Genomic DNA, 56,386 nt, shown 5'->3' with positions numbered 1-56,386 from the left:
CACGGTTCGGTGTTCTTCCACCCCGACAGCGCCCCCGCACACGCGGTGGTCGAGACCCAGGTGCGGCTCCAGTCCACGGGCAGGGGCGACGCGCTGATCGGCCGCCGGCTGCACCCGCTGCTGACCGAAGCGGGCTATGCGGGCGTGGACGTACGGCCACTCACCGTCTACGCCGACGGGAACCGGCCCGACCTCGTCCAGGGCTTCACCCGCGACACCTTCATCGCCATGTACGAACTCATCCGCGACGACGTCCTGGCCGCGGGCCTCATGACCCGCGCCGACTGGGACCGCGGCATCGCCGACCTGCACCGCACCGCGGAACCGGGCGGCACCTTCCACTACACGTACTTCAAGGCGGTCGGCGTCGCGCCAGGAGCCGCCGTCTGAGCTCCGGCGGCAGCAGTACGCTCACCGCCTCACCACAGGGCGAGGACGTCCCATGGGTCACACTCATGGACCCGGAGGGCAACGCGTTCTGCGTCCTGGGCCCGCGCAGGGGCTGAGACCCGGCGGCTGCAGCACGCCCCCGAGGCCCGCCGCCCGCCGGGAGCCCGTGGGTGCGTCAGTCGCGGCGCTGCTTCTTGGGGCGCCAGACCACCAGGGCGCCGGACTGGGGGTGCACGTCCTCGTACGGGACGAGGTCGCGGCGGTAGGAGGCGTGAACCTGGGCCTCACGCTGCTGCATGGCCGCCGCGGCGCCCTCGACCGCCTGCTGGAGCTCCACGACGCGGGACTTCAGCGCCGCGACCTGGTTCTCCAGCTCGATGATGCGCTTGATGCCCGCGAGGTTGATCCCCTCGTCCTGGCTCAACTCCTGTACCTGCCGCAGGAGTTCGATGTCGCGCGCCGAGTAGCGCCGGCCGCGCCCCGCGGCGCGGTCCGGAGAGACCAGGCCGAGGCGGTCGTACTGGCGCAGGGTCTGCGGGTGCAGACCCGAGAGCTGAGCGGCGACCGAGATGACGTACACAGGGGACTCGTCGGTCAGCTGGTAGGGGTTGCGTCGTCCACCTCGGCCGTTCACCTCAGTCTCCCTTCGCGGCCTTGAACAGAGCCGCCCGCGGGTCCTCCGCCGCGGTCGCGTCGCGGTAGGACTCCAGGATGCCCTTCGCCTTCTCGCTCAAATCCTGCGGAACAGATACGTCGATGGTGACCAGCAGGTCGCCCTTTGTCCCGTCCTTGCGCACGGCGCCCTTGCCGCGGGCCCGCATCGTACGGCCGCTGGGCGTGCCCGGTGGCAGCTTGAGCGTGACCGGCGGGCCGCCGAGCGTGGGCACCTTGATCTCGCCGCCGAGCGCCGCTTCCGGATAGGTGACGGGCACGGTCACCGTCAGGTTGTCGCCCCTGCGCCCGAAGACCGGGTGACGGTCGACGTGGACGACGACGTACAGGTCGCCGTGCGGGCCGCCCCGCTCGCCCGGTGCGCCCTTGCCGCGCAGCCTGATGCGCTGCCCGTCGCTGACGCCCGCCGGGATGCGGACCTGCATGGTGCGCGAACTCGTCGCCCGTCCCGACCCCTTGCACGTGTCACAAGGGTCCTGGGCGATGAGCCCGCGGCCCTTGCAGTCCACGCAGGGGTCGGTCAGCGAGAAGCCGCCACCGCCGCCCCGCGAGACCTGGCCGGTGCCGACGCAGGTCGGGCACACACGCGGTGAGCCGTTCTTGTCGCCCGTGCCGGCACACGCCTTGCACGCCGCCGAGGAGGACATCCGCAGCGGGACCGTCGCCCCGTCCACGGCCTCGGTGAAGCTGAGCGTCACCTCGGACTCGATGTCCTGTCCGCGGCGCGGCTGCGTGCGCGTACCGGCACCGCCGCGGTTGAACAGACCGCCGAACACGTCACCGAGACCGCCGCCGAAGCCGCCCGCACCGCCGCCGCCTCCGGGCTGACCGCCTCCGAAGAGGTCGTTCAGGTCGAAGTTGAAGCCACCCGCTCCGCCGGGACCACCGGGACCGCCGGTCCTGATGCCCCCGTTGCCGAACAGGGCGCGCGCCTCGTCGTACTCCTTGCGGCGCTTGGTGTCGCCGAGCACGTCGTAGGCCTCGGAGGCGTCCTTGAAGCGCTCCTCGGCCTTGGCGTCGCCCCGGTTGGCGTCGGGGTGGTTCTCCCTGGCGAGCTTGCGGTACGCCTTCTTGATCTCGGCTTCGGTGGCATCCTTCGGGACGCCGAGGACCTTGTAGTAGTCCTTCTCGATGAAGTCCTTCGTACTCATCCGCGGCGTCCCTCCTCCCCGGTGCCGTGTCCGCGTGTGCCGCTCTGTTCTGTCTGGTCAGCCCTGGTCGGGGCCACCGTTCTCCTCTTCGTCGGCGGACTCCTCCGCACCCGTGGCACCCGGCTGCGGCTCGGCGACACCGACCCTCGCGGGACGGATCGTGCGTTCGCCGATTCGGTACCCGGGCTGAAGGATCTGCACGCACGTCGTCTCTGTGACGTCGGGCGAGTACGAGTGCATCAGCGCCTCGTGCACAGTCGGGTCGAAGGGCTCGCCCTCCTTGCCGAACTGCATCAGACCCATCTTGGCCGCGACCATCTCCAGCGACTCGGCGACCGACTTGAAGCCGCCGACGAGCTCGCCGTGGTCACGGGCCCGGCCGATGTCGTCGAGCACCGGAAGCAGCTCCGTGAGCAGATTCGCGACGGCGACTTCCTTCACCGCCACGCGGTCGCGCTCGACCCTGCGGCGGTAGTTCTGGAACTCCGCCTGGAGCCGCTGCAGATCCTGGGTCCGCTCGTGCAGAGCCGTGCGGGTCTGGTCCAGCTGAGCGGTCAGCGCCGCTTCCTGGGGGCCCTGGCCTGCTGGGGTCTCTCCGGAGAGGCCTTCCTGTTCGTTCTCGGTCACGTCCCCGGCCGGTTCCACCGGAACCCCCGCCTCGTCGGCGGGGACTCCGGCGGCCTGCGCCGCAGCGTCATCGGGCTGTGCGGCGTCGGCGGGGACGTCGGACTTCTGGTCGAAGCCCGGAGTCTCCTCCGTCACGCTGCACCATCCTTCGGCTTCTGCTCGTCGTCCACGATCTCGGCGTCGACGACGTCCTCGTCACCCTCGGCCTTGGCCTCACCGGCACCCTCGGCACCGGCCTGGGCACCTCCGGCCTCACCCTGGGCGCCCTGCGCGTCGGCGTACATGGCCTGACCGAGCTTCTGGCTCGTCGCCGCGACCTTCTCGCTTGCCTCGCGGATCGCCGCGGTGTCCTCGCCCTTCAGCTTCTCCTTCAGGTCCTCGAGAGCGGTCTCGACCTCGGTCTTGATCTCGCCCGGGACCTTCTCCTCGTTGTCCTTGAGGAACTTCTCGGTCGTGTAGACGAGCTGCTCGGCCTGGTTGCGCGTCTCCGCGGACTCGCGGCGCTTGGCGTCCTCGTCGGCGTACTGCTCGGCATCGCGCATCATGCGCTCGATGTCTTCCTTCGGGAGCGCCGAGCCGCCGGTGACGGTCATCCGCTGCTCCTTGCCCGTGCCGAGGTCCTTCGCGGACACGTGCATGATGCCGTTCGCGTCGATGTCGAAGCTGACCTCGATCTGCGGCACGTTGCGCGGCGCGGGCGGCAGGCCCGTGAGCTCGAACATGCCGAGCTTCTTGTTGTACGCGGCGATCTCACGCTCGCCCTGGAAGACCTGGATCTGCACCGACGGCTGGTTGTCCTCGGCCGTGGTGAAGGTCTCCGAACGCTTCGTGGGGATCGTGGTGTTGCGCTCGATCAGCTTGGTCATGATGCCGCCCTTGGTCTCGATGCCGAGGGACAGCGGGGTGACGTCCAGCAGGAGGACGTCCTTGACCTCGCCCTTGAGCACACCGGCCTGGAGGCTGGCGCCGATGGCGACGACCTCGTCCGGGTTGACGCCCTTGTTGGCGTCCTTGCCGGCGGTCAGGTCCTTGACCAGGTCGGCGACGGCGGGCATACGCGTCGAGCCACCGACCAGCACCACGTGGTCGATCTCGGACAGCTGGATGCCGGCGTCCTTGATCACGTTGTGGAACGGGGTCTTGCAGCGCTCCAGCAGATCCTCCGTCAGCTGCTGGAACTGGGAGCGCGTCAGCTTCTCGTCCAGGTGCAGCGGGCCCTCGGCGGACGCCGTGATGTAGGGCAGGTTGATCGTGGTCTCGGTGGAGCTGGACAGCTCGATCTTCGCCTTCTCCGCCGCCTCGCGGAGGCGCTGGAGGGCCATCTTGTCCTTGGCCAGGTCCACGCCGTGGCCGGACTGGAACTGCTTGACCAGGTAGTCGACGATGCGCTGGTCCCAGTCGTCACCACCGAGGTGGTTGTCACCGTTGGTCGCCTTCACCTCGACGACGCCGTCGCCGATCTCCAGCAGCGAGACGTCGAAGGTGCCGCCACCGAGGTCGAAGACCAGGATCGTCTGGTCTTCCTTCTCCATGCCGTAGGCAAGGGCGGCCGCCGTCGGCTCGTTGACGATGCGCAGCACGTTGAGGCCCGCGATCTCACCGGCCTCCTTGGTGGCCTGACGCTCGGCGTCGTTGAAGTACGCCGGGACGGTCACGACGGCGTCCTCGACCTTCTCACCGAGGTAGGACTCCGCGTCGCGCTTCAGCTTCTGCAGGATGAAGGCGCTCATCTGCTGCGGGTTGAAGTCCTTGCCGTCCAGGTTGATCTTCCAGTCGGTGCCCATGTGACGCTTGACCGACCGGACGGTCCTGTCGACGTTGGTCACAGCCTGACGCTTGGCCACCTCGCCGACGAGCACCTCGCCGTTCTTCGCGAAGGCCACCACGGACGGCGTGGTCCTGGCGCCCTCGGCGTTGGTGATGACGGTGGACTCACCGCCTTCGAGAACACTGACGACGGAGTTCGTCGTGCCCAGGTCGATGCCGACCGCACGTGCCATTTCGGTTTCCTCCAGCTGATGTCTTGAGTGAAGCTGACTCAAGAGTGCCTGGCCGCCCCGAGAACGTCAACTGGCTTGAGTGGAGGACACTCAACTCTTATGCCGTCTTTATGCGCACCCGCCTCCGACCAGGGACGGAGCAAGGGGTCGGGCCTCACCGGAGGGCGCGCGGGGAGCTCCGAGCGCCCCGCGACGCATATCACCGCCCGCCCGGGTATCAGCAGGACCGGGGGAGTGGGTAATCTCGTACGGATCAGTTAAGTTACCGCTTAGTAAGCCAACCGATCAGGTCTCGCTCGAAGGCCGCCCGAGGAGCCCTCATGCAACTCGCCGCGATCGTCGTTTCGCTGGTGCTGGCCGCGGTCGGCATCGCGCTGTTCGCGCGCGCCATCGCGCAGATCTACCGCTTCGTCAGGCTCGGACAGCCGGTGCCGGAGGGCCTTCGCACCGACGACCCCGGAGCGCGCACGCTCACCGTGGCCCGAGAGTTCTTCGGCCACACCCGGATGAACCGCTGGGGCATCGTCGGCTTCGCGCACTGGTTCGTCGCCATCGGCTTCTTCGCGCTCGTGCTGACGCTCGTCCACGCCCTGGGCCAGCTCTTTCGGGCCGACTGGACGCTGCCGCTCATCGGCACGTGGGCGCCGTACGAGATCTTCACGGAGTTCCTCGGCCTGATGACGACGCTGGGCATCGTCACGCTCATCGTCATCCGGCTGCTGAGCCTGCCCTCGCGCGCGGGCCGCAAGTCCCGCTTCGCGGGCTCCAAGGCGGGCCAGGCGTACTTCGTGGAGTACGTCATCCTCACCATCGGCGTGGCCATCCTCGTGCTGCGCGGACTCGAGGGCGCCCTGCACGGCGTCCACGGTTACGAGGCCTCCTACTTCGTCTCGTATCCCCTGGTGGCCGCCTTCAAGGGGCTGAGCGTGAGCGCGCTCCAGAACCTGACGTACCTCGTCGCGCTCATCAAGATCGGCACGTCGTTCGTGTGGATGATCGTCGTCGGGCTCAACACCAACATGGGTGTGGCCTGGCACCGCTTCCTCGCCTTCCCGAACATCTGGTTCAAGCGCGACGCGCAGGGCGGCACGGCACTGGGCGAGCTGCGGCCGATGGTCTCCGGCGGCAAGGAGATCGACTTCGAGACGGCTCTCGACGAGGACAACGAGGAGGAGGTCCGCTTCGGCGCCTCCCAGGTCGAGGACTTCTCCTGGAAGGGCATCCTCGACTTCTCCACCTGCACCGAGTGCGGCCGCTGCCAGTCGCAGTGCCCCGCATGGAACACCGGCAAGCCGCTCTCGCCGAAGCTGCTGATCATGTCGCTGCGCGACCACGCGCACGCCAAGGCCCCGTACCTGCTCGCCGGCGGCGGCAAGACGATGGAGGGCGAGGAGAAGGCGACCGAGGAGCAGCTCAAGGGCGTGCCGCAGTCGGCCCTGGACGAGGCCGAGCGGCCGCTGATCGGCACCGCCGAGGAGAACGGGGTCATCGACCCGGACGTGCTGTGGTCGTGCACGACGTGCGGTGCGTGCGTCGAGCAGTGCCCGGTGGACATCGAGCACGTCGACCACATCGTCGACATGCGCCGCTACCAGGTGATGATCGAGAGCGCCTTCCCGAGCGAGGCCGGGACGATGCTCAAGAACCTGGAGAAGAAGGGCAACCCCTGGGGCCTGGCCAAGAAGCAGCGCCTGGAGTGGACGAAGGAGCTCGCCGAGGCGACCGGCTTCGAGGTGCCCGTGGTCGGCAAGACCGTCGAGGACCTCACCGAGGTCGACTACCTCTACTGGGTCGGCTGCGCCGGCGCCCTGGAGGACCGGGCGAAGAAGACCACCAAGGCCTTCGCCGAGCTGCTGCACATCGCGGGCGTCAACTTCGCGATCATGGGCGGCGACGAGAAGTGCACCGGTGACTCCCCCCGCCGTCTCGGCAACGAGTTCCTCTTCCAGCAGCTCGGCGAGGAGAACGTCGCGACGCTGAACGCCGCCTTCGGCGAGGACGACGAGGACGAGAGCACCAAGCTCCCCGCCTCGAAGAAGAAGATCGTCGCAACCTGCCCGCACTGCTTCAACACGCTCGCCAACGAGTACCCGCAGCTGGGCGGCCACTACGAGGTCATCCACCACACGCAGCTGCTCCAGCACCTCGTCGACGAGGGCAAGCTGGTGCCGGTCACACCGGTCGAGGGCCTGATCACCTACCACGACCCGTGCTACCTGGGCCGCCACAACAAGGTCTACACACCCCCGCGCGAGATCATCGGCAAGGTGCCGGGCCTGCGGAACGAGGAGATGCACCGCCACAAGGAGCGCGGCTTCTGCTGCGGCGCGGGCGGCGCCCGCATGTGGATGGAGGAGCGCATCGGCAAGCGCATCAACAACGAGCGCGTGGACGAGGCCCTCTCGCTGAATCCGGACATCGTCTCGACCGCCTGCCCGTTCTGCCTCGTCATGCTGACGGACTCGGTCAACGGCAAGAAGAACGACAAGGAGGCCAAGGAGGAGCTGCGGGTGGTGGACGTCGCCCAGCTGCTGCTCGACTCCGTGCGCACGCCCGGTGACGACGACGGCCCGTCGGACGAGCCGGAGGAGCCGGAAAAGCCGCAGAAGGAGGAGAGCACGGGCACTGAACCCGAGCCCGCAAAGTAGGCTTCGGGGCCGCTCTCCCGGACAAATACACGTAAACGAGCGGAGCTTGCCGTCCAGAACGGCAAGCTCCGCTCTTTTGCGACAAACTCCGTTCTTATTCAGTCACTTAGCGTTCTTCACACGTCAATCGCCTTCGGGGGATACCCAACCGGCACCCCGCGCCTTAGCCTCGCTGACCAGCGGCTGCAGAAATCCCGAGCTGAAGGAGGCGACCCCGTTGCTGGACGGCGGCGACGTGGCGGCGAGAACCCGCCCTGTCCCCCCTGTCTCTGCGAGACGGGAGACGCGTCACGCCCCGATACGGCCCGCGGTCGCCGACGAGTGGCACTTACACCTCTCCACTCGAAGCACACAGCCCGATAACGTGCGGGGCACAAGTAACCGGGCCCGCATGCCGTACGGGCAAGGGGAGGACCCGGTTCGTAGACGACCGACCACCGTCGAGGAGATGGGCGCATGCTGACCAACGAGCGCCTGTGCCGACTGCATTTCACCTCCCGCGACCTCCCGCGCATCCGCATCGAGGTCGAGGAGTGCGCGGCCTCTGCCGGGCTCACGGAGCCCCGCAGAGGTGAGTTCGTGGTCGCCGTCGACGCCGTGGCGACGAACGCCGTCGAACACGCGGGAGGAACGGGGCGGTTGGTGATGCGTCACCTCGCGGGCGAACTGGAGTGCCGCGTCGAGGACTCCGGCCCGGGCTTCTCCGAGGACGTCATCCCCGAACTGGCGCCGGGTGTCGCGGGAGCCACCGCGGGCCGCGGCCTGTGGCTCGCCCGCCTCGTCACCGACAGGCTCAGCGTCGAACCGGCCGGCCCGGACTCCGGCGCTGTCGTGACGCTCGCCGTGAAGCTGCCCGGGGGCGGCTGAGACACGGACACGAGCGCGAGGGCGCCCGCGGCCTTGCCGCGTGCCTCATGCCGTCCGCCGAAGCCTCCTCGTCCCTTCCGTCCAGGCCCCCTCGTACCTACGGCTGACGGCGCGCGCCGCCGCCCTAGGGGTGAGCCCTACGGGTTGTACCGGATCGGCCACAAAGCCGTCGCCAATCTCTCCGGCCCGACATTGCGGCCGCGCGGACAAGGTACGTTCGAAGGCGTGGCTGGTTTCAGGATCGGACGCGGCCGGGGTTCCCGGAACGCGCAGCAGCGAGGGCAGTACGGCGGACCGCAGGGACCGGGGCAGGCCGCTCCGGGGCCCGGCCCTGGAGCGCACGGACAGCGTCCGCCCCAGCAGTGGCCGGGCACGGGCCGCGGTCACGGCGAGCCCGAGTACTTCGGTGAGCAGCGCGGCGGACAGCCGTATCCCGGACAGGGCTACGGCCGAGGACCGGGCCAGGGCGGAAACGGCGGCCCGCAGTTCGGTCCCGGTCCCTACGCCGCGGGCCCCGGGCAGGGACAGGGCGGCCCCGCCGCCGACCCGTACGCGAACTCCGCGGGGCACACCCGGTCCTTCACCGTGCCCGACCCGTACGGCCCGGCCGGCGGCTACGGCCAGGGCGGCGGCCCCGACTACAGCCGCCCCGCACCGCCCCCCGGCCCGCGCCTGCACTGGAAGGACCTGCTGAGCGGCATCCTGCTGCGCCCCAGCGCGACCTTCTGGCAGATGCGGGACCACAGCGTGTGGGCCACGGCGATCATCGTCACGTTCCTCTACGGACTGCTGGCCATATTCGGCCTCGACCAAGCCCGCGAGGAGGTCATCCACGCCACGCTCTCCAGCGCGATCCCTTACGTGCTCAGCACGGGCATCGCGGTGGTGCTCGCCGGCCTCATCCTCGGCTCGGTGACGCACACGCTGGCCCGCCAGTTCGGGGGCGACGGCGCGTGGGCGCCGACGGTGGGACTGTCCATGCTGATCATGTCGCTGACGGACGCGCCGCGGCTGCTCGTCGCGCTCTTCCTCGGCGGCACCGCACCGATCGTCCAGGTGCTCGGCTGGGCGACCTGGGTGGCGGCCGGCGCGCTGTTCACCATGATGGTCAGCCGCTCCCACGACATCGCGTGGCCGCGGGCGCTGGGCGCCTCGGCGGTCCAGCTCGTGGCGCTGCTGGTACTGATCAAGCTGGGGACGCTCTAGCCGTCCCGGGGCGGCGGCCCGCCGCCGCCCCTCTCCGGCCCCTCACGGCCCCCTCTCCGGCCCCTCACGGTCCCGCTGCTCAGGCCCCTCGCCGCGGGCTGTTTCCTCTCCCCTGTCCGTCGCGGTGGGCGGCGGGTCGCCCGGGTGGAAGCGCTCGTAGTGGGTGGCGGCGATGCGCTGCTCGTGGTGCGTGTTGATCAGGTGCAGCAGCAGAGCTGCCAGCGCGATCAGCACGAGGATGACGCCGACGGTGACGAGGATGTCCAGCATGGTCGCTCCTCTCATGCGGCTCGCGCGGGTGCGTGGCATGCCTGCGCGGATACCTCTCCAGAGCGCCGGGTGCCCATTTCCCCTGCGAAACACAGCGCCCGTGCCCGTACGAGAACCCCTCGCGTCCCACGTCGCACGTACCGCGGCCGCAACTCACCGCTGAGGGCGGACACTTCACACCGGGAACGAGCCAGCCGAATTCCCCGGAAACGAAGTATTCTCAGTATTTTCAGCTTCTCCTTGTGGGGGATCGGTCACGGCCGGTCAATGCCGGTCGAGGTCGGTCACAAGACGGGGGTGGCCGAGGCGGGGAGGGGGCGGAGAGATGGCAGAGGTGTTCCTCCGGCGGCTCAGCCGGTGGCAGGCGGACCGGGAGCGGGATGCGGTGGCCGACCTGTACGTCGAGGCGTACCGGGGCACGGCCGGCGAAGCCTTCCACGACCGGCAGGAGTATCTGCGCCGCCTCGGCGAGCACGTCCAGCTCGCCGGCTTCGAGCTGGTGATCGCGAGCGCGGGCGGCGCACTCGTCGGCAGCGTCTACGGTTACCGCGCCGAACGCAGCCACCAGTGGTGGCACGGACTCCACTGCCGGCTGCCCGAGGAGATGGCCGAAATCACGGCGGCCGGCCGCGTGTTCGTGATGACCGAGCTGATGGTGCTGCCCTCCTTCCGCCGCCGCGGCATCGCGACGCGCCTCCAGGACCACCTGCTGTCCCCGTCGAGCATCGGCCTCGCCGTCACGCTGATCGACCAGGAGGACGCGCCCGCCCGCGACGCGCTCGGCTCATGGGGCTGGGAGAGCCTCGGGAAGATCACGCCGTCGCCCGACCGCCCGCCGCTCGAGGCCTGGACCCGACGTCTTCGCAGGTAGAAGGGCTACGGGCGACGCACTGAAGCCCTGATCCGCCGGTAGTAGCCTTGGAAAAATGGGAGAAAACGCCCATTGAGGCGACCGTCGGATCCAACGGGGTCCGGCTGCCGGCTCCGGTCAGATCTCTCTCCGGGCGACAGAGGGGCGGACACCATGAGGGTCGAACCGAGCACCCCGGGCATGGCACCGCGCATATCCGACGCCCCGGGCGCACCAGGCATCCATGTCGCGGGCAGTGCCGACACGGAGCCGAACATGCCGCTCGTGGACCTCTCCGCGCTGAGCGCGCTCCATCTCCCCGTCGAACCAGGCCTGTTGGCGCTGCGGCTGAAGTCGGAGCCCTCCCATGACGGGCTCTTCGACGGGGCCTGGTGGCCGCACTCGCGGAACATCCACGCGGAGCTGCCTGGACTGGTGAGCGTGCTGAGCGAGCATCTCGGACCCGTCGACCGCGTCGGCCTGGACGCCGACGCCTGGGACGGGCTCGGGGAACCCCTCTTCGTCGAGGGCCGGCTCATAGAGATCGACTGGTTCCCCCTCGGGGACGACACGATCATCATCACCCGGGGCACCCTCGACAACTTCTCGCTCCTGGCGATCTCCCCCGACGCGACGGTCGACGAGGCGCATGCCGCGATGACCATGGCCACGCACATCGGCAACACGGAGACCGGTCAGCAGATCCTCGTCGCCACGGGCATAGCCCGCCCGGCCTGGCACGGCTCCCGGGAGTGACCCAGGCGACGGTTCAGAGCGCTTCCCTGTTCTCCTTGGGCGCCTCTCCGGACCTGTGTACCGGAGGCTCCACACTCCAGGGGAAGTTGATCCACTGATCCGTACGCCGCCACACGTACTCGCACTTCACCTCGGACTGCGACTTCTCGTAGATCACCGCGCTCCGCACCTCCGCGACGTGCTCCGCGCAGAACTCCTGCACCAGCTTCAACGTCCGGCCCGTGTCCGCGACATCGTCCGCGATGAGCACCTTCTTCTCGCTCAGATCCACGACGTTGGGCACCGGAGGCAGCATGACGGGCATGTCCAGGGTCTGGCCGACACCCGTGTAGAACTCCACGTTCGTCACATGCAGGTTCTTCACGTCCAGCGCGTAGCCCAGCCCGCCGGCGACGAAGAGACCACCACGCGCGATCGACAGAATGATGTCCGGCTCGTACCCGTCGTCGGCCACGGCCTGCGCCAACTCCCGCACCGCCTCACCGAACAGCGGATACGTCAGGTTCTCCCGCTCCTCGCCGCTCACGCTCCGGTGCCTCCCCTGTCGATCGGACCGGATCAGACCTGCGTCCGGTGGAAGTTCAAGTACGAACGCGAGGGCGTCGGCCCCCGCTGGCCCTGGTAGCGCGAACCGTGCCGGGCCGAGCCGTACGGGTGCTCCGCGGGCGACGTCAGCCGGAACATGCACAGCTGCCCGATCTTCATCCCCGGCCACAACTTGATGGGCAGCGTCGCCACGTTGGACAGCTCCAGGGTCACGTGACCCGAGAAGCCCGGATCGATGAAACCCGCGGTCGAATGCGTCAGCAGCCCGAGCCGTCCCAGCGAACTCTTCCCCTCGAGACGGGAGGCGATGTCGTCCGGCAGCGTGACCACTTCGTACGACGACGCGAGGACGAACTCGCCCGGGTGGAGAATGAAGGGATCGTCCCCCTCGGCCTCGATCAGCCGTGTCAGATCGGGCTGTTCGACGGCGGGGTCGATGTGTGGGTACCGGTGATTCTCGAACACCCGGAAATAGCGGTCCAGTCGGACGTCGATGCTGGAGGGCTGCACCATCGCGGGATCGTACGGATCGATCCGCACCCGGCTCGATTCGATCTCCGCCCGGATGTCCTTGTCAGAGAGAAGCACGGCCAGAGACTACGCGCACGGCAAGGGGCCGGCCCAATCGCACCGGCCCCGACCTCATGCGGCGGGCGAACCGCTCGCACTGCCCGAAATTGTCTGCGCCGCTCCTCCAGGCCCCGCGCCCGGGCTCTCGCCGTACGGCTACCGCTCGCGGCGACGCGGCACCGACGGGGCGCCCGGCACCGGCACCGCCTGCCGCAGGCGCGCACACCGCGGGCACCGCAGCAACCGCCCCGGACCGATGCGCCCGCTGCGGAGGTTCTGCATCGGGAACTGCGAGGTACTGAACACATGCCCCTCGGCACACTGAACGACGGTGGCCTCCATCGCTCTCCTCTCCCCAAGTACGTGGTCGACGAAAGCCACATTAGGGGATCAAACTGGCAGCCCTCCGGGCGGCTCCCCTCCACCCACGCTACGCCCCAACTCCCTTGCCCCGACGGCCCCCACCCCGTCCCGGAGCAGCAAAAAGACCCCTCGGCCTGTGCGGCGGGGGTCGGTGATGCGGTAGAGTGTCCGGCGTTGAAGCCGATGATCGCACGGCTCCTCGCGGGTGTAGTTTAATGGTAGAACATGAGCTTCCCAAGCTCAGAGCGCGGGTTCGATTCCCGTCACCCGCTCCAGCACAAAGCCCCAGGCCAGCGGCCCGGGGCTTGTTTGTTGTGCGGACTGTCTCATGCCTTGCTATCGGTCTCGTGCCCACTGCGTGCCCGTACCGTCGTCGTTCTCGGCTTTCCGGCGCTGCTCGGCGGCCTGCCGGTCGGCCAGCACACGGGCCTCGATGCCGGCGGCGACCTCACGCTGACGCTCAAGCGTCGAGTGCTGATAGATCAGTGCTGCCTTCTCCGAGGACTGGCCTGCCCGGACCATCGTGTCCTTGAGCGTGGCCCCGCTCTGCGTCGACAGGGTGTGTCCAGTGTGACGAAGATCGTAGAACCGAAATCCCTCGGGCATGCCGACTTTCTCACGCGCCTTACGCCACTTCCGCCCGAACGAGCTTCGCCGGAAAGGGGCACCCTTCTCGCCGACGAACAGCAATCCGTTTGGGTCCTTCTCCGCATACCAGTCGAGGTGCCGCGTCAGCTCCTTGCGGAGGAAGCCAGGCAGCACGATGAACCGCTTCCCCGCCTCGGACTTCGTGTCGCCGACCGCACGCCGTCCTGTGGTCAGCTCTGGAGCGGCCCGCCGAACCCAGATCCCGACCGCGTCGAGGTCGACCTCTGAGCGCCGCATCTCGGCTTGCTCCTCGGGACGGGCCGGACCGTACGCGGCGATGTAGACCATGAGGCGCCAGCGCGGACCTATGGCGTCGGCGAGTGCGTCGACCTGGTCGACAGTGGCAACGGGCCGTTCGCCGGCGGATTCCTTGCCCGCACCCCGGATACGACACGGGTTGCGACGGATCAACTCGTCATCCGCAGCCGTGCCCATGATCGTCTTCAGCAGCCTGTACGCCTTGGCGACAGTCGTGGCTCCCGTGCTCTTCAGCAGTTCTGTACGCCACGTCCGGACGCGCGGAGAGGTGATCTCGTCCAGGTCGAGGCCGCCGAAGGTCGGAAGGACGTGCAGCCGAAGCAGTCGCCGGTACAGCTCCTCAGTCGTGGGCGACAGGGCACGCTCCCCTACCCACTGGACCGCGTACTTCTCGAAGTTGACCGCCCCGGCCTCCGGATCCTGCCACTCTCCGCGCCGTACCTCGGTCTGCTTCTCAGCCAGCCAGTCATCAGCCTCGCGTCTCGACGTGAACGTCTCCGGTGCCGGGCGGTCAATGCCATCAGGACCGGGATACCGGGCTTGGAAACGACCGGACGGTAGCTTGCGGACGCGGCCGAACGTGCGCCGCTTCTTCGCCATCAGGCAGCCCTCCCGTATCGGCGACGCGGGCGCATCGGCTGAACGGTTCGCTCCTCGATGTACGCGGCGAGGGCACTCTCCGGGATGCGTACGTGACGGCCAACCTTGACGAAAGTGATGCGGCGCTCAGCTATCAGACGGCGCGGGAACCGGGCTGTTGTGCCGAGGAGTTCGGCGACCTGGTCGACGCTGAGGTATCGCTCCGTCATCGCGCAGCCCTCCCTTCCGTGCTGGGGTGGACTGGCATGGCAAGTTCGCCGAGTGAGGCAGATAGCCATTCCTCGGCGGGGCTGAGTCCAGTGCCGACGAACGACCAGTGCGCGAGGACGAGGGCCGTGTCCTCCCGGGCGCTGCCGTTGTCCACGGGCTGTGGATGGTTCTCACCGCGTGCGATGGCAGCTTGGAGTCGGCGCCATTCGGCTCGGGCGTTGCGGAGTGCGCCGAGGGTGGTCGAGTAGCGCCGGGTCTTGGTGGAGAAGTGGCCGCGGAAGCCGAGCATGTGAGCCCAGGCCCTCAGCCGCAGGTGAGCCAGGTCCTTACGCGCTCCGAGGGCCCAGGCGGTGCGGATCATCCGCTCGGCATGCGGGGTGATATCGAGCTGGGCCAGCTCCGCGACGAACTTCAGGCGACGGTCGAGGGTGCCCGTGGCCGTCTCGGCTCCCTTGGTGGCGTACTTGGCGATGTACGCGGCCACGGCGCGGTCGGTGAGTTCTTGGCCGTTGTCGAAGTCGGGGCCGTGGATGGTGCGTACGTCGAGCTGGCGGCCGAAGGTGAAGGAGTGCGCGCGGCCGTCGACGACGGAGCCGGCCACCCTGACCTTCCCGGCAGCAGCCTCGATGGCGTCGGTCAGCAGCTCGGCAGTCGCCCAGGCCGGAGGTGAACTGTCGCCGCCGGTTGGGCCATCGAGACGGATGACGGCGTGGAAGTGGACGGCTCCGCGCTTCTGGTACTCGGCGACCTTGGCGAAGGAGACCCGTGCGAAGTGCCGGAAGGCGCGCTGCGTCAGGCCGGCCCGCTTGGCGACCTCGCGGCGCAGGTAGATGGTGAAGCGCCGCCAGAGCATCCCGGCGTGCGCGTTCCAGAGAACTGCGGCTTCGTAGTCGTAGGAGTCGGGGTCGAGTGGCGTGCCCAGAGCGTCGTCGTCCTGGTCGTGGCGTTTGCCGCAGCGGCAGGGACGTACTGAACCTTCGGGCCCGGTGGGCCGGTTGTGGACCTGGCCGAAGCTCGGGGCGGTGAACGTGGCGAAGACTCGCGGATGCGAGGTGACCGTTTCGGGTGTGCCTTTACCGCCGCGGAGTCCGGCGGTGATCAGGTGGAAGGTGTCGCGGCGGTAGGTCTCCGCACAGGCCGCACAGCGAGTCGTACGACGGTTTCCGCACCGCACCAGGAGCTGACCGGCGGGCAGGCCCTGGGAGTTGAGGCGGTGGAGCTCGGCGCCGATCTCACCCGTGGCGGTGTTGACGCGGTGTTCGGTCCGCTGCCCGGCGAGGCGTACGGGGTGAGTGCAGCCGCCGAGCGTGGAGAGCTGGCGGAGGATACCGGGTAGGTCCCCGGTTGAGGCGAGCGTCCCGAGTTCCTGGAGTGGAGTCGGGCTGTGGCGGGTGATGATGGTCTTCTCCTTTTCGGCTTCGGTCGGAAGGGATCGGGCTGCCGGGGCGGTGGATGCTTGGCGGTATCGAGACCGCCCCGGTAGCCGCTCAGCGGCGGTGCTGTGAGTTCAGGAGCGAGCGCAGGACGACGGCAGCGACCGCCACAGATATGGCCGAAACGGCGACGGCGGTCAGCAGCGCAGTGAGGACGACGCCGCCCAGGAGCACGAGGCCAATGGCGCCAGTACTGACGGACGGCAGAGACTGACGGGGAGCCGGCGCGACCGGGGTCGACGCGTGATGCGTAATGACCGAGGCCGGGGCGACGGGCGTCCCGGACTGCGCTGGAAGCTGCGGGGCGTCGGGCAGCTGAGGGCGGAAGAGCATGGTGGGTTCTCTTTCAGTCGTGGGTGCCGTTGATTACCTGGACTCCGTTGCGGGTGCCGGAGTCGATGGCGGGGGCGAGGAAGGTGTCGGCGAGGTAGAAGCCGAAGAGGGCGATCACGACGACGAGCCATATGCGGACGCCGAGGAACTTCACGGCGCCCCAGGCGATGAGGCCGAGGACAACGACCAGGGGCAGGCTGACGGTCATTGCGAGCGGGCTCCTTTCAGCGGACGGGGCAGCGGTGTGTGCGGGCGGCGAGTTCGGCAGCGGCGCGGGAGTCGTAGTCGGCGGAGAAGCCGCAGCGCGGGGCGGTACAGGCGGCGGTGTGCTTCTCCCGGCCACGGTTGTCGTAAGCGGTGCCGACCTGGACGGGGCCGACACGGGTCATGCGGCGGAAGCGGCGGTTTAAGGGCACGGCGAGTTCTCCTGTCTGGTCAGGTGAGTTGGGCGGAGATCTGTTCGGCGAGCGGCGTGGGGACGCCGAGGCGGGCGCGGAGTGTGGCTGTGTCGATGCGTGAGCCGGTACGGGCCTGATGGGCATCGGCGACCTTGCGTGCGTGCGCGACGAGCGCAGCCGGAACCTGCGGCGCAGTGCTCTCGGGCTTCGCGAGCGAAGGCACAGGCTCCTCAGCCACCGGCTCGGCGGGAGGAGCGCTGTGCTCCTGCTCTACGCTCACGACCGGCTGTGAACTCTCCGCCGCAGCAGGCTCGTTCGATCCGTGCGCCAGCAGCGTTCCGCCGAGGAAGGCCAGTGCGGGCCATCCGGCGACGAGGATGCGGAGCCAGGCGGGTACGTCGTGCAGGTCGAGGAGGCCGGCGGTGGAGATGTTCGCGCCGAGCGACGCGGCCAGGGCGACCAGGAACCAGCACCAGCCTGCCGCCTTGTCCCGTCCGGACCTCAGCCGCCGCCAGGCAGCGACCAACAGCAGGTCGACGGAGACCGGGTAGGCCCACGCCTTCCAGCCGTCCTGTCCGGCGGCCGAGGCCAGGTCGTGCAGATGCGCGAAGGACAGCGCGGCGGCGATGACGGCTTGGATCAGTACGGCGTCGACGCGTGGCAGTTGAGCGCGCACGAGGTACCTCCTTTCTGTTTCAGGCATGGAAGGGGTAGGGACGTGGCGCGAGGCGGTCACGCCAACCGGGGTTGTGGGTGTGGGTCAGTCCAGGACCGGGCGGGGCTTCACCAGCGAGACCGGCCGGTCAACGGGCGGGACCAGAGGAGCAGCCCGGAACGGGTCCAGCGCGGGCACGTCCGGCACCATGTGGGCGGCTTGCTGGCAGACGGCGGCAGCGTCGGCCAGCGACACGTACGGCGTGCGGATGCGGGACCAGCCGCCGGAGGTATCACCGGCGACGGCCAGGCCGGGCCGTTCCGGGGCGATGGCGCAGGCTGCCTCGACCGCTTCGGGGGCGATGTCGCCGAGCGCCATCTTGGCGGAGGGCTCGTCGTTGACTCGGTGGCAGACGCGGCCGGAGAGCTGGGCACGGAGCATGGTGGCGCCCTTGCCCAGTTCGGCTCCGAAGCGCTGTCCGCACACTTCCAGGTAGATGCCGGCGGCGCGGCCGAGTTGGGCGAGGCGGATGAGCTGGGTGACCATCTCGTCCCGCCTCTCCTCGTCCTTCCGTGTCGCGACGAGGAAGAGTTCGGCGACCTCGTCGACGAACAGCACTACCGGCACTGGCCGTTGATGCTCGGGCAGCCCCCATACGTCCGAGGTGATCTCTTCATCCGGCGTGTTCGGGGCGATGCCCTGCCGGGCCTTGATGAGGTCGTAGCGCTCCTCCATCAACCGCACCAGCACCGGCAACAACTCCGCCGCCTCCCCCGGCTCGGACGCCAAGGCTGACAACCGCGGTGCGAACGGGGCGAGTTCCACACCGCGCTTGCAGTCGATCCCGGCGAGCGCGACCCGCTGACCGGCGAGCCCCGTAACGAGGTTCCGCAGGTACATCGACTTCCCCGACAGCGTCGCGCCGAGGGTGAGCTGGTGGGGTATCGCGCGGTAGTCCCGCACGAATGCCGTCGCGTCCTCCCGCAGAGCCACCGGCACCCGCAGGAAGCCGCCACCGGCCTTACGCGGCATCCGCACCTGGTCCAACACGTCGAAGCCCACCAGCCGCAGCTCGACCACACCGGGCTTCACCTCGTCCACGTGGACGGCGTGAACACCCCAGGAATGCCGCAGACGTTCAGCCGAAGCCGCCACGTCCGCCGGCTCCTGACCCGGAGCAAGCCGCAACCGCAGCCGCATCCCGGTCGACGTCGGCCGTATCAGGCCCCGACGAGGAGGCACCGGCCGCACCTCGCGACGAGTCGTCGCCCGCGTGGCGAACACCCGCAGCCGTGACGGGGGAACCGTCAGCCCGCAGGAGTCCATGACCGACCCGTACGAGCCCAACAGCCGTGCCACCGAAACGGGGAGGCCGACAGTGGACCAGTACGCGGCCGGGTGCCGGGCCCGGAGGTAGGCGGCCCCGCCACCAGCAGCGGCGAGAGGACCACCCACCTCCATCAGCGTCATCAGTTCCGACATCAGGTCAGGCCCCCACACCGGCCGGAACAGCACCCGGAGCAACTGCCGCCGCGCGGAAGGCGATCCCGTGGCGCTGCTGCCCGTTGAACACCGACTCCCACGGCCGGGCGATCAGGCCAGGCAGTGAAACCGGAGCCCCGAGCGTCAGCCCCTCGGAGACACCGCTCTCGGGCACGGTCACGTGGAGGAGCGAGGACTCCCCCTCGTCGATGTAGACGACGCCGATCTTCATCAGTGCCTCGCCGCTGACGGCGTCCTTGGCGATCTCACCGGTCTGCCGATCCCGCACCTTCGGCTCAGGCACCTCGGTCAGCAGGATCGTGGCGTTCTCGGTCTCAACTCGGATGGTCTTCAAGGTTCTCTCTTCTCCTTCAGTCACCCGGAACCCGTCACAACTAGTCGTCTAGACAAGATGCGCCGTGACAGCACCGGTTCGATTGGAACGCGGACCACTGTGCCACAACACTTGCCCACTCGTCTATACGAGTATGCCTCTGGGTGTGTACAAGTCCCGAGAGAACGATGCCTCCTTGCATCACACCGGCGCCAACGTCCATCAGCTGGCAGGGAGTTGGTAGGCGAGGACGTAGGCGTCAGCGGACATGACGGTGTCGCAGACCTCCACGGCACGGCCATCGGTGTCGTACGCGGTCCGCACCAGGTGGATCACCGGCACACCGGAAGCCAGCCGCAGCGTCTTCACCTCATCCGGTGCCGGCATCCGAGCCCGTACCTCTTCCTCGAAGTGGTCGAGCTCGTGGCCCAGTTCCTCAAGCCGGGCGTAGATGCCACCGGGGCCAGGGTTCGGTTCGGCGATCGGCGTATTGCGAGCGATGTCGAGCGGCAGGTACGAGACGGCCGTCTCGACCGGCTTCCCGTCCAGCAGGTAGCGGCGCCGGCGGGCGAGGACCTTGCGGGCCGAGCCGAGCCGGGCGGAGATGTCGGGTGTGGAGCGCTCTTCCCGCACTTCCAAGCTGTCCACCTCGGGGCGACTCCCCGCGGCTTCTGCCTCCACCACGAAGGCGGCCTTGCCCTGATCGCGGTGACGCCGGGCGAAACGGTCGGACGCCAGCCGCTTCACCGGCGGTCGCGGACGGACGAAGACACCCCGACCGTGCTCATGCACGGTGAGCCCCTCGCCCTGCAAGATGCCCAACGCATTCCGCACCGTCATGCGGGTCTTGCCGTAGTGCTCGACAAGCTCCGACTCGGAGGGCAGCTTGGCGCCTTCCTTGAACCGTCCCTTGTCGATCGCTTCGCGGAGCTGGTCGGCGATCTGCCGGAAGGCCGCGCGATCACTGGTCGGATCCAGTGCACCGAGCACGCCGGGAGGAATGGACGCCATCCTGTACTCCTTCAGATATCTAGACGAGAGGTCGAGTGTCGTTGTTACGGTGGAGAGCCTAGCCAGCCGAGGGAAGCCGGAAAGCGTGAGTACTGCAGAGCGCCCCCACTCCGTGAGCGTCGCCGGAGTCATCGTCGACGACCGCGGCCGGGCTCTCCTGATCCAGCGCAGGGACAACGGCCAGTGGGAGCCGCCCGGCGGCGTACTGGAGCCGGGGGAGACCATCCCGGATGCGCTTCAGCGCGAAGTCCTCGAAGAGACCGGCATCAAGATCGCGACTCCCGCGACCCTCACAGGCGTCTACAAGAACATGTCCGGCCTGATCGTCTCGCTCGTCTTCCGCTGCGAAGCGGTCGACGGTGCCCCGACGACCGGGGACGAGACTTACGCGCTTCGCTGGACGACCCGCGAAGAGGTCTCCGAACTGGCCGACGAGGCATACGCAGTTCGCGTCCTGGACGCGCTCGACGCTGCATCCCCGCCGCCCGTGCGCGCGCACGACGGCATCAAACTCGTCTAGCTCTAATCCACTGTCCATAGCGGCCACCAGCACAAAGGAACTTGTATGCATGAGTATATGAGCACTCTGCGAATCTGGGAACTCACCTGCCCCGGTTACTTGGAAGAGGTCGGCCGCGCACGCCGATGGACTCGCGACATCCTGAGCGACAGCAACCGCGCGGACGACGCAGCCCTGATCGTCACCGAGCTGGGCACAAACGCCTTACTCCACAGCGCCAGCGGCAACCAAGGCGAAGCCTTCAACCTCACGATCTCCCGCACACCGGAGACCGTCCTGATCTCCGTCACCGACGCCGGCGGCACCCGCACCACGCCACACGTCGAGCACCCCGACGAGAACGACACCCACGGCCGCGGCCTGGCCCTGGTCTCCACGCTCGCTCAACGCCTCGACATCAACGGCGACGACAAGCACGGCCACATCGTCACCGCCGAACTCTCAGCTGGCTCTAGGAGGCCCAACGTCCCGCTGAAGCAGGGCTACTGGTGCGAATGCCTCGTCAACGGCGGCAAGCTCGGCTCCTTCGACGCCACCAGCCCGGAACAGGCCGTGCGTTGGATCCGCATCAGCCTCATGACGATCGCCATGGCGCTGGACGAGGAGCCCTACCGCCAGGCGCAGCACTGGAAGAACCAGAAGCAGCCGCAGGCCCTCGAAGCACTCCGCAAAGGCGAGCCCCAAGACCTCACGCTCAAGCACCGCACCACGCAGATCACTTGGACCGCCCGACCGGTCACCTTCCTACCGCTGGCACACCGCCAAGGCAGAACGCTGCCCGCATGCACACAGATGCACTCGACAGCCCAACTCACCAGCCGCAGCTGTCTAGTCCCACCTCTGAACGGTCAGGTCCCACCTGATTGTTGACGGTTGAGCCTGCTCTCGTCCACGCTGCTGACCGTGCCGACCGCGCGCTTCTTCTTCGATCCGGGCTCCGGTGGCGTGCTGTGGATCGACGATCCGCAGGGTCAGCAGGCATGGGGCAATCCGACGAATCTGAACCGGCTTCCAATCAGCTCAGCGCTCCGCGAGGAGTTGGCGCGGCTTATCGCTTGGTTCGACACTTCGCTGAACTGGGAGTACCCACCCGATCCGGGGCCGTGGCGCGAGGACGAGTGTGGTCGGTTCAACATCGCGGCCCACAGCGCCCTCGCCCGTCTGCGCGGCGAGCTTGGACCCAGATGGCAGATCACCGACGGATTCAGGGAAGTGCACGAGGATCCAGACCTGGACCGCTACCTGGCCGATCCCGCCTGCTTCCGGCGATGAACTAACCGCCGCGAGACCCTCGTTCGCCGTCTCCTGCCAGCCATGTCCTGGGATCGAGGCGTCAAACATGTGCCGGAACCGACGACCACCAGCCGCAGCGGTGAGTAACAACTTTCTCTACTACTTCAAGTGCTCGCTCCGCTCGCCGCGCGGCCCGGCTTGCCGCCGGGCCGACGCTCCTGTCTCCGCCCCGCTCCGGCCCGGCCGCCGTACCGCGCGCGGACGCGACCCAGAAGAAGGAACTCGCCGGCGGGGCCGGTCGGCTCCACGGCTTTAGGCAGCCACCTTGGGGCGAGCCTCGAAGATCAGGGGCTCACTTCGGGCTATTGCGGGCAGGCGAGGTGCTGCCCGAGTCGCGGGAAGCTTACGAGCCCCTGATCTCTCGCCCCAAGCCAGCTCCAGCCCAAAGCCGCTCCACCGACCTCGGCAATTACTGGTGCGAGTCGAGTTCCTCTTGGACGAAGGCCCGCGCGACACCCCCAACCACCGCACCAACGATGATCTTGATCAGTGGAATGATCCTCTTCATGTTTCCACGCTCCAGCCACACATCGACAGAGTCACCTTGACTGATCACCACGCTCCCCTCCGTCTCAAGCAGACGTCCGCAACTAGGCAGTCATTGACGAAAGTTGACCCAATTTGACGTGGACACCGGCACGCTAGATTGGCCATACTTGACCCTGACAGGAAGGGTGGAGTCTTGACCCCAAGCCAAGTCAGGGCACTTCATCCGCCAAACAACTCCAGAATCTCGAAGTTGCAAATGATTCAAATCCCAAACGAGCAGGCTTTACCTCCAGGCGCGCATCGATATCTACTCCTCAAGCTCCACGAGATTTACAAAAGAGCCGGATTTCCCGGCATCAAATCAATCAGCAACGCTACAATTCATTTAGGTGATAACTGCGACATAGTTTCTCACCAAGGTGTTTCGAATATCCTTTCAGGCAAGTCGACCCCGCGATGGAGCAAGCTCGAAGCTCTCGTCCTCGTATTGGCTAGTCTGGACGTGACCAGACCAGATCCCAGGAAACTTGCCCAGACATTCCATGAGCTATGGCTTCCCCTGGTAAGCGAGCCTCCAATTGACCTCGCACCCCCCCGCCCTGGAGATGGTCACCACGCGAGCGAGGAAACAACAAAGACACCCCACTCATCTGCCCCCATTTCAAACTCTAGAAAAACTGCAACCCCCCGGGGTGGCCGCGTTATCGCGACCCGCCTAAAGCAAGATCTCAGGCTGGAAGTTGGAGGTAAGTGCCCCGTTTCTAACTGCCAGAGTACAACTATCGAGTTGGCGCATATCACACCCATGAGAGCAGGAGGGGAAAATGTCTTCGGAAATCTCATCTTCCTGTGCCCCAACCACCACCGGCAGTATGACACTGGAGGATTCTCAGAACAGGAGGTGCGTCTAATTAAGGCGCGACTCGCCTGGAATAACGACCGTTACACGCACGCCGAATTGGTCTGGCTGTGGGTGTTCGCAAAGAACGGGGGAACTCACTTTATTCACCCAAGCAGTGAGCACGAATGTTTGCGCTTCCTGGAAGCGGATGGATATATCACAATGGATAAGTCCGGAGAAGAGAACTCCGAGGGGCCAACAGACACTTGGCACCTGACTGAACTTGGCGTCCGTTTCGCAGAGGTGTGGGGAGACTCCGGCGCTCATCCCATTGACATCAGATAACCGTACGCCCTGGCAACAGTTTGTAACCGCCACATGGTCCGGTCCCGCTGTATCTACAGAGGCAGTTTACTCTCCTCTCAGGGTACAAAGATTGCACCCAGGATGGGTCTTTTTTTCTGAAACCATTATTTCGGGTACTTCGATGTCAAGCCGTACATTGTTTCTGATTGGGCGAACAAATTACAGAACTGTGCCCCCGGCAGGTTCGGTCCACCGGGGGCACAATACGCGCTAGACGCTTAGTCGGTTCAACTCCCTCTTGGAGCTAGTTTGGCAATGTACTGATGCGAGACACCTAGCATCGAGCCCGCATCCCTAACAGTAGCTTTTCTAGTTAGGGTTCGCGCAGCAGCTGCCATAGCCTCTACAGCGGCCTTGTTGGCCAATTCAGCTTCTTCCTTGGCCTTCTCGGCCGTGATGATAGCGTCAGCCATCTCAGGATCGGATGGCCGCATCACAACCTCGAACGACTCCTCGGGAATCTCCAGCAACAAGGCCACCACATCGGCAGCCATCTTCCTCGCCTCACTCCAAGTACGTCCCTGGGTAACTCCGACCAGACCTTCGGGTAGGTCATTAATCGCAACTACCCAATGAGCGTCTTCGCGGGTTGCAATCGCGTGGTAGATATTATTCTCCGTCACCTCTCCTTTCACCTCCCTCTCCTTTCCTTTGTGCTGTGCGTTCGCCGAAGTTTCTGGTAGGACATGATCGGGAGGGGGCCGACGAGGCCTCGACCCCCTATCGATCACGCTCCTTCCGCCGCCTTGATCAACTCCTTGGCGGTACCTTCGGCGATATCCCGGTGTCGCGGGACGGGCAGAGACACACCCCTGAGTGTGTAAATCTCATGTCGACCTCCCTGCCTTGCGAGTCCGAGATCCGCGTTCTTGCTTGCGGCGATACGCCGCAACTCCTGCATCAACGCGCCTTTTCGCACCAGCACTGTCTACCACAAGGCGACAGAATTTGTCTACTCGAAGGCGACACGGCGTCCGGTCCGCTCAACGCCGCCACTCGTGCTGACATCACCAACTGACATCGACGGGGGCGACGTTCCTAGACTGCGGCAGTCGAAGCAAGATCGATGAGTGGCCGCCAACTGCACGTTTCGCTTGCCACGTTGCGGAACGGTCGAACTCCTGAAGCGGTGATCATGTAATGCGCTGTACAGCAGCCAAGTACAGCAACCACGGCGACCGCAGCCGGACAGTGATAGCTCTAGGGTGGGAGCTCGCCAGCCGCGGAGACCTCAGCGACCGTCGTGCCCATGGTTCGCAACGAGCGGATCACGTGCCCGTGGCGTGCCCGTAGGGGCGGTAAACCACGGTCAGCTGCGGCTCGTTGAACGCCGCTCCCGGACAGTTATGGGCCGCGGTTTCGCTGGCCAGCAGCCCAACTGCGGCCCCAGGTACGGTGATTCCCAAGCTCAGAGCGCGGGTTCGATTCCCGTCACCCGCTCCAGCACAAAGCCCCAGGCCAGAGGCCCGGGGCTTGTTTGTTGTCCGTGGTGCACTGACGCCTCCTGTCGGCCTCGTGCCCGCTCGTGCCCGTAGCGTCGTTTTCGAAGCGCGTCGAGGCTTCGGAACGTGGAAGCCCGCACGGCCGACGCCTGAGTCTGACCCTTCAACTCCAAAGCGAGTGAGAGTGCTCAGACTGGAGCCCCTAGACAGCCAGCACTCGAGGAACGCGCGAGCTCGCTCCTCCATCTCCGGAGCGCCGCCTTCAGCCGGGAATCGCCGACTCGACGTAGAGTGAACACAGTTGCGCGAGCCCGGCCTGCTTGTCGTATCCTGCGTAGCGAGGTCTTGCGGATGCCGTGCGCCGCGCTCTCCCCGACCGGATGGAGCGCAGGAGGGCGCAGAAGACAGTCGAACTGACACCGTTGCTAGAGCCGAATCACGCATGCGGGACTCCCACTCAACCGCCACGCGTCATGGTCGGGGCGACGTTGTGGCCGAAAGAGATCCTCCATGCGGCAGACGAGTCAGGCTCGCGACGCCAAGGCCTTCTCACTCTTCACAGGCATGCCTCTTGAGGGCGCCCACCAGGTCGTAAGTTCATGTAGCGCCGACCATCTCATTCCAGAAGCCAACCCCAAGCAGCAGTGGTTGGAGCAATGGGTTGTCCGACAGATCTGCTGGCCGTCGAACAGCCCCATCCACCCATGGGGCATCAGGTACGTCCATCCGCTGCCTGATGGCCTCACGATCGCAGTCGAGGGTGACAACATGGCCTCAGAGCTGGCCACCACCCTCATTCCCCGGTATGACCGCGCCACCAGCGATGTCTACGGCATCCCAGGGTGCCGTATCACCGAGGCGAACCGACGCGGGCTCGTTCTGTCCCTCCTCGACACGGACGCGACCATCCACATCACCGGCATCCATCCGAACCGGTGGCGCAGCGTTCTGGCTGAAACGGACGAGGAAATGGGTCGTGAAGGTCTCCAGCTGTGCAGTCAGGAGGAGCCTCGCAGGTGGACCGCCGCCGAACTCGCCTTCACCGGACACCCTAACAATAGAGCTACACACCGCCTTTCGTTCGGCAGTACGGCTTGGCTGGCCAGCGGTCTGCTCAGGCGCATCGGGCTTCTTCGAACCATGGGTGTCCCCCTGTACACAACGGCTTGGACAAACCCCGCCGACGCAGGCATGCAATGGATTGTGGAGACGCAGTATCAGCCGCTGGCTGTGCGCATGCCCTCTCATCACGAGACATTGCTCCATCTCATCAACGATGAGGTCTTGGGACTCAGGCTCGACTGGACAGACTCGTACTGCAGCTGCGAGACAAGTTACTCAAGTCAGTGCTCCTTCAACGGACGGTCTCAACTCGGACGGGCCGGCGTGCTACAACTCCGCTTCCCCCGCCGGTCTGCCGAGAGTGGCGCCCGACTGCTGGCCAGCCCGCATGCCTACGAGGCTCACCGTCGTATCGCTGTCCGCGTACCCGCTCGATTTGCTCCACGTCCTCAGTCGCTATCAGAGCAGCGCGTAACGGCCCTACCATTGAATGGCGTGAGCCACTGATGCCCTGGGATGGGATTCTCCTCTTCATCCTGGGCTTCTTCGGAGTCATCGAACTCCTGCTAGCCCAGATCACTGGAGCGCTGTCGCGGCTGCCGCAACTCCTCCGTGCATGGCGGCAGTTCCAGCAGGAACTGAGCAGCAATACCAGTGATTCAGGCGCTCAGGAGCCCTCAGCGAGCGCCACCGGCCCGGACAGTAACAGGGGCAATGGTGCGTCCCCCGGAGGGAGCGCAGCAGGGCACGGGGAGGGCTGAGCTAACCAACAGCGCCACAGGCGATGTACTCCATCCACTCATCTCCATAGGCGACCCCCATGCCAGAAGCGCGCCAGCACTGACAGAGAAGTCTGGTCAACACCGGTCACGACGGGTGCTGTTCGCAGCTCAGCCCACTTGTCAGCCGACGACCGCTCCGTGATTCCCAAGCTCAGAGCGCGGGTTCGATTCCCGTCACCCGCTCCAAAGAAAAAGGCCCAGCTCAGGGAAATGATCCCCAAGCTGGGCCCTTGTGTTGTCCAGACCGATTCAGGCACCTTGCACCACCTCCGCACCATGGATGGATCTTCCGGCTTGCCTCTGTGCTTCTCTCGCTCGGCTCGCACCATCCGGTCAAGCCCCGCTGCCACCTCCGTCTGCCGCTCGTCATCGGAGTGCTGGTAGATGAGCCCGGCCTTGAGGACAAAAGGTCACGGCTGGCCCGTCGTTCGCAGGGCCTCCGCGGTAACCGCCAAGTGGTGGGAAGTGGCCCAGGCACGCCACTCCGCTCCGCCACCGGCCTTCGCCCGCTGCCCCCGTGCGCACATGGCCAATTCCGCGTCTCCCCACGAAGTAGCCTCCCCGCGGACAGGCCAGTACTCCGAGCGCAGAAGTTCCCGCGCGATCACAAAGAAGTCATCGTTACCCGGAAGCGTCTGAGGGGCGACGTAGACCTGCCAGTCCTCGCCGGCCGTGTACCGAATGTTGGGGATGCTGCCACGGCCACGTCGCGGCGCGACCGGATGCGTTACGCCGTAATCGCCGAAGTGCGGTGGCATGCCGTCCGTAGAGTTCACCACCTTGCGCCACAACGCAGCGTCCCACCGGTGCACCCGGTTGGGAATTCCTCGCACCAGCTTCCGAAGAGTCTTGGGAAAGGCACCTGCAGCCAAAACCACGTTGCGCCACGTGGCCTGCCGCGCCCATCGCAACGCGTCCAGCATCGGCGGGAGCGCGTCAGTCACCGCGGTATCCCCGGACACGTGACCGGCATCCAGCACCAAGTCCACCTGCTCAGGGGCCAGATGCACGGCACGCAAGGCGGTGCGCACCTCACGCGACACCGTGGGAGACCCGACCGGAACAAGGAAGACATCGACGCGGAGCACCGCTCCACGCCTGTGAGCGCGCTGAACGTCACGCACCTCGGTCAGCGCTCCGGGCGGGTCATACGGTCGGAAGACCGGGATCAGGGCGAGGAGCCAGGCTCCGAACGCCTCGCTGAGCCAGTGCATCGGGCGTCCAGTCCAGACGCCGCCGACCACACCGTGATGCCATAGGCCGCCACAGTCCACGGCGATATCCAGCCCTTGCGGCAGCTGGCCCCAGGCGTTCTTGCGGAAGGTCTCCATGACATCCCGCAGTCGCTCGTCATGGACGACTTCCATGATCGGATGAACTTCGGCCTGCACACCGGGCTCCATCTGCCCGAGCGCGGTGAATTCGCCTCGTTTGCCTTTCAGGATCGGTACATACGCCATCACTGCCCCTAGGAGCCACGCACGCCCGCCCTCGTCGGAGGGATTGACTCGAGGCTGCCTGCCGACACATGGGACGGACAGGACGCGATTCAGACTTCCGACTGAGATTACGCTGTTATGGCTGAGGTACCATAACCATATGGCTTTGAAGAAGACGACCGTCATGGTCGACGAAGAAGACCTCGCGCTGATCAAGGAGGCGGCTGCTCGGGAGGGGCGCTCGGAGTCGGAGTACTTCCGGGAGGCGTTCCACCTCGCGGCCCTGCGCACCCGTCGCTGGGATGAGGACTGGGACATCCCGAGCATGGACTTCGGCGGACCGGTCACTGCCGAGGAGATCGACCGAGCGGTCTCGGACGGCGTGGCGGACACCGAGTGATCGTCGTCGGGGACACCTCCGGCCTGGTGGCCGCACTGAACACCTCGGATCCTGACCACGGAGCCGCTCGGACCGCCATGCGTCAGGCAGCACTCATCGTGGTATCGCCGTTGGTGATTTTGGAGATCGAACACATCACCACGCGCAACGTCGACCGCAAGGCCGCGTACGCGGTGAACGACTGGGTGCTGGGACAAGAGCGAACCGGACGCTTTGCCATTCCCGAGTTGTCCGCCGGCACACTTCGCAAGGCCCGTAAGGTCCAGAACCACTACGCGGCCCTGCGGCTCGATCTGACCGATGCGGTGAACGTCGTTCTGGCCGAGGCGTACGACACTGAGATCATCCTGACCCTCGACCGCCGGGACTTCAGAGCCGTCACCCCTCTCACCGGCGATCACGCTTTCCGGCTTCTGCCTGACGACCTGTAGAGCCACCTGAGCGACCGTGCCAAATGCGTGCCAGAACGGCCGGACTGCCACGGTCAACTCCGGTCGCGCGTGGGCCAGTACCAGGCCGCACACAGCCTTCATGAGCGCAGGTCAGCCCTCGATCTGGCTCCAGCGGCACGGTGGTTCCAAGCTCAGAGCGCGGGTTCGATTCCCGTCACCCGCTCCAGCGCAAAGCCCCAGGCCAGAGGTCTGGGGCTTGTTTGTTGTGCGGGCCTGCTGCCCCTCATGCCGCTGGCCCGCCTTCAGGTGGCAGCTGCTCTGTCCTGAGCCATCACTCTGGCTGCTTATCCACTGCAGGGATCGCAAACCGTTTCAGTGCTGCGCGATGATAGAAACATGGCATCCACGCCCAGCATCTCCGAGATCCGTCGCGACCGGTTCGCGCGGCGTCGACCTGCCGACCTCTCCGAGCTCGATGGCCCGGCGCACGGCAGTGTCAGCCTGCCCCTCCACCTGGCGTGGTCCGGTCTCACTGAGTTCGATCTCGACCAGCCCCGCCTGCGGATGAGCTGCTACCGGATCGTCCTGGCCGAGGGCATGCGTGAGGATCTGGTCCGGTATCTGAATAGGGATCTGCTCATCAGCATGTGGCCCGTTCTGCGCACTCTGATCAGCCGCGACATCCGTGAGGTCTGGGAGAGCGCCTTCGCCGAACTCAGGCCGAGCACCCAGACTGCTGCATGAATCTCACGGAATTCCACCGCAGGCTGCTGGCAGATGTACTCGCAGTTGGCGAGGCCTATCCGCTCGCGGTCACAGGGGGTTACGCCGTCCAGGCCCACGGCCTGGTCGACCGGCTCAGCCAGGACCTCGACGTCGCAACCGAGAACCCCGACCGTATGGAGGACATCGCGGCCTCCGTACGTACCGGTCTGGAAGGCCGCGGCTGGAGCGTACGTGCCTTGGAAGCCGACCCGCTCTCGGCCCGGCTGATCGTCACCGACCCCGGCTCCGGCGAAGAGTGCGAAGTAGACCTCCTCAAAGAGGCTTTCTGGCGCCCGCCGGTGACGACCGAATTCGGATTGGTTCTTTCGCTCGATGACGTCGTCGGCACCAAAGTCCGCGCTTTGGCCGACCGCGGGCTGGCACGGGACCTCATCGACGTGCGGGCTGCCGCAGATCGTTGGAGCCGCACGGAACTCGAAGCGCTCGGGCAACGTCATGCTCGCGATGACTTCGACCTCTCCGAACTCCAAGCGCGGCTCGGCGGAGCGGACTGGATCGACGACAGCGAATTCGCCGCCTACGGCCTCGACGGTGAGGAGACCGAAGAACTGCGTCGGTGGGCACTTTCGTGGGCTGACGACATCGCCGTACGGCTCCACGATCCGGAAGACCTCGAGGAGGACTGAGCAGCCCGCCCCCAGCCGCCGCTTGTGCCAGATGCGTGCCAGAACGGGCGGAGACGCCCGGTCAACACCGGTCACAACGCGGCCTGTTCCAGTGGTGCACCAGGAGTCATGCACGCAGCTCAGCACACCACCTGCTGAGCCCAACCATTGGTGATTCCCAAGCTCAGAGCGCGGGTTCGATTCCCGTCACCCGCTCCAACGAAAAAGGCCCAGCTCAGGGACATGATCCCCAAGCTGGGCCCTTGTGTTGTCCGGGCCGATTCAGGCACTTCGCACCACCTCCGAGCCTTGCGCCATTCCACCCGAGGGTCGAGCACCAGAGCACTAACGCTCTGCCTTGAAGGTCACCGGCTGGTCGTTCCTCAGCTGGGTGAAGAGCTTCCTCGACTGTGCCCTCTCCCACAGCACCGCGCTGCCCTTGGAGGTGGTGAAGTCGCGGTCGGCCACGGGGATGTTGACGCGCTTGCCGTTGCCGGCCGTTACGGCCTGCAGCGCCCGGAACAGCAAGGTGAGGTTTGACGGGTCGGTGTCCTTGTCCACGACGAGGGTGTCCAGCCCCGAGCCCAGGGCCGAGTAGACCGTCGACGGGTCGAGCATGGTGCTCGGTGAGGCGGCCTTTCGGGCGAGGGCTGTCAGCAGCTTCTGCTGGTTCCTGTTGCGGCCCAAGTCGCCCTGGGCCTCCTGGTGCCGCTGCCGGACGAACGCGAGCGCCTGTGCACCGTCGAGGGTTTGGCAGCCCTTCTTCAGGTCGACGCCCGACTTCTTGTCCTTGACGTCCCTTTCCAGGCACATGTCCACGCCTCCGACCGCGTCCACGATCCCCACGAACCCCGCGAAGCCGATCTCCGCGTAGTGGTCGATGCGCAGCCCCGTGTTCCGTTCCACGGCACGGACGAGCAGCCTCGGGCCGCCGTACGAGAACGCCGCGTTCAGCTTGTTCCGCGTCGGTGGGTAGTGCATGCCGGTGTCGGGGCGGATGAACGACGGGATGGTCGTCCACGAGTCACGCGGCAGACTCGTCATCGTGGTGCCGTGGGCACCGGTATGCAGCAGGATCATGGAGTCAGTACGGCTGCCCTCGGCCGTGCCGGTGTGCAGATCCTTCTTGGCCTGGCTGGAGAGGCCCTGCCGGCTGTCGGACCCCACGATGAGGTAGTTGGTGCCCTTGCCTCGCGGAGGGCGGTCCGGGACCTTGCCGAGGTCGACGTCCCGATTGAGCCTGGTGTCGGCCCATACGTAGGTGCCGATCGAGCTCGCCAGCACCACGGCGACCACGAGGGCCATCATCCGCGCAATGCGGCGGCGTCTGCTGGGGCGGTCCCTCGTGGATCTGCGGCCACGCTGGTAGTCGGCACCACGGTCGGCGCCCGAGGAGTCGTCGAATTGGGGCGGGATGCCAGGCGGGACCGGGGCGGCGCCCTGCGGTCGAATGTGTCCCGGCGGCTGCGGAGGCGCCATGGCGGGCGCCGCAGCCGGATACGTGGCCCGACGCCACACCTGCCCCGGGATGATGCGCGCCGCGCCCGACTCTCCGCCGCGCACGCTCCCGTCGTGCCGTCCGTCAAGCCAATCGCTCATGGGCGGCAGCCTCCATGCTCACGGTCGTTCATGCCCAACCAGTCCTGAAAAGACATCAAAATTGCTCAAGAATCGCTGGTTTCCGGTATCCGGCATCTGATCTCTGATTTGCGACGTGTGAGGTCACACCGGACGTAGCGCCCGGCACAGGGGGCGCCCGCGCAGCACAGGGCCGGATGTGCGGGTGCTCCACATGACGCGCCGCCCTCGGTCACCTCGATGACAGGCTCTTGTACTCGTACGCAGTCGGCTGCCCGAGCGGCGTGACGACCGCGCCGGAGCGGTGCTGGTCGGCCGTGCCCGAGCGATGCATGCGGTGCCACTTCAGCCGGGTGCCGAGCAGCAGGGCGACCACGGACTGGATGACTACGAGGTACATCAACTGCCGATAGACGAAAAGCTGGAAGGGCATCGACCACAGCGCCCGCAGCCGTTCACGGTCCAGCCGCAGCGCGTATCCGGCGGTCACCAACTGCACGATGAGGAAGCCGAACCACACACCGCCCGCTTGAATGGGGCCCCGGAAGAGCATCCCGTACAGCACGAAGACATCGACGATCGGCGCGAGCAGGGGGAGCGCGACCTGGAAGAAGGCGAGATAGCTCAGCCCGCGGCGGCCGAAGCGCCCGGCGGGGCCCACTTCGACGATGGTACGGCGGTGCTTCCACATGGCCTGGAGCGTGCCGTAGCACCAGCGGTAGCGCTGCCGCCACAACTGGCGCAGTGAGGTGGGGACTTCGGTCCAGGCGATGGCGCACTCCTCGTAGACCACCCGCCAGCCCGCCTGCCACAGGGCCATGGTGAGGTCGGTGTCCTCGGCGAGGGTGTCCTCGCTGACACCTCCGACGCCCATCAGCGCGTCCCGGCGGAACGCTCCGATCGCTCCGGGAACCGTCGGCATGCACTCCAGCACCTCGAACATCCGCCGGTCCAGATTGAAGCCGCAGACGTACTCCAGGTGCTGCCATCTGCCCAGCAGCCGACGCCGGTTGCCCACTTTCGTGTTGCCGCTCACCGCGCCGACCGCAGGATGCGCGAGCGGCTGGATGAGGCGGTGAATGGCGTCCGGCTCGAAGACGGTGTCCGCGTCGACCATGATCACGATGTCGCACATCGCATGCGCCAGACCGGTGTTGAGCGCCGCGGCCTTGCCGGAGTTGGGCTGCCGGACCACCCGCACCCGGGGGTCGTCGATCCATGTGGCGATGTCCGCCGTCGAGTCCGTCGATCCGTCGTCGATCACGATGACCTGCAACTCCCGGTGCGTGGAGGCAAGGAGCGACCGGACGGTGGACTCGATGCCCGCCTCTTCGTTGTACGCGGGTACGAGAACCGTCACCGGCTCGTTGACCTGCCGCAGCCAGGGCGATCCCGGGCGGAACCTCTCCAGACGCCGGACATGAGCGCGGGCGAAGAAGGCCAGCGTCAGCAGTCGCAACACCCCGAGGCTGCCGGCTGTCACGAGGAGCCAGTTCATTCCACTCGCGATTGCGTGGCCGACGCTCTTTCCCCAGATCAGGGCCGTACCCGGCCATCGTTGAAGGACGGAGACACGAGTCTCGGCCGGCTGAAGCCCCACACCTTCGGTGACCGTGGTGAATTCATCGATCTTGCGGTTGTTGAGAAGCCTCTTCGCCTTCTCATATCCGGCGTCCGTCTGGCTGTACTGCTGGATCACACCCCGCGATGGCTTCCGGGACGACTTGTCGCCGGCGACCAGGGTGTAGCCCTCCGTGGCAGCGCGCCTCGCCGCCTTCCACTCGGCTCCGCACAACGTGTCCACCGTGGTGGTCTGCGGCGGCCGGAGCAGACTGGTGTGGATGCCCGCCGTGCCCGCCAGAGCCGACTGCGTGAGCGACAGCTCCAGTTGGAAGCGGACGCTCGAGGCCGAGCCCAAAGCGGCGCCTGTGTAGGTGTTGGAGCCGATCTCATGACCCTCCTCGCGGATCCGCCTTACCAGGTCCGGGTGTTGGGCCGCCTGCGCACCGTAGAGGAAGAACGTGGCGTGCGCTTGGTGCTTGCGCAGCAGATCGAGCAGGCGCGGAGTCCACACGGGATCGGGCCCGCCGTCGAAGGTGAGCGCGACCTTGCGGGCCGGCATCGCGGCGGACTCGAACTTGGCGCCGTTTCGGCTCAGCACAGGACCGCCCTCAGCTACCTCCTTCTGCACGGGCTCTGTGCAGTTGCGCTTCCTCTTCGCGGCATCGACCTCGTGAGCGGTCCAGCCTTCGAAGAGCAGAGCTGCGAACACCGCGGGTAGAAGGACTATCAGCAGCAGCCAGTGGCCACGTGGGTCACGGGATAGCGCGTGCTTGCCCCTCATCGGCCGATGCGTCCCCTCATAACAGAGGAGGCGTGGGGCACGGTCAGTTCGACGCATCTCCGGTCGGGCGCCGTGGTTCTCACCGGAGCCGCGGCAACGACGGGTGGGCAGAAGGAAACAACATCCGGCAAGTCGGGAACCTCTGCCTCACGCCAGCCGGACAGGCGGAGACGTGGCTGGTGGGTGAACCTTTTCTGGAGGCTTCCGTTCCGGTCTTCACACATGGTCGGGGAGTGTAACCACCCCTTATCGGGCGCATGGCCGGCTCCTCGGCACGTCTGTCTGGGAACGCCCAGGTGAGAGAGGATCAGCGGTTTCAGCCCCTTCCGAGACGAGCGTGAACCGTGAGAGGTATCACACCGGATTCATGTGTATCGCCCGCAATCAGTACGCCTCGTCCGAGCGTCTGCCAGCCCGAGCAGACACGGGAACGCCACTCGTCCCGGGTCTCTTCAGCGCTGGATTCCGACGAGGTTCGTTTGGTCAGGTCAGAGCAGATTTCTGCGGCAAGGCTCCGGTGATTCCCAAGCTCAGAGCGCGGGTTCGATTCCCGTCACCCGCTCCAGCGCAAAGCCCCAGGCCAGCACGGGGCTTGCTTGTTGCGCGGACTGTTACCTCCGGCTCAAGCGTCGGGGTCGCCGTCCGGCCGGGCGAAGCGGTGGATAAGGGCGACCGCGATGATGAAGGCGGCCAGCAGGACACTCGAGGCCAGACGGGCACCTCGCCGGGCTGCCGGACGCGCGGCCAGCACGGTGTCGGCCGGACGTCCACGGCTCCGGGGCAGCAAGGCGACCGGCTGCAGTGACCTCAGCGACCGTCCTGCCGACGTCGCAACACGACGGTCCCCCAGTCCGAACGACCGCCCGAGCCGCCGAGCCGCCCTTGGCAACACGGGCCACGATCGTCACAGGCTGCAGTGCCAGATGCGTGCGCCGCCTTCTTCCGTTCAGCGCGTACCCGTGCGTCGACCCCGCCGGCGACCTCCCGTTGTCGCGCCGAGTTCGAGTGCCGACAGATCAACCCGGCTCGTTCGGAGGACTGGCCGGCGCGGACCATCGTGTCCTTGAGGGTGGCCTCGCTCCGCGTCGTCGAGGGGGTGTGTCCGGGGACGGGCCCCACCAGGTCAACGCACCTGCGTCCGCACGTCGTTGCTCTTGCCGGATTGCTCCGGGACGACGAGACCGCCGCGCGCTGCGTCCTTGTCGGCCCGTGCGCGCCGGGTGAAGGCCCAGCAGATCAAGAATCCGGTCGGCACGCTCAGAATGCTCGGCGAGGTCAGCGGCCACATGCTCCAGTCTGCGTACGGGAAGACCGCGTGGGTGGTGCCCGAGACCAATGGGGAGAAGACGATCAGGACCAGGTTGATCACGGTGGTCACCAGGACGCAGTACTTGATCGCAGCGGCCGGGATCGACCGCTTGCCCAGGCTGAACACAAGCAGGGGCAGCAGCGTCGACACCGTCTCCGTGTAGGCGAGGACCAGCCAGAACTGCGGGCTCACGTCGATCGTCAGCGCCGCGATCAGGATCGAGAAGACACCCAGTCCCACCATGGCCAGCCGGGCCCGCACCGCTCCTCCGTCGCGGCGGGCGTCCGGTTGCACCTCGGCGCCGCCTCCGCGGCCCAAGTCGTGCACGATCGACGCGGATCCGGACAGCAGCAGCACTGAGGCGGAGGCGAGAATCGTGAGGAAGATGGAGCACATGATGAAGAACATGAGCTTGCCCACGTCGCCTGTCTCGCTGCCGTCCAGGGCCGTGGCGAGCAATGCCAGGTTCACACCGCCGAACGGCCCCTCCTGGGCCAGTTCCTCACGCCCGACCAGGGCGGCGATGCCGAAGCCGAGGAACACGGCGGTGGTGACGAGGAAGCACAGAGCGGCAGCCCCCACCCCGGCCGCCTTACGGGCGCTGCGTGCATCCGGTGCTCCGGCCAGGCGTACGACGATGTGCGGCAGGAAGGCCGCACCGAGCAGCACGCAGCTGGCGTAGGCGATGAGGTCCAGGTGCCCGGCGATGCCCCCTCCGAAGAGGCCGCCGATGCCGAGATATGCCCCTGTGCCCCCCTGCTGCCGCTCGGCGGTCTCCAGCAGAGCGCCGATGTCGCCGTCGAAGCGCAGCAGCACCATGACCGCCATTACCGGGGCAACCAGCAGGAAGGAAGCGGCCGTGCCGATCTGGTGCATGGTCGCGCCGCGGGCCGCGCCGATCGCGGCACAGGCGAGGATCAATCCGCCGGCAAGTACGACGACCAGCCGCCGGGAGAACGGATCGCTCAGCCCGATCAGTTGGGCGGCATGGCTGAGCGGCTGGAGTTGCCCGATGAGCAGGGGCACGACAGCCACCAGGCACGCGGCCCCCACCCAGCGCTTGGCGGGCCCGTGCGGCAGGTGGCGGGTGACCATCTCGCCGAAGGTCCGGCCTCTGGCCGCAGGAAGTCTGCCGGCCAGCCAGCGCCGCATCAGCACGGGAGACGCAGCCGCGCACAACAAGAGGATGACTCCGTCGACACCGCTGAGGGCGACGGTGCCGAGCAGGTAAAGCACGGCAGCGGTGGGCATGACTTCGCTGGCGACGGCCAGTCCTGTGGGCACGGTGCCGAGTTGTTTGCCCTCGCGGAAGAATCCGTCGCCGCTGCGCAGATCCGGGCTGACCCACATGGCCAGGAACAGGCAGGCGGCGATGAACAGCATGAACAGGCTCATGGCGAGGAAGCGTGGCTCGAGGAAGTCACTCATGGGCCGAACAGCCTGCTCGGTGAGGGGGGTTCATCTTTGTTGCTCCGGTGATGAGCGCGGGCCTCGTGGGGCGCCCGTACGTTCGTGGTCTCGGCATGGCTCGTCAGTGGTTACCGGAGGTTATCTGATGACTCGTGAGTTTGGTTTCCCCTTGCGTCGCCCTCTTGGGGACTTGTGGGTGTGGCCAAGGAGATCGGGTCTGCGTTGTGAGGGTGTAACGGGCAAGATGACGGACTGGCAGGTGAGTTGACCGTCCGCGGCTCGATCAGTCCGTGCCCCGCGTAGTACACGACCAGGCCGTTCCGTTTTGATCACCGGTTCGTTCGTCCGGTGCGCGGCGCCGTCAACTGACTTGCCGGTGGGCGCGAATCGAGCCCTTACTGCGCGACCTGCACGGACGCCACCGGACGCACGCGGAGGATTACGCGTCAGCAGCCTGCTCCGTCGCGACCTCCCCGAACAGGCAGCGCAGCAACGCTTGTTGGAGAGCAGCAGACAAGCTCTTCGGCGCCTCGAACCAGCCATACGGCCACCGTTAGGCTGCTTGTACGGTCAGGACGTGGAAGCCTGATCAGGGGCGCGCGATGCCAGGAGGTCTTGCAGTGAGGGACTTGGAACCGGGGGATCCACGTTCCGTCGGCGACTACCGGTTATTGAGCCGCCTGGGCGCGGGGGGCATGGGGCAGGTCTTCCTCGGGATGTCCCCAGGGGGGCGGCGGGTCGCGGTCAAGGTGGTGCATCGCGAGCTGGTCCAGCAGTCGGAGTTCCATTCCCGGTTCCGCCGGGAGGTTCTGGCCAACCGGCTGGTGAGCGGCGCATACACCGCTCCGGTGGTCGTTTCCGACCTCGGGCCGTTCCCTCCGGCGACGGTGCTGGCCCTTGCGGCGGCGCTGGCCGAAGCCCTGACCTCGATCCACGACGCGGGCCTTGTGCACCGCGATCTCAAACCCTCCAACGTGCTGCTCGCCGAGGACGGACCTCGGGTCATCGACTTCGGTATCGCGCGTATCAACGAGGCCAGCAGCATCACCAGAACGGGCATGATGATCGGCTCGCCGGGCTTCATGTCTCCCGAACAGGTCAACAGCGCAGAGATCACACCCGCCAGCGATGTCTTCTCCCTTGGCACGGTTCTGGCCTATGCGGCGACCGGCATCAATCCGTTCGGGGAAGGCCCGGCCCACGCGATGGGCTACCGAGCCGTCTACACGGAACCAGACCTCGAAGCTGTCAGCCGGCCCGACCTGCGCAGTCTCATCGCCGACTGCCTGGCCAAGACCCCTGAAGAGCGCCCCGCCCCCAAGGACATCCTCGTACGCGCGGGCTTCGACCCGGGACTCACGACACTCCTCGACAACGAGGCCTGGCTGCCCGCCGCCAAACGCGTCCGCTCCTTCGATCAGGCGATCGCAGACGCCGACACAGTCACCAGGAACACCCCTGAGTCCGTCGATGCCCCGGCGACCACAACACGCCCGGCCAAGCCGGGTCCGGAGCCGCGGCGCGGCCCCACTCGGCGCGCCGCACTACTTTCCGCGGTCGGCCTCGTCGTCGCCGCTGGTGTCCCCGCCGGGATCTACCTCACTCGCGAGCAGGGGCCCGATCCGATCGGGGCCTGGCCGCTCGACGAACGGTCGAAAGAGGCCGACAGCATCGGCAGCAACGACGGAAAGGCGTACAGGGTGCGCTGGGGAGAAGGGAACGGTGGGGCCCCGCTGTTCGACGGCCGGAGTGACATCGTCATCCCGGACAGGGTTGTCAGTACGGGGCCGGGCAAGGAATTCAGCGTCTCCGCGTGGGTGTACCTCAGCAGGACGCTCGGCTCGTTCGCCACCGCTGTCAGCCAGTCCGCCGGCGACACCAGCAACTTCTACCTCCGGTACTCGCCCGCGGCCGGCCGTTGGGCCTTCGCAGACAGGGATGGCGGTGCGACGTCCCGCGACCATCCAGAGATCTCGACCTGGACCCACCTCGTCGGCGTGCGCAAGGGCGGCGAGCTGCATCTCTACGTCAACGGGGTCGAGCAGCGGTCCCACAAGGCTGCGACTCCCGCCGTCGGAACCCCCGCCGACAAGCTGTTCATCGGCCGCGCCCGCGGTGCCGACGGTAGAGCCGCCGATTGGTTTCCCGGCAGCATCAAAGACGTCCAAGTCTTCAACAAGGCGCTCTCCCCTGATCAGATCAAGGTTCTGGCGAAGCCGAACGGAGACTGACCCGCAGCTGTCCAGCGACGCGTCAGTAGCTCGATCCAACTACGTCCAGTGGCCCTCTCCCCTGTGGTCAGCTCCGGTCCGGCGAATCAGTGCTCGCAGAGGGAGAATTCGCGTTCGTAGAGCTGCTCGTTGTGTTCGTCGACGAAGAACTTGCGTTCCTGCATGAGTTGTTCGCGGTAGTTCTTGGCCTCTTCAAGCGTCATGGTCGACGTGTCGGACCATGGTTGCTGCGGTGGTACATCGGATGTCGAGACGATCTTTTCCGACGGGTCGACCAGGAAGAACGCGAGTATTTTGCGATGTCCCGGACGGGTGGGATCCGCGAGACGGAATGAACCGACGCGGTGTTGCAGGATGTTCGGGAACGCCAGGCAGCGGCCCTCTGGAGTCGATGCCGATCCGAGCATCTGGTTCAGTGCGTCTTCGTCCTCCAGGCCGTACACCTCACGCACGCCGTTGTCGTCGTTCTGTTCGTAGTGCGGATCGTCGACTGCCGCCCGGAAACTCAGCCGGCTTTCGGTGATGTTCTCGCTGTCCCAGTAGTAGATGCAGGTCGAGACGATCCGCTCGTTCATCATCCCCTCGACATGCCAGGAACCGCCGGGGTACTCGGGCTTGTCCGGCGTGAGGTGAATCGTGGCGAGCTTGACGATGACCTGGAGACGGCGGCCGCGCAGGTCGACTCGGGCGGACTCATCAGGCAACTCGGGGGAGGTGAAGGCAGGGGCGTCCGGGATGGCCGGGCGACGGTTCTGCCACCAGTGGTCCTGGGCCTCTTCCCATGCCCGGAGGGCGTCCGCGTGGGCCCCGTCATCGCTGTAGGAGGATTTGGCCGGGTATTCCGGCTCCGAGTCGTACCACGCGGGGGGATACCACCCGAAAGGATCGGCCTCGATCCGCAGCGGCCGCGGATGGCGCAGATCGGTGAGCACATTTTCCAGCAGCGGGCGCATGCGCGCGAGCAAGTCCGGTAGGACGGAGGCCAGTTCGCGATGCTTCTCGGGGTGGACGTTGTTCACGTACGAGCGAAGGACGACATCGCCGTCGGCACTGACGTCGACGTCCGTGGGCAGCCACTGGAATCTCTCCGAGAATTCGTACTCGGAGGAGCGGCCCGCCGGCTTCTGCCACGTCCGCTCGGGCGCACCGCTCGCCTCTCTCACCAGGCAGAACAGCGACGGATGAACCAGATCCAGTACCTGGCCGCCGGATCCGGGATGCCAGTCCCTCGCCTCCTCGGGGACCTCTTCCAGAACCCGGACCGCCTCGCGCAGCCGGCATGCGAGCTCGGCGTCGACCAGCGCGTCCGACTGCCACACCCCGTCGACGGCGGACACCTCGATGCCGGTCCGTCCGTCCCGCAGCGCGGCGTAATGCCGGAGTTCGGCAAGCACGTAACGGACCTGCGCTTCGGTGAGGCCCTGGGCGACCGCTTCTTGCGTCCACCTGGCGACGATGTCGGCATCGTCCATCTTGTCGAACCAGCCCGGCTTCGCCCGGATGATCGAGCTGCACTGCATCATCTGAAGTTCCCGCAGTGTTCGGGGTGTCGCGAACGATATGGAACGGGAGGCATGAAAGGGCAGCGGGAAAGCAGACAGGCTGGTCAATTCTCTTGGTCCTCCCGGTCGGTGCGCACGGCAGGCGGGAAGGCTACTTGAGCAGACTGACAGCGCGGCCGTGGTCCCGATCACCGCGGGTCCGGGCGCCAGGGCCTCTCCGTAGTCGCGTGATGTCGGCCCCGGCGGCACTTACGTCCGGTCGGCTCTCGCTGAGAGTTCGGGGCAGCACAGCGCTCCGGACGACCTCGGTCGAAAACGACTCCTGCGGATGTCACTCATCACGGTCAGAGCGTCCGCCGGCAAGCGCCGGATCGGGTGGTCGGATCTGAGGGCGGCGGCTCACGCGTGCGTTAATCTCCCTGCCATGTCATCTCAGGGGCGTGGGCCCGTAGTTGTCCTCTGCATCGTGTTGGCGATACTCGGCATCTCCACGGCGGTGATCTTGTCAGCGGTGGCGCTGGACGCGAGCTCGCAGGTATCCAGCAAGCCGTTGGACGAATACAAGAACGAGGTGAACCTGTTCGAGGAATCCAGGTGCGACCCCGACGGGGAAACTCCGCCCGACCAGGTCTTCTTGTCCTGTCTGACCGAGCACGAAGCGGACATGGAGGAGGACGCGGCGACCTGGGCGGCCGAGGTCGAAGGGCGTCAGGCGGACATCCAGACGAAGGGCAACATGGCCATCATCTTCGGCCTGGCCGGGGTGACATTCGCGGTCTGCGCAGTGGCCGCCGGCAAGAGCAGCCGGCACGTGCAGCAGCCGACCAGCTGGTCTGCGGGGCATCCGGCAGGTGAGCCCCCCATGCCCGTCCAACCACCCTCGCAGCCGTAGCCTCGACCACCAGGACGACTGCCCCCCAGCTCAGAGCCGCTCCAACGACCTCGCCCGGCCCCTGCTGGAGCGGGATGTCAGCCCTGCATGCGCTGGCGCAATTCATCGCGCAGCTCCGGTGTGAGCGCGTGGCCGGCCCTGCCGACGAACCGAGCCATCTGGTAGCCGACCATCCCCGGGTCGCATTCCGGACTCGCAAAGGCCCCGAGCAGAGAACCGTCGCTGATGGACATCACGAAGAGGCTGCCGTCGGCCATGGTGATCACGGTTTGCCTGACGGTGCCGCCGTCCACCAACTCCGCAGCGCCATCGGTCAGAGCCCCGAGTCCAGCGACGATGGCGCCCAAGTCGGCCGAGAGTTTCCGGTTCGCGTGGCGTTCGTCGTCCGGCGAGACGCCTGCCTGACCGGAGTCGGAGGCCAGCAACGCCATCCCGTCCGAGGCGACAACAACCACGGAGAGGATGCCCGGCACCCCGTCGGCCAGGTTGTTCAACAGCCAGTGCAGATCGCAGGCGTTCCTGCTCGTCCGACCCGAAATGCCGTCGGCTTGGCCGGAGTTGGTGTACGAGTTCAACGACCCCGCTCCTCCTCTTGGGTTCTCGATCGCCATGTACGCACTGGCTTCAGTGATGATGCGGCGGTCCGCGGATCACCCCCCAGCCAGGCACCCTCTGCCGGGGCTCAGCCGGCCGTGAAGCGTGAAGTGTTGGGACCTTCGAACCCGCCCCTTCGGCCCACATGACGGACAACATCCGGAATTCTGGATTCCGCACCCTGACGAGACGCCAACCACCCGGGGAGCGGTTCCAGTTGCGCGAACCAGGACGGTGCAGCAGGGGCGGTGGACCGCAACAAGCCCCGGGCCAGAGAGACCCGGGGCCTATCGGGGGCGCGGGCTCAACCCCGCAGGGCGCGATCAGCGACTGTTCAGTGGCTTGCCGTACTTGTGGGCCGTGGACAGATACGGGAGGCCGAGCGTGCGGGGCGAGAAGGCCGCCGAGCCTGCGGCCGAGCCCTTGGGGAGGAGCCATGCGGCTCCCAGGGAGGCGTTCTCGCCAGGGGATCCGACCGTGACGTCCGGTACACCGTCGGCGTTGTGGTCGCCCGAGGCGACCGCCGCGCCGAAGGCGTCGCCGGCCTCGGCGACGCCGGGAACGCCGGCGGTGTCCTGGTTCCAGGTGACGGACGTGGCAGCGCCGTTGGCGTCGAGCAGACCCTGAGCGCCGCCGCGGAGCAGCCAGGCCGCGCCCGCCCCCGCCTGGCTTCCGATGGCCTCACCCGGAGCGCCCGAGATCAGGTCGTCGCGGCCGTCGCGGTTGACGTCGGCTACGGCGAGGGCGGCGCCGAAGCGGTCGCCGTTCTCGGCCACGCCCGGGACGCCCGCCGTGTCCTGGTTGAGGGTCTGGGCACGGCTGCCGAACGAGCCGCTCGCTGGGCTTCCGTAGTGCGTGTGGATGCCACCCCCCTTGGCGAGTTCCTCGGGGCCGCAGGGGTCGTCGATGTTCTCGTCGGCGATCTCGCGGCACTCGCCGAGGGCCAGGTCGTCGTGGCCGTCACCGTCGAAGTCGCCGGCGGCCAGGGCCGTCACGCCGGCGTTGTCCGTGTTCCAGAAGTTGGCCATCTCGGACTGGTCGGTGTCCCACTTCCACAGGCGCACGTGGGACTGCGTGAAGGGGGCGTCCACGGTCCAGTACGCCACGGCCAGGTCCGCCATGCCGTCGCTGTCGAAGTCGCCGGTGGCCAGGACGGGGGCGCGGCCGCCCATGTGGTCGGTGACGACGGTCGTGATCATGCTGTCCTCACCCTTGATGACCCGAGCGGCGACCTTGTCCGTGCCCCCGACCACGATCTCCTTGTTGTCGTCGCCGGTCATCTCGGCCGCCACGACCGATTTGCCGTACGCGGCCGACGGCGACGGCCCCGTCATGGTCGTCGACCCCGGCCCGGGCCCGTCCGTCGAGCCGCCCACGACGGTGACCATGCCCGCGTCCGTACCGCGGTCGGTGACGTCCTCGCCGGGGGCACCGGCGAGCAGTTCCGCGATGCCGTCGCCGCTGAGGTCCACCAGGGTCACGGATGCGCCGAAGCGGTCGCCGGCCTCCGGGGTGCCGGGAACCTCGGGGGTGGCCTGGGTGAGACGGAAGCTTCCGTGGGCGCCGGCGCCCTTCGGGCCGCCCAGGACGACGTTCACATACCCGGCCTTGGCCTTGCCCCCGACGGTCCCGTCCGGGACGCCGACGGCGAGGTCCGCGTAGCCGTCGCCGTTGAAGTCGCTCGTGGTGGTACGGGGTGCCGCAGCGGTGGCGCCGGACGGGAACACGAACCCGGCGGTGGCCGCAACGGCGGCTGCGATGGCGTACGTCAGGATGCGGCGGCTGCGTGACACGGAGGCTCCCCCTCGGTCGACGGTGTGGGGGGTTCGTCTGATGTGACCGTCGAAGGGCGGAGCTAGTTGTACGGAGTTCACCGGCAGTTGGCGGCAGGTTCACGGTTGGCCGGGTGAAGCCCGCGATGTTGCGGGCGCCCCGGGTCCGCGACGCGGTCATCGCCGGGCTGACCCGGATGGAACTCCGGCGTCGTGGTCACTGGCCTCTCGGGGATGCACCGGCCGAACCCGTTCCACCGGCCTGCGAGGACCCGTTACGGTCTGGCCGACACGAGGGAAAGGGCGCAATGGCCGACTACGAAACGCACGTGCACAAGGCCGAGGAGCTGATCGCCGCCTTGAGGGGAGACAAGGAGTTGAGAGGCAGCATTCGCGGCCTGACGGGCGATCACATCGTCGGAGTCGCGCAAGTCGAAGCACTGCTGGCGCTCGCTGCCGCGATCAACGCCGGAAATGAGCGCCGCGACGAGGCGTGACCTCTGGCCGTGGACGGTCCGGTCCCGCCAAGGTGCCGACAGCGCCGGCCACTTCCAGGTCACTCGGGACGCCGGCGGCGGCGAATCCGAAGGCTTCGCGCACCCGCCTCGACTCAACCCTCGGCGCCTGAGCTGCCCCCTTCGAACGCCACCCGCAGTTCACGTAGGCGGACCGCCAGGTGGAGACGCAGCGCGGAGTCCGGGGCGCGCCAGTCGTCGCCGAGCAGGGCCCCGATCCGGTCCAGGCGCTTGAGCAAGGTGTTCATGTGGACGTGCAGGGAGCGCGCGGTCCGGCTCAGGTTCCCGGAGTTGGCGAAGTAGGCGGCCGTCGTGGTGACCAGGTCGGTCGAGCGCCGCTGGTCGTACTCCAGGAGCGGCCCGAGGGAGTCGGTGAGGAACCGGTCCAGGTCGTGCGAGCGTTCAGGGTCGAAGACGAGTGCGTACATCGCGTGCTGCTGGGTGGTCGAGCCGCGGTCGGTCTCTCCCAGGGAGCGCATCACCTCGAGGCAGCGCTGTGCCAGCGTGAACGAGCGGGACCGCTCCTGTCCCTGGATGCGATCGGCGACCACGAGTACCGGCGCGCCGAGCGTGTGCCGCAGTCGGTCGTGGATCGCGTTCGCCACGTCGTCCACGTCGTCGGCGCGCAACAGCATCGTGGCCCGGCCCAGATACTCGCCCGCCAGCCCGGACCACTCGGGCGAGACGGCGTTCAGCTGCCGCACGACGTCGCTCGTGGACTTCCCGGGGCAGTCGGCCACGACGAGGACATCGAGGTGATCGACCTCGACCCCGCGGGCGATCGCCCTGTCGCGCTGAGCAGGGTGGAGCGGCTGGCGTGACAGCAGTTCCATGAGCAACTCGCCACGGACCCGCTCCTCCGCTTCGACGCGGGCATCGCGCATGAGGATCAACAACCCCATGATCTGGGCCGAGCGTTCGAGCATGCGGATGTCCGGCGGCTCCGGTGCGGCAGGACGCGTCAGGGACAGCGAACCGAGGTGGCTGCCGCCGGCCTGGATGACCGCCACGCTGCGGACGGCCCCGTCGTCGCCCTCCGCGGTGGCGCACCGCCCGGTCCTGCGCGCCGCCTCGAGCAGTTCCGGAGCCGGTTCCCGGCCGGTCCCGACCACGGCTCCTCCGGAGGAGCGGCTGGCGACGACTCTGTCGTCCCGGTCCAGGACGGTCACCATGCCCTGCAGGTGCTCGACGAGAACCTGCGCGAGGTCCCCGGGCCCGCCGCCCGTCAGCACCACGTGAGTGAGTGCCTCGTGAACGGCCGCCGCACGCTCCATCGTGGTCACCTGGTCCTCGATCGTGCGATTCGCCTCCTGGAGCCGCTGCACCGAGATACGGCTCTCCTCGTAGAGCCTCGCGTTGTTGAGGGCGATAGCCGCGTGGTCGGCGAAGGCGCTGAACAGGGCGACCTCGTCGTTCTCGAAGGGCCGTTCGGTGCGGTCGGCTGCGAAGAGGGCCCCCACCGCGCGCTCGCCCACCAGAAGCGGTACGCCGAGCAGCGCCATGAGCCCCTCGCCCGCCACGAGCTGGTCGAACGTGGAGTTGTGGCGGAGGGTACGGGCCTCGCGGTAGTTGCTGACCCAGAAGGGGGCCTTGGACTCGATCACGCGCCCGCCCAGACCGGCCCCCGGAGGCATGCGCGCCGATGAGAACTCCGGCGAGATGGTGCCTGCCGACGCTCGGAGGGTGAGGTTGCCCTCCGCGTCCAGGAGTGACAGGTAGGCGAAGTCGCTGCCGATCAACTCGTGAGCGTGTCTGACGATCGACGGGAGGACCTCGTCGACCTCGCCGAGGGCGGCCAGCGAGCGAGCCGTGGCGTACAGGCTGCTGAGCTCGCGCTCGCGCCGCAGCCGGTAGGAAGCCAGCTCGTCGTTGTCAGTGGCGCCGTGCGTGCCGGATTCCATGCCTGCCATCGATACCCCCCATGAGGGACTGGGGTGGAATTTTCATACACCTTGGGGTCGCCAGGAGTGTATCCATTTTCCATCTCATGGAGAGCTTGAGCGGCTCTAGTCTCGCCCCACGCCACACGGTCGTGATGCGCGTCGCAGTCGCCTGTCACACGGGCAGTGACGACGTACGAGGGAGAGGCGGGCCAGGTGGAGTTCGCTCCCCGCGGCGAGGTCGCGATTGTCACCGGTGCCGCGAGTGGACCCCTGGCGATCCCACGTCCGCTCCGCCCGTAACGGCCGCCGCAAACCCGAAGAGGCCGGCCGGCCGACGTCCGCGCCCATCAACTCCTCCCCAACTCCTAGGGACACCGCATGACTTCATCCGCGCAAGCGCACGTCGACGGCGGCGGCTCTGCTCCCGCCCCGGCGGCCGAGCGCCGCTCCTCCCGGAAGCTCCTCGCGGCCGGGCTGATCGGCAGCTCGATCGAGTGGTACGACTTCTTCCTGTACGGCATGGCGGCGGCGCTGGCCTTCCCGCACGTCTTCTTTCCCGACTCGTCCCCCCTCATGGGCACCTTGCTGTCCTTCAGCACGTTCTGGGCCGGTTTCGTGGCCCGGCCCCTCGGCGGGGTCCTCGCGGGCCACTTCGGCGACAAGTACGGCCGTAAGCCCACGGTCGTGGTCTGCCTCGTCGGAATGACGGCCGCGACCTTCCTCATCGGCTGCCTGCCGAGCGCCGCGACCGTCGGCATACTCGCTCCGACCCTGCTGGTGGTGCTGCGCTTCCTCCAGGGGATCGCGGCGGGCGGCCAGTGGGGCGGAATCGCGCTTCTCCTCACGGAGTCGGCGTCCGCGAAGCGTCGCGGGTTCGCGGGCACGTTCGGCCAGACGAGCGTCCCGGTCGCGGTCATCATCGCCAACCTGGTCCTCATCGCGGCCAGCACCCTGTTGCCGAGCGATGCCTTCCTGAGCTGGGGCTGGCGCATCCCGTTCCTGCTCAGCGCCGTGATGTTCCCCGTCGTTCTCTACATTCAGACGAAGGTCGAGGACACCCCCGACTTCCGGAAGCTGCAGGAAGAGGCCGCGCGGAAGCAGCAGGCGACCGTGGTACGGGCGCCCCTGAACGAGGCCGTACGCCGGAACTGGGGCCGCATCCTCCTCGGCTGCGGCACTCTTTCCGCCACGAACAGCCTCTTCTACGTCAGCATCACCGGCCTGCTGAGCTACGGCACGACCACGCTCCACATGGAGCGGAACTCGCTGCTGACGGTCACGCTGCTGAGCTCCGCGCTGATGACGGTGGTCCTCCCCGTCGCGGGACATCTGTCGGACAAGTTCGGGCGACGGATCCTGATCCTCGTGGGCGGGCTCGGCGTAGCGGCCTGGGCCTTCCCCTACTTCGCGCTGGTGGGGACGAAATCGGCACCATTGATCTTCGTCGCGGTCGCCGTCGGATTCCTCTTCCAGGGACTGACGTACGGCCCGGCGGCCGCCTTCCTCGGTGAGCTCTTCGCGCCGAACGTCCGGTACTCCGGCGCCTCTCTCGCCTACCAGCTCTCCGCCATCGTCGTCAGCGGCGGCACACCGATCCTGATGACCGCCGTCATCGCGGAGACGGGGACGACCACCCTGGTCGCGGTCTACATCGCTCTCATGGGCCTCATCACCTTCGCCAGCGCCTGGTTCCTGCCCGAGACGAACCCGCTGGAGGTGCGCCGGGACCCCGACGCCCTTCCCGGAGCACACCTCTACAGCTGACCGGTCGGCCGGCCCACACCACGAACGATGAAGAGGGATTGCACATGTTCACTCCGGAAGTTGGTTTCCCACTCGGTGACATCCCCGAGGCGTATGCGGCGGAGCGTCCGGACGACGTCGCGGTGCGCGCGGACGACGAGGAGCTGACCTGGGGACAGCTTCACCGGGCGAGCAATTCCGTCGCGCACGGCCTCAAGCTGTCCGGTGTCGAGCAGGGACGCATCGTCGCCCTGATGTTGCCGAACGGCCCGGACGTCGTGGTGGCGGCCTTCGCCTGTCTCAAGATCGGCGCCCTCCCGCAGCCGCTCTCGACCGCACTCGCACCCGCTGAGGAGCAGGCGATCCTGGAGCTGTCCGACCCTGCGGCCGTCGTCGGCCTCGAGGACGGCGTGCCCCTGGGCGACGGTCGATTCCGGTCCACGACCGTCGCGAAGCTGCGCCAAGCCGGCGGTGGGGACGCCGAGTTCGCGACGGAGATCGGCCCGTCATGGAAGGCGCCGACCTCGGGAGGATCCACCGGCAGGCCGAAGATCATCCTCTCGGGGTCGCCGGGCACCTTCAACGCCTTCGATACGGAGGCCTGGGGCTTGAGGAGCGGTGAGCAGGCACTCATCACGGCGCCGGTCCACCACAACGCGCCCTTCTCGACGACCATGACGACCCTGTTCAACGGCGGCACAGTCACCCTCCTGGGCAAGTTCGACGCCGAGCGGGTGCTGGCCGAGATCGACCGGCACGCGATCACCTGGGTGTACCTGGTGCCGACCATGATGCGACGCATCCTGGCGCTGCCCGAGCAGACCCGCGAACGCTACGACCTCTCCTCGCTGGTGTCGGTGTGGCACTGCGCGGAACCGTGTCCGCCCGCGATCAAGCAGGCGTGGATCGACTGGCTGGGGGCGGAGAAGATCTGGGAGCTCTACGCCGGAACCGAGGCCCAGGCGGGGTGCACCATCTCGGGCAAGGAATGGCTGCGGCACCGCGGCTCGGTGGGCAGCGTGACCTGGGGCGAAATCAAGATCGTGGCACTCGACGGCACGCCCGTGACCGAGCCGGGAGTCACCGGTGAGGTCTTCATGCGGGTCGTTCCCGGCAACCCGCCCACGTTCCGCTACATCGGAGCGGAACTGAAGGAGATCGACGGGTGGTCGACCCTCGGCGACATCGGTGAGTTCGACGAGGACGGCTACCTCTATCTGCACGACCGACGCTCGGACATGCTGCTGGTCGGCGGCGTCAACGTCTATCCCGCCGAGATCGAGAGCGCGCTCGCCGAGCACCCTGGCGTCCTGTCCAGTGCGGTCATCGGGCTGCCGGACGCCGACCGTGGGAACCGGATCCACGCCATCGTGCAGATCGAACAGGGCGGCACGACCACGGCCGAGGAGATCGACTCATTCGTCGCGAAGAGGCTGTCGCCCCACAAGCGGCCCAGGTCGGTCGAGCTCGTGGACACCCCACTGCGCAGCGCGGCAGGCAAGTTGAGGCGCTCCGCGCTGCGGGCCGAGCGCCTGGCCGACCCCGGGGCAGCCGGCTGACCGGCTGCAGTCCCCTGGACGGCACCCGGGACAGCCCGCTGACCGGCTGGCGCGGTTCCCTCAGGGGTCGTCAGCCGACCTTGCCGATGATGCTTTCCATTTCCTCACTGCCAAAGGCCCGCAACGTCGTCGTACGGACGTTGCCCACTCCGCCGAGCTGGAGGAGCAACGCGGTGGCGGTTTCGTCGTCGGGGGCCTCGACGACGGCCACGAGGTCGTAGGGGCCGACGGTCCAGTAGATGTCCAGGAGCCTTGCCCCGAGCTTCTGTGCTGCTGCGCCGAAGGCCTCCGCCCTCTTCGCGGTGTCCTTGTAATTTTCGATCCCTTGATCGGTCCAGTTCAGCAAGGTGACAAACTTCGGCATGTACTTTCCCTTTCGCGAGGGAACACATCACGAGGACAATCCTGGCCATCGGAACTGAAGCCTGCATGAGGTGCGCACCCGAACGAGGAATACAAGCGACCGCAGGCGTCGGTCGGAGAGGCCGGAACGGGAAACCGTCCGACACCACGGAGAACGCGGGGCTTCGTCCCGGAAGCCAAAAACGGCCCCCTTGGCGACGGGGGCCGTTTTTGCTGTTGCGGTGGCTCGATATGACCACAGCCGGTTTCCCGTGATCGACCGTTTACCGTCGCCGGTCGTGGGAGTACGCCACGACCACGTGGAAGCCGCGGTCCGCCAGCGCTCCGGCCGAGTTGTACGTCTGGATGAACAGACAGTTCCTGGTGTCGGCACGGCCCACGACGGTGATCTCACCGGGGTCCGAGTCCCCTGAGTTGCCGGGAAGCCCGATGCTTGCGGTGTAGGTGCCGTTGGTGACCGGCACCTTGAAGCAGACCTGGTAGGTGCCGATGAGCGAACTGACCCTGGAGGACGAGGCGGCACCGAAGCTCTGGCCCCTTACGAGGCTCGCGTCTTCCCGCACGACAGCCCGCACGACCTTCTGGTGCTGCCTCTTCTCGTGCCCACTGAGTCCCTTGGCGGGCGTCTTCGCGACCTTCGAGGTCTTCGAGTTCGCCGAGTTCGGCGGGACCGGCTTCACCGGGGCGGATTTCACCGAGCCCGCAGCGGGGTCGGCGGGAGTGCTTCCCTGGGCGGCCGCGGGCGAAGCGATGAGAAGGCCGGTGATCAGGGTTCCGGCCACTGCCGAAACACCTCTTGCGGCCCAAATGGTGCTCTTGGACCGGCCATTGAAGCGTCGTGGAGTCCTGACGTCGAATCCCATTCCTGCGCTCCTGCTCTATTGAGTGCGAATGTCACCCAGAAAAGGCGAGGGTGCTTACTTCCAGGCCGCCGCTTCAGCACGGACCTCATGCATGAGATCCCCCGGCGAACGGTCTTTGGGAGTGACTCGGGATTGGTTGGCAACCCCCAACCGATTGGGTGCGGCAGCCTGTTTCCGGTTTGACAAATTCCGTAGGCGGTGTATTCGATATCAGAAAATCTGAACTATCACCCGCGCGGGCCCTTGGAATGCCCCGGATGGGCAGCGCGACCGGGCTCTCCCCAAGCCCGGCTCCGGGGCCATGAGCGGAGTCTGAACGCTGAACAGGCGGGCCGCCGTCCCACTATGTGTCCCGCCGACGCGAGCGTGGCGACCAACCGATCACACGTCGGGCGCGAGAGCAGTCGAAGCCTCCAGCGTGCCCGCTGAGGGGAGCCCGCAGCTCGGTGTCGGGGCAGTGCTCGGCGAGGAGTTGCCCGGTCGGACGCGTGACGAGGGTGTCGTCAGCGGTGATGAGCAGGGTCTGGTACGCGTCGTACCCGTCCCGTGGCTCCAGGGCGAGCAGGCAGGCACGGGCAGCGTCCTCAAGGTCGACGTAGCCCCAGAGAGTCCGCACTCCCTCCTCCTCCGAGATGCCGTCGATGAGCCGGCTCACCTCGTCAGGGGTGAGGATCCAGTGGAAGCGCAGAGCGGTCACGGTCATGCCGCGGCGGGCGTACATCTGACCCATCCGTTCCATGAAGTCCTTGGTCAACGCGTAGGGGTCGACGTACTGCAGGGGACTGTCCTCGTCCACGGGGACGTAGGGATGCGTCAGCGGCTCCGGTGACCACGCCGTCCCGTGGATCGACCCGCTCGATGCCAGGACCGCCGTGCGGACCCCGGCGGTCCACCCTTCCTCCAACGCATTGAACGTGGACATCGTGTTGGCGTGCACCAGCTCCGCAGGCGCGACCCCTTCCGGGCTCGGGATCCCGGCGCAGTGGATGATCGCGTCGGCCGACTCCAGGGACCGGGCCACCGCGTGCCGGTCCAACAGATCCACCGAGCCGTCCGCGTCACCCGCGACATCGGCCTCGACGACGTCATGACCTGCGGCTGCCAGCTGCCGGCACACCTCGGCACCGAGCCTGCCACGCGCCCCGCTCACCCACACGCGCATGCGGGCAGGCTAAGCGCTCAGGCAAACAGGCAGGTGCTTGTCCACCGGGCTGCCGTGCAGGGCTGGGACTTTCCGCCCTGATGCGCACGGCACCGTCCACCACCGGAGCCGTCCAGTTGGCTCTCTCGCCAACTCGGCCGTCCTTGGCGCCCGTTGCGACGCCGGCAGCTTCCGACAGCGGCGGTGCCCCGGCGGGCACAGACAGCACGTGGCGCTTGGACGTGGCTCTCGCTTCGTCGAGCGGACGAGAATTCGGAGGAGATCTGCGCAGCGATGCGGAACACTCAGGCCGACCGATGAGTTCTGCCAGGCATGCCGGTCTTCACCGGTGCCCACACCCACTTTCGAACCGACGGCGCTCGGCCGCGGAACGACTGTGACCTGAACCACGACGAGGTGCTCCCATGTCAGCTGCGATCCAGGAAAGACCGGCCGTGCGGGCCGGCCGCACACCGACGGTGGTGCGGCTGCTCGTACTGGCCACGTTCGTGGTGATCCTCAACGAGACCATCATGATCAACGCCATTCCGCGGCTGATGGACTCCTTGCGCGTCACCGAGCAGGCGGCGCAGTGGGTATCCACCGCGTTCATGCTCACCATGGCCGCCGTGATTCCGATCACAGGCTGGTTCCTGCAGCGGGTCACCACTCGCCAGGCCTATGCGATAGCGATGGGCGTATTCCTCGCGGGTACCGCCCTGTCAGCCGTCGCGCCGTCCTTCGCAGTGCTGCTGCTGGGCCGGATCGTGCAGGCCGCGGGCACAGCCGTGATGTTGCCCCTGCTGATGACCACGTTGATGACCGTGGTGCCCGAGCATGACCGCGGCCGGGTGATGGGCAACGTCACCCTGGCGATCTCGGTGGCGCCCGCGCTCGGACCTGCCGTGTCCGGGCTGATCCTGCAACTCGGCTCCTGGCGACTGCTGTTCGTGGTCGTCCTGCCGATCGCGGCTCTGGTGACCTTCTTCGGGCTGCGCAAGCTGGACAACATAAGCGACCCGCAGACGAGCTCCATCGACTGGCCCAGCGTGGGCGTGGCGGCACTCGGCTTCGGGGGCCTGGTGTACGGCCTGAGCCTCTTCGGCGACAGCGACGGCCGGGTCGGGCTCGGCATCGGGATCGTCAGCGCCGGGGTCGCGACGATCGCCGTCTTCGTGATCCGCCAGCTCAAGCTGCAACGCACCGGTGCGCCTCTGATGGACCTGCGCATCCTCAGGCACCGCACCTACACCCTGTCCTTGATCCTGATGTCCGTCGGGTTCCTGGCGATGCTCGGATCGATGATTCTGCTGCCGCTGTACCTGCAGAACCTGCGCGGGCTCAGCCCGCTGGAGACCGGCATGCTGGTCATGCCGGGCGGGCTGGCCATGGGCCTGCTGGGACCGACCGTCGGAAAGCTCTTCGACCGTTTCGGCAGCCGGCCACTGGTGCTGCCCGGCTCGATCGCCACGCTGCTCGCCCTCGGCGGCCTCACCCAGGTCTCCATGACGATGCCGTACTGGCAGGTGCTGGGGTTGCACGCACTGCTGATGGTCAGCCTGGCGGCGACGTTCACCCCGGTCTTCACGCTGGGCCTGGGCGGGCTTCCCCCGCACCTGTACTCGCACGGCAGCTCCATGCTCGGGACGTTGCAGCAGGTCGCGGCAGCGTTCGGGACCGCGCTTGTGGTGACCGTGATGTCCGCGCGCGCCAGTCAACTGGTCGCCGACGGCGTCGCCGCCGTGCCCGCGCAGGTGGGCGGGATGAAGCTGGCCTTCGGCGTCGCGGCCGCTCTCGCCCTGGTGACGGTCGTCGTCGCGGCGAAGCTGCCGAACCGGGCCCCGGGCGCCGGCACCGAGGAGCACGGTACCGAGGACCAGGGAAGCGACGACGCGGTCCCGGTCCCGTCCGCCGATGAAGCCGCCGTGCAGCAGCAAGGTGCGACGGCTGTGAAGGCCGACGAGGGAGCCTGATGCGCCGGCGGCAGGTTCTGGGCGATGACTGAAGACTGGCGACAAGACCGGATCGGCAGCGCTCTTCGCGGCGAGAACCCCACGGTCCTGCGGCGCCTGACGGCAGGCTTCGCGGTGATCGGCGACGTCCAGTTCCTGCCGGGGTATTCGGTTCTCCTGGTGGACGACCCAGCTGTTCAACGGCTCTCGGACCTTCCGAGGCACAAGCGTCTGAGCTTCCTGTCCGAGATGGACAACCTCGGCGAAGCCGTCGAACGGGCCTGCCGGCGCGCGGATCCGGCGTTTCGGCGGGTCAACCTGGAGATCCTGGGCAACACCGACGGCTTCCTGCACGCACATGTCTGGCCACGATTCGACTGGGAACCGGCCGAGTTGGTGGGGGTGCCTGTCTGGCTCTACCCCGGAGACCGGTGGCGCGACGAGCGGTTCCGGCTCGGCCCTGAGCAGGACGGCCTGCGCGAAGCGATCGGCCAGGAGCTGGATGAGTTGTACGCCCGGTGAGCTGAGGGCAGGTGACGGCACCGGTCGGTTGACGGTGGACACCATCCGGCAGGCAACTTCCGTGAGTTGACGCTCTGCGCTGACGACGGACGAACGGATCACCTGCCGGCGCGAACGCCCGGGCCGCACCGTCCCCTTCGGCCCCAGGATTCCCGAACTCCGGGCCGAAACGGCGTCCTGTTGAAGCCGTTTCGGTGGCTCGGGCAGCCCTGTGGACGTCGATCCGCTCGGGAACCGCTTCGCCGTCCGGTGGGCTACGTCGTCGACGCGGAGGAGCTCAGCGGCTGCTCGGCCCAGATGGTCTTGCCCTCGTGTACGTACCGAGTGCCCCAGCGCTGCGCGAGTTGGGCCACGAGGAAGAGTCCACGGCCGCCCTCGTCCGTGCCGCGGGCCCGGCGCATGCGGGGGGAGGTGCTGCTGGTGTCGAAGACTTCGCAGATGAGGTCGCGGTCACGGATGAGGCGCAGGGTCATCGGCCCGTCGGCGTAGCGGTAGGCGTTGGTGACCAGCTCGCTCACGATGAGTTCGGTCGTGACGCTCATCTCCTCCAGCCCCCACTCGGTGAGTTGACGTGTCGCCGCGGTTCGCGCCTCCGCTGCGGCAGTGGGCTCCGCGGGCAGCTCCCAGGTGGCCACCTTCTCCGCAGTCAGGGCCCTGGTACGGGCGATGAGCAGCGCGACGTCGTCGGCGGGCCGTTCGGGCAGCAGCGCATCCTCCACCGCGGTGCACGTCTCCTCCAGCGTGCGGCCGGCTCCGGACAACGCTTCTCGCAGACGTGCCAACCCGTCGTCGAGGTCCCGCCGCCGGGCCTCGAGGAGGCCGTCGGTGTACAGGGCCAGCAGGCTGCCTTCGTCCAGCTCCAGCTCGGTGGTCTCGAACGGCAGCCCGCCCAGGCCGAGCGGCGGGCCCGCGGGCACCTCGGGGATGCTCACCTCTCCGTCCGGGGTGACGACGGCGGGCGGCAGATGCCCCGCACGTGCCAGGGTGCAGATCCGGGAGACCGGATCGTAGACGGCGTAGAGGCAGGTCGCGCCGATGAACTGCGGTGAATAGGCGTCGTTCTTCTCCTGCTCCGAGGCCAGGCGCCCGACGAGATCGTCCAGGTGGGCGAGCACCTCGTCCGGGGTGAGGTCCAGGTTGGCCAGCGTGTGCACGGCGGTGCGCAGCCGTCCCATGGTGGCCGCGGCGTGGGTGCCGTGTCCGACCACGTCACCGACCACGAGGGCGATGCGGAGCCCGGAGAGCGGGATGACGTCGAACCAGTCGCCGCCGACACCGGTGGTCGGGTCGGCCGGCCGGTAGCGGTGGGCGATCTCGGCCGCGGGGTGGCCGGGGACCTCGTGCGGCAGCAGGCTGTGCTGGAGGGTGAGTGCCGCCTGGTGCTGCTGGGTGTAGCGGCGCGCGTTGTCGATGCACAGCGCGGCGCGGGAGGCGATCTCCTCCGCGAGCGTGAGGTCGTCCTCCTCGAACGGCGCCGGCCGTCGCGACCGCCACAGGCCGAGGGTGCCCAGCACGATC

General features: G+C 67.3%; 53 protein-coding genes, 1 tRNA gene and 1 pseudogene (2 of these 55 cut by a window edge). 22 read left to right on the top strand and 33 right to left on the bottom strand.

Annotated elements, in window-relative coordinates; translation table 11 throughout:
* Positions 1 to 390, top strand: partial view of a methyltransferase domain-containing protein gene (locus G4Z16_RS17465; protein WP_246530912.1) — the final stretch only. It extends 435 nt beyond the left edge of the window; 390 of the gene's 825 nt are visible here — the last part of the coding sequence; its start codon lies off the left edge, out of view; its stop codon occupies positions 388 to 390.
* A gap of 175 nt (positions 391 to 565) precedes the next feature.
* Here the strand turns inward: G4Z16_RS17465 and G4Z16_RS17460 are convergent, their stop codons facing one another.
* The 4 genes from G4Z16_RS17460 to dnaK are packed head-to-tail and all read right to left on the bottom strand — an operon-like array spanning position 566 to position 4,840.
* A complete protein-coding gene (locus G4Z16_RS17460; RefSeq protein WP_028437518.1) occupies positions 566 to 1,024 on the bottom strand; it encodes a heat shock protein transcriptional repressor HspR in 459 nt (152 codons plus the stop codon).
* A gap of 1 nt (position 1,025) precedes the next feature.
* Complete coding sequence (gene dnaJ / locus G4Z16_RS17455; RefSeq protein ID WP_197351692.1) at positions 1,026 to 2,213, bottom strand: molecular chaperone DnaJ; 1,188 nt, start codon at positions 2,211 to 2,213, stop codon at positions 1,026 to 1,028.
* 57 nt (positions 2,214 to 2,270) lie between these two features.
* Positions 2,271 to 2,975 (bottom strand): nucleotide exchange factor GrpE, encoded by a 705-nt coding sequence (grpE, locus tag G4Z16_RS17450; protein WP_197351691.1) that lies wholly within the window; start codon positions 2,973 to 2,975, stop codon positions 2,271 to 2,273.
* Positions 2,972 to 4,840 (bottom strand): molecular chaperone DnaK, encoded by a 1,869-nt coding sequence (gene dnaK, locus G4Z16_RS17445; RefSeq protein WP_028437515.1) that lies wholly within the window; start codon positions 4,838 to 4,840, stop codon positions 2,972 to 2,974. The genes grpE and dnaK overlap by 4 nt, the downstream gene beginning before the upstream one ends.
* A 320-nt stretch (positions 4,841 to 5,160) precedes the next feature.
* Here dnaK and G4Z16_RS17440 point away from each other — a divergent pair, with 320 nt between their 5' ends.
* From G4Z16_RS17440 to G4Z16_RS17430, 3 genes are all read left to right on the top strand, one after another.
* Positions 5,161 to 7,488 carry a (Fe-S)-binding protein gene (locus G4Z16_RS17440; RefSeq protein ID WP_197351690.1) on the top strand — a complete coding sequence of 776 codons (2,328 nt, stop codon included), beginning with the start codon at positions 5,161 to 5,163 and terminating at the stop codon, positions 7,486 to 7,488.
* Between the two features lie 456 nt (positions 7,489 to 7,944).
* Complete coding sequence (locus tag G4Z16_RS17435) at positions 7,945 to 8,355, top strand: ATP-binding protein (protein ID WP_197351689.1); 411 nt, start codon at positions 7,945 to 7,947, stop codon at positions 8,353 to 8,355.
* Between the two features lie 225 nt (positions 8,356 to 8,580).
* Positions 8,581 to 9,561, top strand: a complete 981-nt coding sequence (locus tag G4Z16_RS17430) for a Yip1 family protein (RefSeq protein WP_197351688.1) — start codon at positions 8,581 to 8,583, stop codon at positions 9,559 to 9,561.
* Positions 9,562 to 9,603: 42 nt separating this feature from the next.
* On the opposite strand, the gene G4Z16_RS17425 is transcribed toward G4Z16_RS17430, so the two are convergent.
* Positions 9,604 to 9,831 carry a hypothetical protein gene (locus G4Z16_RS17425; RefSeq protein ID WP_197351687.1) on the bottom strand — a complete coding sequence of 76 codons (228 nt, stop codon included), beginning with the start codon at positions 9,829 to 9,831 and terminating at the stop codon, positions 9,604 to 9,606.
* A gap of 325 nt (positions 9,832 to 10,156) precedes the next feature.
* On the opposite strand from G4Z16_RS17425, the gene G4Z16_RS17420 reads away from it, so the two are divergent.
* Both G4Z16_RS17420 and G4Z16_RS17415 read left to right on the top strand, forming a co-directional pair.
* Positions 10,157 to 10,702: a GNAT family N-acetyltransferase gene (locus tag G4Z16_RS17420; protein ID WP_028437511.1), complete on the top strand. Its 546-nt coding sequence runs from the start codon at positions 10,157 to 10,159 to the stop codon at positions 10,700 to 10,702.
* A 153-nt stretch (positions 10,703 to 10,855) separates the two neighbouring features.
* Entirely contained in the window at positions 10,856 to 11,437 is a 582-nt protein-coding gene (locus G4Z16_RS17415; protein ID WP_197351686.1) for a DUF5994 family protein, read from the top strand.
* 13 nt (positions 11,438 to 11,450) lie between these two features.
* Here the strand turns inward: G4Z16_RS17415 and G4Z16_RS17410 are convergent, their stop codons facing one another.
* The 3 genes from G4Z16_RS17410 to G4Z16_RS32570 form a co-directional block, all read right to left on the bottom strand.
* Positions 11,451 to 11,963 carry a phosphoribosyltransferase gene (locus G4Z16_RS17410; RefSeq protein ID WP_197351685.1) on the bottom strand — a complete coding sequence of 171 codons (513 nt, stop codon included), beginning with the start codon at positions 11,961 to 11,963 and terminating at the stop codon, positions 11,451 to 11,453.
* Positions 11,964 to 11,995: 32 nt separating this feature from the next.
* Positions 11,996 to 12,571 (bottom strand): dCTP deaminase, encoded by a 576-nt coding sequence (gene dcd / locus G4Z16_RS17405; RefSeq protein ID WP_197351684.1) that lies wholly within the window; start codon positions 12,569 to 12,571, stop codon positions 11,996 to 11,998.
* Between the two features lie 138 nt (positions 12,572 to 12,709).
* Entirely contained in the window at positions 12,710 to 12,895 is a 186-nt protein-coding gene (locus G4Z16_RS32570; protein WP_246530911.1) for a hypothetical protein, read from the bottom strand.
* A 222-nt stretch (positions 12,896 to 13,117) separates the two neighbouring features.
* Between G4Z16_RS32570 and G4Z16_RS17400 the strand changes: the two genes are divergently transcribed.
* Positions 13,118 to 13,191: transfer RNA gene (locus G4Z16_RS17400), tRNA-Gly, on the top strand.
* A gap of 61 nt (positions 13,192 to 13,252) precedes the next feature.
* On the opposite strand, the gene G4Z16_RS17395 is transcribed toward G4Z16_RS17400, so the two are convergent.
* From G4Z16_RS17395 to G4Z16_RS17355, 10 genes are all read right to left on the bottom strand, one after another.
* A complete protein-coding gene (locus tag G4Z16_RS17395; protein WP_197351683.1) occupies positions 13,253 to 14,422 on the bottom strand; it encodes a tyrosine-type recombinase/integrase in 1,170 nt (389 codons plus the stop codon).
* Positions 14,422 to 14,631 carry an excisionase family DNA-binding protein gene (locus G4Z16_RS17390; RefSeq protein WP_197351682.1) on the bottom strand — a complete coding sequence of 70 codons (210 nt, stop codon included), beginning with the start codon at positions 14,629 to 14,631 and terminating at the stop codon, positions 14,422 to 14,424. Before G4Z16_RS17390 ends, G4Z16_RS17395 begins: the two co-directional genes overlap by 1 nt.
* Positions 14,628 to 16,028, bottom strand: coding sequence for a replication initiator (locus tag G4Z16_RS17385; protein WP_197354708.1), 1,401 nt, complete (start codon positions 16,026 to 16,028; stop codon positions 14,628 to 14,630). The genes G4Z16_RS17390 and G4Z16_RS17385 overlap by 4 nt, the downstream gene beginning before the upstream one ends.
* Positions 16,029 to 16,119: 91 nt before the next feature.
* Positions 16,120 to 16,398, bottom strand: coding sequence for a SpdD protein (locus G4Z16_RS32565; protein WP_246530910.1), 279 nt, complete (start codon positions 16,396 to 16,398; stop codon positions 16,120 to 16,122).
* Between the two features lie 13 nt (positions 16,399 to 16,411).
* Complete coding sequence (locus tag G4Z16_RS17380) at positions 16,412 to 16,606, bottom strand: hypothetical protein (RefSeq protein ID WP_045863798.1); 195 nt, start codon at positions 16,604 to 16,606, stop codon at positions 16,412 to 16,414.
* Between the two features lie 16 nt (positions 16,607 to 16,622).
* Positions 16,623 to 16,814, bottom strand: coding sequence for a mobile element transfer protein (locus G4Z16_RS17375; protein ID WP_197351681.1), 192 nt, complete (start codon positions 16,812 to 16,814; stop codon positions 16,623 to 16,625).
* Positions 16,815 to 16,833: 19 nt separating this feature from the next.
* Positions 16,834 to 17,472, bottom strand: coding sequence for a DUF2637 domain-containing protein (locus G4Z16_RS17370; protein ID WP_197351680.1), 639 nt, complete (start codon positions 17,470 to 17,472; stop codon positions 16,834 to 16,836).
* Between the two features lie 84 nt (positions 17,473 to 17,556).
* Complete coding sequence (locus tag G4Z16_RS17365) at positions 17,557 to 18,933, bottom strand: FtsK/SpoIIIE domain-containing protein (protein ID WP_197351679.1); 1,377 nt, start codon at positions 18,931 to 18,933, stop codon at positions 17,557 to 17,559.
* A gap of 4 nt (positions 18,934 to 18,937) precedes the next feature.
* Positions 18,938 to 19,288 (bottom strand): SCO3933 family regulatory protein, encoded by a 351-nt coding sequence (locus tag G4Z16_RS17360; RefSeq protein ID WP_197351678.1) that lies wholly within the window; start codon positions 19,286 to 19,288, stop codon positions 18,938 to 18,940.
* A gap of 201 nt (positions 19,289 to 19,489) precedes the next feature.
* Entirely contained in the window at positions 19,490 to 20,278 is a 789-nt protein-coding gene (locus G4Z16_RS17355; protein ID WP_197351677.1) for a GntR family transcriptional regulator, read from the bottom strand.
* A 112-nt stretch (positions 20,279 to 20,390) separates the two neighbouring features.
* Between G4Z16_RS17355 and G4Z16_RS17350 the strand changes: the two genes are divergently transcribed.
* From G4Z16_RS17350 to G4Z16_RS33295, 4 genes are all read left to right on the top strand, one after another.
* Positions 20,391 to 20,798, top strand: coding sequence for an NUDIX hydrolase (locus G4Z16_RS17350; RefSeq protein WP_197354707.1), 408 nt, complete (start codon positions 20,391 to 20,393; stop codon positions 20,796 to 20,798).
* A 57-nt stretch (positions 20,799 to 20,855) separates the two neighbouring features.
* Entirely contained in the window at positions 20,856 to 21,668 is an 813-nt protein-coding gene (locus G4Z16_RS33085; protein ID WP_343070845.1) for an ATP-binding protein, read from the top strand.
* Between the two features lie 3 nt (positions 21,669 to 21,671).
* The gene (locus tag G4Z16_RS17340; protein WP_246530909.1) at positions 21,672 to 22,070 is read left to right on the top strand and encodes a hypothetical protein; all 399 of its coding nucleotides are present in this window, start codon (positions 21,672 to 21,674) and stop codon (positions 22,068 to 22,070) included.
* A 766-nt stretch (positions 22,071 to 22,836) separates the two neighbouring features.
* Positions 22,837 to 23,766, top strand: a complete 930-nt coding sequence (locus tag G4Z16_RS33295) for an HNH endonuclease signature motif containing protein (RefSeq protein WP_425508090.1) — start codon at positions 22,837 to 22,839, stop codon at positions 23,764 to 23,766.
* Between the two features lie 248 nt (positions 23,767 to 24,014).
* Here G4Z16_RS33295 and G4Z16_RS17335 read toward each other — a convergent pair whose 3' ends face one another.
* The 3 genes from G4Z16_RS17335 to G4Z16_RS17330 all read right to left on the bottom strand — a co-directional run bounded on the left by G4Z16_RS17335 (position 24,015) and on the right by G4Z16_RS17330 (position 28,533).
* Positions 24,015 to 24,422 (bottom strand): type II toxin-antitoxin system HicB family antitoxin, encoded by a 408-nt coding sequence (locus tag G4Z16_RS17335; protein ID WP_197351675.1) that lies wholly within the window; start codon positions 24,420 to 24,422, stop codon positions 24,015 to 24,017.
* 92 nt (positions 24,423 to 24,514) lie between these two features.
* The gene (locus tag G4Z16_RS33290; protein WP_425508089.1) at positions 24,515 to 24,688 is read right to left on the bottom strand and encodes a type II toxin-antitoxin system HicA family toxin; all 174 of its coding nucleotides are present in this window, start codon (positions 24,686 to 24,688) and stop codon (positions 24,515 to 24,517) included.
* Between the two features lie 2,795 nt (positions 24,689 to 27,483).
* Entirely contained in the window at positions 27,484 to 28,533 is a 1,050-nt protein-coding gene (locus G4Z16_RS17330) for a beta family protein (protein WP_197351674.1), read from the bottom strand.
* A 139-nt stretch (positions 28,534 to 28,672) separates the two neighbouring features.
* On the opposite strand from G4Z16_RS17330, the gene G4Z16_RS17325 reads away from it, so the two are divergent.
* From G4Z16_RS17325 to G4Z16_RS17310, 4 genes are all read left to right on the top strand, one after another.
* A complete protein-coding gene (locus tag G4Z16_RS17325) occupies positions 28,673 to 28,912 on the top strand; it encodes a ribbon-helix-helix protein, CopG family (RefSeq protein ID WP_197351673.1) in 240 nt (79 codons plus the stop codon).
* Positions 28,909 to 29,343 carry a PIN domain-containing protein gene (locus tag G4Z16_RS17320; protein ID WP_197351672.1) on the top strand — a complete coding sequence of 145 codons (435 nt, stop codon included), beginning with the start codon at positions 28,909 to 28,911 and terminating at the stop codon, positions 29,341 to 29,343. Before G4Z16_RS17325 ends, G4Z16_RS17320 begins: the two co-directional genes overlap by 4 nt.
* Positions 29,344 to 29,700: 357 nt before the next feature.
* Entirely contained in the window at positions 29,701 to 30,048 is a 348-nt protein-coding gene (locus tag G4Z16_RS17315; RefSeq protein ID WP_197351671.1) for a transcriptional regulator, read from the top strand.
* Positions 30,045 to 30,716, top strand: coding sequence for a nucleotidyl transferase AbiEii/AbiGii toxin family protein (locus G4Z16_RS17310; protein WP_197351670.1), 672 nt, complete (start codon positions 30,045 to 30,047; stop codon positions 30,714 to 30,716). The genes G4Z16_RS17315 and G4Z16_RS17310 overlap by 4 nt, the downstream gene beginning before the upstream one ends.
* A gap of 324 nt (positions 30,717 to 31,040) precedes the next feature.
* Here G4Z16_RS17310 and G4Z16_RS17305 read toward each other — a convergent pair whose 3' ends face one another.
* From G4Z16_RS17305 to G4Z16_RS17295, 4 genes and pseudogenes are all read right to left on the bottom strand, one after another.
* The gene (locus G4Z16_RS17305; RefSeq protein ID WP_197351669.1) at positions 31,041 to 32,294 is read right to left on the bottom strand and encodes an LCP family protein; all 1,254 of its coding nucleotides are present in this window, start codon (positions 32,292 to 32,294) and stop codon (positions 31,041 to 31,043) included.
* A gap of 211 nt (positions 32,295 to 32,505) precedes the next feature.
* Complete coding sequence (locus tag G4Z16_RS17300) at positions 32,506 to 34,617, bottom strand: glycosyltransferase (protein ID WP_197351668.1); 2,112 nt, start codon at positions 34,615 to 34,617, stop codon at positions 32,506 to 32,508.
* Positions 34,618 to 35,424: 807 nt separating this feature from the next.
* Positions 35,425 to 35,721, bottom strand: a pseudogene (locus tag G4Z16_RS33430) (hypothetical protein); the annotation flags it as partial.
* A 19-nt stretch (positions 35,722 to 35,740) separates the two neighbouring features.
* Positions 35,741 to 37,354 (bottom strand): sodium:solute symporter family transporter, encoded by a 1,614-nt coding sequence (locus tag G4Z16_RS17295; protein WP_197351667.1) that lies wholly within the window; start codon positions 37,352 to 37,354, stop codon positions 35,741 to 35,743.
* Positions 37,355 to 37,956: 602 nt separating this feature from the next.
* On the opposite strand from G4Z16_RS17295, the gene G4Z16_RS17290 reads away from it, so the two are divergent.
* Positions 37,957 to 39,567, top strand: a complete 1,611-nt coding sequence (locus tag G4Z16_RS17290) for a protein kinase domain-containing protein (RefSeq protein ID WP_246530908.1) — start codon at positions 37,957 to 37,959, stop codon at positions 39,565 to 39,567.
* Between the two features lie 86 nt (positions 39,568 to 39,653).
* Here the strand turns inward: G4Z16_RS17290 and G4Z16_RS17285 are convergent, their stop codons facing one another.
* Positions 39,654 to 41,261 carry a DUF4246 domain-containing protein gene (locus G4Z16_RS17285; RefSeq protein ID WP_484600480.1) on the bottom strand — a complete coding sequence of 536 codons (1,608 nt, stop codon included), beginning with the start codon at positions 41,259 to 41,261 and terminating at the stop codon, positions 39,654 to 39,656.
* Between the two features lie 274 nt (positions 41,262 to 41,535).
* On the opposite strand from G4Z16_RS17285, the gene G4Z16_RS17280 reads away from it, so the two are divergent.
* Positions 41,536 to 41,961 (top strand): hypothetical protein, encoded by a 426-nt coding sequence (locus tag G4Z16_RS17280; protein ID WP_197351665.1) that lies wholly within the window; start codon positions 41,536 to 41,538, stop codon positions 41,959 to 41,961.
* Positions 41,962 to 42,038: 77 nt separating this feature from the next.
* Here the strand turns inward: G4Z16_RS17280 and G4Z16_RS17275 are convergent, their stop codons facing one another.
* Together G4Z16_RS17275 and G4Z16_RS17270 are read right to left on the bottom strand one after the other, a co-directional pair.
* A complete protein-coding gene (locus G4Z16_RS17275) occupies positions 42,039 to 42,536 on the bottom strand; it encodes a roadblock/LC7 domain-containing protein (RefSeq protein WP_246530907.1) in 498 nt (165 codons plus the stop codon).
* A 342-nt stretch (positions 42,537 to 42,878) separates the two neighbouring features.
* A complete protein-coding gene (locus G4Z16_RS17270) occupies positions 42,879 to 44,348 on the bottom strand; it encodes an FG-GAP repeat protein (protein WP_246530906.1) in 1,470 nt (489 codons plus the stop codon).
* A gap of 287 nt (positions 44,349 to 44,635) precedes the next feature.
* Here G4Z16_RS17270 and G4Z16_RS17265 point away from each other — a divergent pair, with 287 nt between their 5' ends.
* Positions 44,636 to 44,824 carry a hypothetical protein gene (locus G4Z16_RS17265; protein WP_197351663.1) on the top strand — a complete coding sequence of 63 codons (189 nt, stop codon included), beginning with the start codon at positions 44,636 to 44,638 and terminating at the stop codon, positions 44,822 to 44,824.
* 113 nt (positions 44,825 to 44,937) lie between these two features.
* On the opposite strand, the gene G4Z16_RS17260 is transcribed toward G4Z16_RS17265, so the two are convergent.
* On the bottom strand, positions 44,938 to 46,752 hold the full coding sequence (locus G4Z16_RS17260) for a helix-turn-helix domain-containing protein (protein WP_197351662.1): 1,815 nt from the start codon (positions 46,750 to 46,752) through the stop codon (positions 44,938 to 44,940).
* A 351-nt stretch (positions 46,753 to 47,103) separates the two neighbouring features.
* Here G4Z16_RS17260 and G4Z16_RS17255 point away from each other — a divergent pair, with 351 nt between their 5' ends.
* A complete protein-coding gene (locus G4Z16_RS17255) occupies positions 47,104 to 48,489 on the top strand; it encodes an MFS transporter (protein WP_197351661.1) in 1,386 nt (461 codons plus the stop codon).
* Positions 48,490 to 48,533: 44 nt separating this feature from the next.
* Positions 48,534 to 50,027: an AMP-binding protein gene (locus G4Z16_RS17250; RefSeq protein WP_197351660.1), complete on the top strand. Its 1,494-nt coding sequence runs from the start codon at positions 48,534 to 48,536 to the stop codon at positions 50,025 to 50,027.
* A gap of 70 nt (positions 50,028 to 50,097) precedes the next feature.
* On the opposite strand, the gene G4Z16_RS17245 is transcribed toward G4Z16_RS17250, so the two are convergent.
* From G4Z16_RS17245 to G4Z16_RS17235, 3 genes are all read right to left on the bottom strand, one after another.
* Positions 50,098 to 50,391, bottom strand: a complete 294-nt coding sequence (locus tag G4Z16_RS17245) for a GYD domain-containing protein (protein ID WP_197351659.1) — start codon at positions 50,389 to 50,391, stop codon at positions 50,098 to 50,100.
* Between the two features lie 262 nt (positions 50,392 to 50,653).
* Entirely contained in the window at positions 50,654 to 51,172 is a 519-nt protein-coding gene (locus tag G4Z16_RS17240; protein ID WP_197351658.1) for a hypothetical protein, read from the bottom strand.
* Between the two features lie 424 nt (positions 51,173 to 51,596).
* Complete coding sequence (locus G4Z16_RS17235; RefSeq protein ID WP_197351657.1) at positions 51,597 to 52,415, bottom strand: NAD-dependent epimerase/dehydratase family protein; 819 nt, start codon at positions 52,413 to 52,415, stop codon at positions 51,597 to 51,599.
* Positions 52,416 to 52,819: 404 nt separating this feature from the next.
* Here G4Z16_RS17235 and G4Z16_RS17230 point away from each other — a divergent pair, with 404 nt between their 5' ends.
* Positions 52,820 to 54,367, top strand: coding sequence for an MDR family MFS transporter (locus G4Z16_RS17230; protein WP_197351656.1), 1,548 nt, complete (start codon positions 52,820 to 52,822; stop codon positions 54,365 to 54,367).
* Between the two features lie 24 nt (positions 54,368 to 54,391).
* Positions 54,392 to 54,868 carry an HIT family protein gene (locus G4Z16_RS17225; RefSeq protein WP_197351655.1) on the top strand — a complete coding sequence of 159 codons (477 nt, stop codon included), beginning with the start codon at positions 54,392 to 54,394 and terminating at the stop codon, positions 54,866 to 54,868.
* A 254-nt stretch (positions 54,869 to 55,122) separates the two neighbouring features.
* Here the strand turns inward: G4Z16_RS17225 and G4Z16_RS17220 are convergent, their stop codons facing one another.
* Positions 55,123 to 56,386 carry the 3' portion of a SpoIIE family protein phosphatase gene (locus G4Z16_RS17220; RefSeq protein WP_197351654.1) on the bottom strand. 1,169 nt of this gene lie beyond the right edge of the window, so the window shows 1,264 of its 2,433 coding nt (coding positions 1,170-2,433); the start codon falls outside the window, past its right edge; it ends in the stop codon at positions 55,123 to 55,125.

This window comes from Streptomyces bathyalis, from assembly GCF_015910445.1.
Lineage (GTDB): Bacteria > Actinomycetota > Actinomycetes > Streptomycetales > Streptomycetaceae > Streptomyces > Streptomyces bathyalis.
The sequence above is the reverse complement of the archived record's forward strand: the minus strand, read 5'-3'. Positions and strand labels throughout refer to the sequence as shown.

What these genes read in the sequence shown, in the direction of transcription:
- G4Z16_RS17260 (WP_197351662.1), bottom strand. Translation starts at nt 46,752, where the DNA reads ATGGCAGGCATGGAATCCGGCACGCACGGCGCCACTGACAACGACGAG.
- G4Z16_RS17325 (WP_197351673.1), top strand. Translation starts at nt 28,673, where the DNA reads ATGGCTTTGAAGAAGACGACCGTCATGGTCGACGAAGAAGACCTCGCG.
- dnaK (WP_028437515.1), bottom strand. Translation starts at nt 4,840, where the DNA reads ATGGCACGTGCGGTCGGCATCGACCTGGGCACGACGAACTCCGTCGTC.
- G4Z16_RS33085 (WP_343070845.1), top strand. Translation starts at nt 20,856, where the DNA reads ATGAGCACTCTGCGAATCTGGGAACTCACCTGCCCCGGTTACTTGGAA.
- G4Z16_RS17250 (WP_197351660.1), top strand. Translation starts at nt 48,534, where the DNA reads ATGTTCACTCCGGAAGTTGGTTTCCCACTCGGTGACATCCCCGAGGCG.
- G4Z16_RS17365 (WP_197351679.1), bottom strand. Translation starts at nt 18,933, where the DNA reads ATGTCGGAACTGATGACGCTGATGGAGGTGGGTGGTCCTCTCGCCGCT.
- G4Z16_RS17305 (WP_197351669.1), bottom strand. Translation starts at nt 32,294, where the DNA reads ATGAGCGATTGGCTTGACGGACGGCACGACGGGAGCGTGCGCGGCGGA.
- G4Z16_RS17440 (WP_197351690.1), top strand. Translation starts at nt 5,161, where the DNA reads ATGCAACTCGCCGCGATCGTCGTTTCGCTGGTGCTGGCCGCGGTCGGC.
- G4Z16_RS32565 (WP_246530910.1), bottom strand. Translation starts at nt 16,398, where the DNA reads ATGCTCTTCCGCCCTCAGCTGCCCGACGCCCCGCAGCTTCCAGCGCAG.
- G4Z16_RS17395 (WP_197351683.1), bottom strand. Translation starts at nt 14,422, where the DNA reads ATGGCGAAGAAGCGGCGCACGTTCGGCCGCGTCCGCAAGCTACCGTCC.
- G4Z16_RS17355 (WP_197351677.1), bottom strand. Translation starts at nt 20,278, where the DNA reads ATGGCGTCCATTCCTCCCGGCGTGCTCGGTGCACTGGATCCGACCAGT.
- dnaJ (WP_197351692.1), bottom strand. Translation starts at nt 2,213, where the DNA reads ATGAGTACGAAGGACTTCATCGAGAAGGACTACTACAAGGTCCTCGGC.
- G4Z16_RS17435 (WP_197351689.1), top strand. Translation starts at nt 7,945, where the DNA reads ATGCTGACCAACGAGCGCCTGTGCCGACTGCATTTCACCTCCCGCGAC.
- G4Z16_RS17380 (WP_045863798.1), bottom strand. Translation starts at nt 16,606, where the DNA reads ATGACCGTCAGCCTGCCCCTGGTCGTTGTCCTCGGCCTCATCGCCTGG.
- G4Z16_RS17225 (WP_197351655.1), top strand. Translation starts at nt 54,392, where the DNA reads ATGACTGAAGACTGGCGACAAGACCGGATCGGCAGCGCTCTTCGCGGC.
- G4Z16_RS32570 (WP_246530911.1), bottom strand. Translation starts at nt 12,895, where the DNA reads ATGGAGGCCACCGTCGTTCAGTGTGCCGAGGGGCATGTGTTCAGTACC.
- G4Z16_RS17415 (WP_197351686.1), top strand. Translation starts at nt 10,856, where the DNA reads ATGAGGGTCGAACCGAGCACCCCGGGCATGGCACCGCGCATATCCGAC.
- G4Z16_RS17300 (WP_197351668.1), bottom strand. Translation starts at nt 34,617, where the DNA reads ATGAGGGGCAAGCACGCGCTATCCCGTGACCCACGTGGCCACTGGCTG.
- G4Z16_RS17235 (WP_197351657.1), bottom strand. Translation starts at nt 52,415, where the DNA reads ATGCGCGTGTGGGTGAGCGGGGCGCGTGGCAGGCTCGGTGCCGAGGTG.
- G4Z16_RS17265 (WP_197351663.1), top strand. Translation starts at nt 44,636, where the DNA reads ATGGCCGACTACGAAACGCACGTGCACAAGGCCGAGGAGCTGATCGCC.
- G4Z16_RS17420 (WP_028437511.1), top strand. Translation starts at nt 10,157, where the DNA reads ATGGCAGAGGTGTTCCTCCGGCGGCTCAGCCGGTGGCAGGCGGACCGG.
- G4Z16_RS17255 (WP_197351661.1), top strand. Translation starts at nt 47,104, where the DNA reads ATGACTTCATCCGCGCAAGCGCACGTCGACGGCGGCGGCTCTGCTCCC.
- G4Z16_RS17390 (WP_197351682.1), bottom strand. Translation starts at nt 14,631, where the DNA reads ATGACGGAGCGATACCTCAGCGTCGACCAGGTCGCCGAACTCCTCGGC.
- G4Z16_RS33295 (WP_425508090.1), top strand. Translation starts at nt 22,837, where the DNA reads ATGATTCAAATCCCAAACGAGCAGGCTTTACCTCCAGGCGCGCATCGA.
- G4Z16_RS17315 (WP_197351671.1), top strand. Translation starts at nt 29,701, where the DNA reads ATGGCATCCACGCCCAGCATCTCCGAGATCCGTCGCGACCGGTTCGCG.
- G4Z16_RS17310 (WP_197351670.1), top strand. Translation starts at nt 30,045, where the DNA reads ATGAATCTCACGGAATTCCACCGCAGGCTGCTGGCAGATGTACTCGCA.
- G4Z16_RS17425 (WP_197351687.1), bottom strand. Translation starts at nt 9,831, where the DNA reads ATGCTGGACATCCTCGTCACCGTCGGCGTCATCCTCGTGCTGATCGCG.
- G4Z16_RS17245 (WP_197351659.1), bottom strand. Translation starts at nt 50,391, where the DNA reads ATGCCGAAGTTTGTCACCTTGCTGAACTGGACCGATCAAGGGATCGAA.
- G4Z16_RS33290 (WP_425508089.1), bottom strand. Translation starts at nt 24,688, where the DNA reads ATGCAGGAGTTGCGGCGTATCGCCGCAAGCAAGAACGCGGATCTCGGA.
- G4Z16_RS17230 (WP_197351656.1), top strand. Translation starts at nt 52,820, where the DNA reads ATGTCAGCTGCGATCCAGGAAAGACCGGCCGTGCGGGCCGGCCGCACA.
- G4Z16_RS17295 (WP_197351667.1), bottom strand. Translation starts at nt 37,354, where the DNA reads ATGAGTGACTTCCTCGAGCCACGCTTCCTCGCCATGAGCCTGTTCATG.
- G4Z16_RS17330 (WP_197351674.1), bottom strand. Translation starts at nt 28,533, where the DNA reads ATGGCGTATGTACCGATCCTGAAAGGCAAACGAGGCGAATTCACCGCG.